This window comes from Streptomyces sp. NPDC001480 (assembly GCF_042894725.1).
Taxonomy (GTDB): domain Bacteria; phylum Actinomycetota; class Actinomycetes; order Streptomycetales; family Streptomycetaceae; genus Streptomyces.
In genome coordinates this window covers 399091-455680 of record NZ_JBIAVX010000007.1, presented here as the reverse complement: position 1 = coordinate 455680, position 56590 = coordinate 399091, and the positions used below count along the sequence as shown (strand labels likewise).

Genomic DNA, 56590 nt, shown 5'->3' with positions numbered 1-56590 from the left:
GGGCGGCCCGAAGCAGCCCCAGAAGGGCGGCCGTACGGACCCCGCGCGCTCCCGCGAGTACGAGACCCGGGTCGAGGAGCGCAACCGCGAGCGGTACGCGGGCAAGAAGGACATCAAGCTGCCCAAGACCTTCCCCGGCGCCGAGCAGGAGGGCGAGCGGCTCCAGAAGGTCCTCGCGCGCGCGGGCTACGGCTCCCGGCGTGCCTGCGAGGAGCTGATCGACCAGGCCCGCGTCGAGGTGAACGGCGAGATCGTCACCGAGCAGGGCAAGCGGGTCGACCCGGAGAAGGACGAGGTCAAGGTCGACGGCCTGACGGTGGCGACCCAGTCGTACCAGTTCTTCTCCCTCAACAAGCCCGCCGGTGTCGTCTCCACGATGGAGGACCCGGAGGGCCGTCAGTGCCTCGGCGACTACGTGACCAACCGTGAGACGCGCCTGTTCCACGTCGGCCGCCTGGACACGGAGACCGAGGGGGTCATCCTCCTCACCAACCACGGCGAGCTGGCCCACCGGCTGACCCACCCCAAGTACGGCGTGAAGAAGACCTACCTCGCCGCCATCGTCGGCCCGATCCCGCGCGACCTGGGCAAGCGCCTGAAGGACGGCATCCAGCTCGAGGACGGCTACGCCCGTGCGGACCACTTCCGCGTCGTGGAGCAGACCGGCAAGAACTACCTCGTCGAGGTCACCCTCCACGAGGGCCGCAAGCACATCGTGCGCCGCATGCTCGCCGAGGCCGGCTTCCCCGTCGAGAAGCTCGTCCGCACCTCCTTCGGCCCCATCACCCTGGGCGACCAGAAGTCCGGCTGGCTGCGCCGCCTGTCCAACACGGAGGTCGGCATGCTGATGCAGGAGGTCGACCTCTAGGGTCCGGTGCCGTGTCACCGGAGCGGATCGGGCACCGGGGGGAGCTACTGGAGCCGGGAGCCCTCTGGGACGCTTGGGCCATGATCGACGATCTCGACCTGGACCTGACGCCCGTCATAGCCGAGCAGCCCGACCCCCTGCTGTTCGCCACCGTCTCCGGCGCGCACCTGTACGGCTTCCCCTCGCAGGACTCCGACCTGGACCTGCGAGGCGTCCACCTGCTGCCCGCGGCCGATCTGGTGGGGCTGCGGGAGCCGGAGGAGACCCGGTCCCGGATCTGGGTGCGGTACGGCGTGGAGATGGACCTCGTCACGCACGATCTGCGCAAGTTCGTACGGCTGATGCTGCGCCGCAACGGCTATGTGCTGGAGCAGCTCCTCTCACCCCTGGTCGCGCACACCACCGACGCGCACCAGGAGCTGGCCGCGCTCGCGCTCGGCGTGCTGACGAGCCATCACGCCCACCACTACCGGGGGTTCGCGGCGACGCAGTGGCGGCTGTTCGAGAAGACCGGCGAGCTCAAGCCGCTGCTGTACACCTTCCGGGTCCTGCTCACCGGCATCCACCTGATGCGCGGTGCCGAGGTCCAGGCCCATCTGCCGACCCTCCTCGACCTGGACACCGGCTCGGACGCGCCCCCCTACCTGCGTGAGCTGATCGCGGCGAAGGCGGAGCGGGAGCACGGCAGCGCCGAGGTGGACCACGCGCGCGTGGCCGCCGACGTGGAGAGGCTGCACGTGGTGCTCGACGAGGCCCAGGCCGCGTCAGTCCTGCCCGACGCGCCCACCGCGTACGACGCCCTGCACGACTTCGTCGTCCGGGTCCGCCTGGCCGGCTGAGGCGCGGCGGGTGAGGATCAGGAAGTCCTCGCCCGGCGGGCCCGGCTCGGCACGCGCGCGTGGCCGTTGACGTGGAGAGGCTGCACGTGGTGCTCGACGAGGCCCAGGCCGTGTCAGTCCTGGCCGGCTGAGGCGCGGCGGGTACGGAACAGGAAGTCCTCCACCCGGCGGCGGTCCGGCTCGGCCGGCAGCGGGGTGCGGTGCGACCACTCGTCCGTCTCCGCCCCGAGGCGTGCCATCCAGGCCTCGACCTCCGGCCAGGAGACCTCGCCCCGCTTCACCGCCAGCAGCGCCTCGCGCCGGTCGCCGACGTCGATCGTCAGCTCGCCCGTGCGCAGCAGGTCGCCGACGCTCATCAGCAGCCGCAGCAGATGCATCGCGTGCTTCCAGCGCGGGGCGCCGTGGGTGCGGACGTCCACCTCGAGCTTCCTGCGCTGGCCCAGGGCGTACCGGGTGAACGAGTCGTGGACCCGGCGGGAGAGGAACGCCCCGCGCAGCGACAGCAGTTCGCGGCCGGTGTCGTCGATGTGCTCCACCAACGGCGAGTGCAGGCACTCCAGGACGTTCGGGTTCGCGCGCAGCGCCAGCTCGCAGAAACGCTCCAGCTCCCAGCTGAACCGCTCCTCGCCCGGCCCGTCCACATGCGTCGGCGGCTTCTCGAAGCGCCAGAACAGGGGAGTGGGGGCGACGAAGACACCCCTGCGGTCGGTGTCGCTGCCGTCCGTGGCCAGCCCGAAGGCGCGCGACCCCATCACGCAGGAGTAGATCGTGTGGTCGCGTGCCAGGTCCTCGGGGTGCATGGCCGGGAGCGTACGCGGATCCTCAGGTCAGGCGGATGGATTTTCCGTTCACCGTGATCTTCTTCGGGGGCAGCGGCCTCTGGGCCGGGCCGTGGGCCACCGCACCGTCGGCGATGTGGTACTTGCTGCCGTGGCAGGGGCAGTCGATGGTGCCGTTCGCGACCTTGTTCACCGTGCAGCCCATGTGCGTGCAGATCGCCGAGAAGGCCTTGAACTCGCCCTCCTTCGGCTGGGTGACCACGACCTTCCGGTCCGCGAAGACCTTCCCGCCGCCGACCGGGATGTCACCGGTCGCTCCCAGGTCCTGTCCGCCGGAGGTGCGCACGGGGGTCGAGGAGCTGTTGTTGCCGCATGCCACGTATCCCGTGGCAAGCGCAGCCGCGCCCGTTACGAGGAAGGTGCGCCGTGCCGAGCTGTGGATCATGTCGTCACTCCGAACGTGCGGACATCGAAGGCACCGAAGAACAAGCAACCCCGAACAGACTGACACATATCAGGCGTTTCGCGCGTCTCAGCGGGCGGGCGTCGGACGCCCGGTCGGTGCGGGCTGACTACGCTGGACGGATCAGGAACCGAAACGCACGTCAGCAAGGAGCAGCGCCGTGGCGGTACGAGCGGTCCGGGGGGCCGTCCAGCTGGAGAGGGACGAGGCCGGACACATGGACGAGCAGGTCGGAGCCCTGCTCACCGCCGTCCTGGAGCGGAACGGGCTGACCGCCGACGACCTGATCAGCATCTGGTTCACGGCCACCCCCGACCTGCACAGCGACTTCCCGGCGGCCGCCGCCCGCAAGCTCGGCATCGTCGACGTGCCGCTGATCTGCGCCCAGGAGCTGGACATCGAGGGCGCCATGCCCCGTGTGGTCCGTGTCCTCGCGCACATCGAGTCGGACCGGCCCCGCGCCGACATCGCCCACGTCTACCTCGGTGCCGCGGCCGCCCTGCGCAAGGACATCGCCCAGTGAGGACCGCACTCGTCATCGGCACCGGGCTGATCGGCACGTCCGCCGCGCTCGCCCTCTCCCAGCGGGGCGTCGTCGTCCACCTCGCCGACCACGACCCCGAGCAGGCCCGTACGGCCGCCGCGCTGGGCGCCGGCACCGACGAGGCACCGTCCGGTCCCGTGGACCTCGCGATCGTCGCCGCCCCGCCCGCGCATGTCGCGGCCGTCCTCGCCGACGCCGTGCGCCGGGGCGTGGCCCGCGGCTACGTCGACGTGGCCAGCGTCAAGGGCGGCCCGCGCCGCGAACTGGAGGCCCTCGGCCTCGACCTCTCCTCGTACATCGGCACGCACCCCATGTCGGGCCGGGAGAAGTCCGGCCCGCTGGCCGCGAGCGGTGACCTGTTCGAGGGCCGCCCCTGGGTGCTGACGCCCACCCGGGACACGGACACCGAGGTGCTGAACCTCGCGCTGGAGCTGGTCTCGCACTGCCGGGCGGTGCCGGTGGTGATGGACGCCGACGCCCACGACCGGGCGGTGGCGCTGGTGTCCCACATGCCCCACCTGGTCTCCAGCATGGTCGCGGCCCGCCTCCAGCACGCCGAGGAGGCGGCCGTACGGCTGTGCGGGCAGGGCATCCGGGACGTGACCCGGATCGCCGCCTCGGAGCCCGGGATGTGGATCGACATCCTGTCCGCGAACCCCGGCCCGGTCGCCGACCTGCTCACCGACGTCGCCACCGACCTGGAGGAGACGGTGCAGGCCCTGCGCGCCCTCCAGTCCTCCGACGAGGCCAAACGGCACGAGGGCACCGCCGGGATCGAGGACGTGCTGCGGCGCGGCAACGCGGGGCAGGTGCGGGTGCCCGGCAAGCACGGTTCCGCTCCGCGGGTGTACGAGACCGTCGCCGTGCTGATCGACGACCAGCCCGGTCAGCTGGCCCGCATCTTCGCGGACGCCGGCCGGGCCGGGGTCAACATCGAGGACGTACGGATCGAGCACGCCACCGGGCAGCAGGCCGGCCTGGTCCAGCTGATGGTCGAGCCGAAGGCGGTGCCGGTGCTGACGGCCGCGCTGCGCGAGCGAGGGTGGGCCCTGCGGCAGTAGGCGGGCGGCGGGCGTGCGCGCGTCCAGGGCGTGCGCGCGTCCAGACGAGTGACCCGCACCCAGTAACCTTGTGCAGGGCGCTCTCGCTCCCCGCACCCCGCTCCCCGCACCGCACCAGGAAGGTGTCCCCCGTGGAAAACGGCGCCCCGACCGCCAAGCCCGTGATCGTCGCGATCGACGGTCCCTCCGGCACGGGCAAGTCGAGCACGTCGAAGGCCGTGGCCGCGCAGCTCGGCCTGAGCTACCTGGACACCGGTGCCCAGTACCGGGCGATCACCTGGTGGATGGTGAGCAACGGCATCGACCTGGAGGACCCGACCGCGATCGCGGCCGTCGCCGGGAAGCCGGAGATCATCTCCGGCACGGACCCGTCCGGCCCGACCATCACGGTCGACGGCGTCGACGTGGCCGGCCCGATCCGCACCCAGGAGGTCACCTCCAAGGTCAGCGCGGTCAGCGCGGTGCCCGAGGTGCGGGCCCGGATCACCGAGCTCCAGCGCACGCTGGCCGCCTCCGCGGAGACCGGCATCGTCGTCGAGGGCCGGGACATCGGCACGACCGTGCTGCCGGACGCCGACCTGAAGATCTTCCTCACGGCCTCCCCGGAGGCCCGTGCCGCCCGCCGCAGCGGCGAGCTGAAGGGCGCGGACGTCCACGCCACCCGGGAGGCGCTGATCAAGCGGGACGCGGCCGACTCCAGCCGCAAGACCTCGCCGCTCGCCAAGGCGGACGACGCGGTCGAGGTGGACACCACCGAGCTCACCCTCGCGCAGGTCATCGAGTGCGTCGTCACGCTCGTCGAGGAGAAGCGGGCCGGGAAGTGACCCAGCTGTCCGTTCCCTCCGAGAAGGGCGCCGAGGTCGGGCGGCGCATCGGCGTCGGCCTGATGTACGGGCTGTTCAAGCCGCGCGTGCTCGGCGCCTGGAAGGTGCCCGCGACCGGCCCGCTGATCTTCGCCGTCAACCACTCCCACAACATCGACGGCCCGATGGTCATGGGCGTGGCGCCCCGGCCGACGCACTTCCTGATCAAGAAGGAGGCGTTCGTCGGCCCGCTCGACCCGTTCCTGCGGGGCATCGGCCAGCTGAAGGTGGACCGTCACACCACCGACCGCACGGCCATCACCCAGGCGCTCGGCGTGCTGGAGCAAGGGGGAGTACTGGGCATCTTCCCGGAGGGCACCCGGGGTGAGGGCGACTTCGCCTCGCTGCGCGCCGGGCTGGCGTACTTCGCGGTACGCAGCGGGGCGCCGATCGCGCCGGTCGCCGTGCTGGGAAGTTCCGAGAGGTCGAGTCGGTTGGTAAAGGGGCTGCCTCCGCTGCGCTCCCGCGTCGACGTCGTCTTCGGCGACCCGTTCGAGGCGGGCGACGGCAGCGGGCGGCGTACCCGCAAGGCGCTGGACGAGGCGACCGAACGCATCCAGAAGCAGCTCACCGCACACCTGGAAAACGCCAGGCGCCTCACCGGGCGCTAGGCCACACTGAGTAGTGGATCAGTCGGGACAACCCGGGCGATCCACCGATCACCACGAATGAACGACGAGGTACGGACTCCATGAACGACCACATCCAGCCCGACGGCTCGGCCGAGCACGAGTACGAGCACGGGGCGCTCGGCGACGCCGAGTACGCGGAGTTCATGGAGCTCGCCGCGGAGGAGGGCTTCGACCTCGAGGACGTCGAGGGCGCCATCGAGGCGGCCGGCCACGGCCCGCTGCCCGTGCTCGCGGTCGTCGGCCGCCCCAATGTCGGCAAGTCGACTCTCGTGAACCGGATCATCGGCCGCCGCGAGGCCGTCGTCGAGGACAAGCCGGGTGTCACCCGTGACCGGGTCACCTACGAGGCCGAGTGGGCGGGCCGCCGCTTCAAGGTCGTCGACACCGGCGGCTGGGAGCAGGACGTCCTCGGCATCGACGCCTCCGTCGCCGCCCAGGCCGAGTACGCGATCGAGGCGGCCGACGCGGTCGTCTTCGTCGTGGACGCCAAGGTGGGCGCGACCGACACCGACGAGGCGGTCGTCCGGCTGCTGCGCAAGGCCGGCAAGCCCGTGGTGCTGTGCGCCAACAAGGTCGACGGCCCGAGCGGCGAGGCCGACGCGGCCTACCTGTGGTCCCTCGGCCTCGGCGAGCCCCACCCCGTCTCGGCCCTGCACGGCCGCGGCACCGGCGACATGCTGGACGCCGTCCTGGAGGCGCTGCCCGAGGCGCCCGAGCAGTCCTTCGGCACCGCAGTCGGCGGCCCGCGCCGCATCGCGCTGATCGGCCGCCCGAACGTCGGCAAGTCCTCGCTGCTCAACAAGGTCGCGGGCGAGGAGCGCGTCGTCGTCAACGAACTCGCGGGCACCACCCGTGACCCGGTCGACGAGCTGATCGAACTGGGTGGCGTGACCTGGAAGTTCGTCGACACGGCCGGCATCCGCAAGCGCGTCCACCTCCAGCAGGGCGCCGACTACTACGCCTCCCTGCGCACCGCGGCCGCCGTCGAGAAGGCCGAGCTCGCGGTCATCCTGATCGACGCGTCCGAGAACATCTCGGTGCAGGACCAGCGCATCGTCACCATGGCGGTGGAGGCGGGCCGTGCGGTGGTCCTCGCCTTCAACAAGTGGGACACCCTCGACGAGGAGCGCCGCTACTACCTCGAGCGGGAGATCGAGACCGAGCTCGGCCAGGTCGCCTGGGCGCCGCGGGTGAACGTCTCGGCGCGCACCGGACGGCACATGGAGAAGCTGGTCCCGGCGATCGAGACGGCCCTGGCCGGCTGGGAGACCCGGGTGCCGACCGGCCGCCTCAACGCCTTCCTCGGCGAGCTGGTCTCGGCCCACCCGCACCCGATCCGGGGCGGCAAGCAGCCGCGCATCCTCTTCGGCACCCAGGCCGGCACCAAGCCGCCGCGGTTCGTCCTCTTCGCCTCCGGCTTCATCGAGGCGGGCTACCGGCGCTTCATCGAGCGGCGGCTGCGCGAGGAGTTCGGCTTCGAGGGCACGCCGATCCACATCTCGGTGCGGGTGCGCGAGAAGCGCGGCGCGAAGAAGAAGTGACCGAACGCGGCGAGAGGGCGGTCCCTGACTCGGTCAGGGGCCGCCCTCTCGCCGTTCGTACGTCAGGCTCCCCGGCGCGGGCCCGGGGGGAGCGCCGCCGGGACGTGGTGCATCCCGGTGTCGTGCTGCCGCCCGAGCGTCCCGATCCGCTGCCAGGACGGCTGGTGCTGCCCGGTGCCGTGCCGGGCACTGTAGGCGCCCGCGCTGTACGCGCTGTACGAGTTCGAGCCGTACGAACCCGTGCCGGTGCCGTGCGGGGCGTTCCCGAAGGCGGTGAACCCGAACTCCTCCTCCCCGCTCCGGTCGCCCGGCAGCGTCCGGAAGGTCCTCACCCACTCCGCGTAGAGCGCGTCGTAGATCGGCGTGGCCGATGGCCTGCCGGGCGCCTCCTGCCCCGACCTGGCGGACGGAATGGGGGAGAAGGACGGGCGGCGGGACGGAACGTCGTATGCGTGCACGTATGTCCAAACGAACCCGGCCCTCCGGGGATGCGGCTCGGGAGGGTGGCATTAGGGGTACGGCGGCGCCGTCAGGTGCCCGCGAGCGGCAGCGCGGCCGCGACCAGCTTGCCGTTGGCGGCCGCCTTGTCCAGCGCGTCCCGCAGCAGGTCCTCCCGCGGCTGGCGTCCGATGGAACCGACCGGTGCCGCGAACATCAGCACCTGCTGGTGCTTGTTGGCGGCGGCCCGCCACCCGTCCGTGACCTGGAGCGGCTGGTGCGCCTGCCACCAGGCCACCGGCTGACCGCCGTTCGTGCCCGGCTGGAGAACCGCGTGCAGCTGACCGACCGCCAGCAGCACCGACCACCCGTGCAGCACCGGCGGCACGGCGACGAGCTCGGTCACCGGCATGAACCCCTGCTCGATCAGCAGGGGCAGGAAATCGTCCCCGGCTCCCGTGGTGCCCGGGCGCACGATCGGCGCGGTCGGCTCCACGACGAGCGCCGGGTGCAACTCCCCGGCGATCAGCACCAGTCCGCTGGTCACCCCGAGCACGGCCTGCTCGGGCACGGCCTGCTCCGGCCGGCCGCCGGAGGCGTGCGCCTCGCCGCTGATGGAGCGGACGGCGCCCTGCAACTGCTCCTCGGTGACCTGGACGACCTGTGAGGGCAGGCAGCTGGCGTGGGCGAAGGCGAGGACGGCGGTCTCGTCCCCGACGAACAGAACGGTGCTGGTGCGCTCCTGCTCGGAGTCGCCCGGGGTGCGGCAGGACGTGCAGTCGTAACTGCCCGGGGCGTTCTCTCCGGCGAGCAGCCGGTCGGCTTCTTCGTCGCCGATCTCGGCGCGTACGGCGTCGCTGACGTCGAGCATGCGCGGCACGGGTGGCTCCCTCGGGATGCGGTGCTGGGGCGACCGGGTGGCTCCCGGCCCATGAGTTCCGGGGGGTTCCGGGCTCATGAAGAAGACAACGGGCGATCTGTGGCGGGAGTCACGCCCCGAGGGGAACGGAATCGAACCATCCACCGCACAGGGTCACAGCCGGTGCGGAACCGTCTACTCCCCGTCAACTCGGCGCGTTGTCAAGGAACTTGATTCGGTGAAGTGGGTCACAGATCACTCGGACTCCTGGTCGACAAATCAGGAAATCAGCGAATGAAGTGGGTGACCGAAAATCGACGATACTCACGGTAACCTCGAACTGGCCTGCGACAACGCGGAGTTGGTTGATACCGCCCGGTCGGGCTCCTTACATTCCTCGGCCGTGTGCAACTTGCACCGCTCGGGAACGTTCACCGGCCGCGCCGCTCAGGCACCATCGCGGCGCCGGTCACGGCGGACAGGGCGGAGCGTGCGTACCGCGTCCATGCGCGGAACCGCGTCCCGCTCGGGGGGATCCCGGGTCCGTGGAGAGGGAATTACATGTCCGAGTGTGCCGATACCACCCGTAGCACCGCCCGTAAGGACAGCGCTCGTAAGGACAGCGCCCGTAAGGGCCGTACAGCGGCGGTCCTCGCCGGGGCGGCGCTGCTCGCCCCGCTCGGACTGCTGGCGGCGACCGGCGACGCCGACGCGGCGGACAACGGAGTGTGGGACCGCATCGCCCAGTGCGAGAGCGGCGGCAACTGGCACATCAACACCGGCAACGGCTACTACGGCGGACTCCAGTTCTCCGCCTCGACCTGGCGCGCGTACGGCGGCACGGCCTACGCGCCGACCGCCGACCAGGCCTCCAGGGAGCAGCAGATAGCCGTCGCCACCAAGGTCCAGAGCGCCCAGGGCTGGGGCGCCTGGCCGGTCTGCTCGGCCCGCGCCGGGGCCTCCGGCGCCGCACCGGCGGCCGCCTCCAACGGCACCACGGCCGCTACGAAATCGGCCCCGTCGGCCCCGTCGAAGCCGGCCAAGGCGCCGCAGCGCTCGACGGAGCACACCAACCGCAGCTCGTCCCGCAGCGCCGCGCACGGCAACTACACCGTCCGTGAGGGCGACACACTGAGCAAGATCGCCGCGCGGCACGGGACCACCTGGCAGCGGATCTACGCCGCCAACAAGTCGGTCATCGGCGGTGACCCCGACCTGATCGTGCCCGGGCAGCGCCTGGCGGTCTGAGCCGCGCCGGTCCGAGCCCAGCCACTGTCCCATGATCTCCTCATGAGGACAGTGGCTGTCCGCATCCGCTGGCAGACTCACTTCCATGTTGGAGACCTCGGCGCGCCTGCTGCGCCTGCTCTCGCTGCTCCAGGCCCACCGCGAGTGGTCCGGCGCCGAACTGGCCGAACGGCTCGGCGTCACCCCGCGCACGATCCGCCGGGACGTGGACCGGCTGCGCGACCTGGGCTACCCCGTGAACGCCAGCCCCGGCACCGGCGGCGGCTACCAGCTGGGCGCCGGGGCCGAACTGCCGCCGCTGCTCCTGGACGACGACGAGGCGGTGGCCGTGGCGGTCGGGCTGCGCACCGCCGCCGGGCAGGGCATCGAGGGCATCGGCGAGACCTCCGTGCGGGCCCTGGCCAAGCTGGAGCAGGTGCTGCCGACCCGGCTGCGCCGCCGGGTGGGCGCCCTCAACGCGTTCACCGTGCCGATGCTGCGCGGACCGCAGCCCTCCGCCGTCGACCCGGCCGTCCTGACGGAACTGGCCAACCTGTGCCGGGACGCCGAGCGGCTGCGCTTCGACTACCTCGCCCACGACGGCACCCCCGGCCGCCGCACCGTAGAACCGCACCGCCTGGTGTGCACCGAGCGCCGCTGGTACCTGGTCGCCTGGGACCTCGACCGCGCCGGCTGGCGGACCTTCCGCGTCGACCGCGTCACGCCCAGGCCGCCGCACGGCCCGCGCTTCACCCCGCGCGAGCCGCCCGCCGAGGATCTCGCCGCCTACGTCTCCCGCGGGGTCTCCACGCGCGCGTACGCCTCGCACGCCGCCGTCCGGCTGCTGGTGCCCCTGGCGGAGGCCGCCGCGCGGATCTCGCCGTCCGCCGGGACGCTGGAGCCCGACGGGGCGGACACCTGCGTCCTGCGCGCCGGCGCCGCGAACCTGGACGTGATGGTGGTGCACGTGATGATGCTCGGCTTCGACTTCGAGGTGCTGGAGCCCGCGGGCCTCACCGAGGCCATCAGATCGGCCCGCGACCGGCTCTCACGGGCTCTGGGAGAGGTTCCTCTGCCCGGCGGATCTGTGCCGGATCAGTGAATTTCTTATGCGATGTCAGCATGCGCGGCAGGACATGGATTCGGAATGGAACGGCACTTTCCACCGGTCTCCGCCGGGCTATTCGGCACACCGGGCCGGCGCGCGGGAATTCCGTTCGATTACCCCGGCAAGCGGTACGGAAACCCCCGTTCGTGTGACGGAGTTCGGCCGAATCGGGCGTCGTGGTCCTGTGACAGAAGTGTGACGGAGAAGGGACGCGCGGCTAGCGTGGCCGTATGGCACCGATTCCCACTCCGTCAGCGGAGCCCCAGGACAGTCCGGAAGGCTACGTCGGCCTCGACGCGGCGAGCGCCGAGCGACTCGCGCGCGAGAGGGGGTGGTCGACGGTGCGGTCGCTGCCGCCGGGCGCGATCATCACGATGGAGTACCGGACGGGACGGCTGAACTTCGAGGTGCGCGACGGCCGGGTGGCTCGCGCCTGGAAGGGCTGAGAACCGCTCCGCACCCACGAGCGGCAAGGCGAAGGCCCTGGTTCCTGCGGACAGGAACCAGGGCCTTCGCCTCGGCAGGGGCGGGGATGGCTGTGCGTACCGGCCCCGCTGCCTCGTCGGTGGTCAGCCGCCCGTGACGGGGCGGGCCGTCGGGGCCGCGCCGCGCGGGACGCGCTCCGGGTGCGGCGGACGGCGGTTGCCCGCCGGGGTGACCGGGGGGCGCTCCGAACGGCCGGCGTGCGGACTCGGCGTCCGGTGGACCGGGGTCCGGGGCGAGTGGGCCGAGGAGACCGGCTCGCGGGCCGGGGCCGTCCGCTCGGCGGGCGCGGTGAGCGGCTTGAGCGCCACCGGGGTGACCGGGATCGGCGCGGGCGCGGGCGCGGTACGGCCGCGGCGGGCGCGCCAGCGGTCGCGCAGGTCGAACAGGGCGGTCTCGGCCCGGGCGATCGTCGGCTCGCACCACGGCAGCGCCAGCAGGATCAGCAGCCCCGCGGCCCAGCCCAGCAGCACGTCGCTCAGCCAGTGCGTACCGAGGTAGACGGTGGCCATCCCGACGCCGAGCGAGGTCACGGCCGAGATCGCGGACAGCCAGCGGCGGGCCCTCGGGGTGGAGGCCAGATACGCCAGAATGCCCCATGTCACCACCGCGTTGGCGGTGTGGCCGCTGGGGAATATATCGCCGCCCAGACCCATCTCGTTCGAGCCGATGATCGTGGCGTAGTGCGGTCCGAGACGGCCCATGCCGAGCTTGGCGGCGCCGACCGTGATGTTCAGCAGCAGCAGTGAGGCCCCGAGGGTCATCAGCGGGCGGAGCGTGTGCTGCCGCCAGGAGCGCCAGCCCAGCCAGGCCGCGACCATCACGGCGGTGGGGCCGCGCTGACCGAGCACCACGTAGTAGTCGACGAACCAGTGGATGCCCGACCACTGCTGGTACGGCCGGAAGAACATGACCTGCCAGTCGAGTCGGACCAGCCAGGAGGTGGTCACCACGGCCCACACGATCGCCAGGTAGAAGGCCAGGGTCGCCGAGAACAGGACGACCCGGTGCCGGCTCATCCTCGGCACATCGATGTGGGCCGGCCGTTCCGGCTCACGGTCCAGCCTGGCGAACACCCGGTCCAGACGACGGGTGAGGTTTCGTTCGGTACGCACCCAATCGACGTTACAGCGGGTGAGCTCTCAAGCCGGTCCAATCAGTGGCTTTGTGATGACGATGTGATGTGGGAAACCTCTCAGGAGGGCTGTCAATTACGAGGATTCGACAATCCTCCCCGAGTGCCTCCCGCAATTCCTTTGATCACGCCCGGTGTTACTTATATGGCGCTTATGAATTCGTTCACCGGGTGATGGGGTGGAATTCTCCGGGTGCTCATCGGGCGGACCGGAACGATCATGGGGGACCGGAACCGTTCAGCCAGAACGCCCCGTAGACCGCGGCGGCCACCGCCAACAGGCCGATGACCAGCGCGGATCGGGGCGTACGCGTCCGGGCGAGGGTCGTCGCCAGGGGCAGCAGCAGCGGAAAGGCCGGCAGCAACAGACGCGGCTTGGAGCCGAAGTAGCTCGACGCGCACAGGGCGAGCGCGACGACGACACCCGTGTACACCAGCAGCGGCAGCGGTTGACGCTGCCGTACGCCGATCAGGTACAGCCAGATCACCAGGCCGACACCGATGATCAGTCCGACCCCGGCGAGGGCCGATGGAAATGACGTGAACTTGTCGGCCACGAAGCGGCCGAAGGCATATCCGCCGTCGAAGCCGTTCCGCCAGCCGGCCTGTACGTCCAGATAGCCGAGCGGCCCCTTGCCGGTGCGACGGCCGACCCAGAGGACGTAGGCGGCGGCGCCGAGGGGGGCGAGGAGCATGCCGAGGGCGCGCGACCCGGCAGGTGCGCCGGTGGTGGGGTGAGGGGAGTGCGGTGTGACGGCTGCGCCCCACGGTGCGTCAGGAGCGCCCTCCGCGCCCCGCGCGCCGTGCGCGGCGGCCGCGCTCCGATCCCGCACGAACGAGACCACCCCGGCCGTCCACACCGCGGCGACCACCGCGAGCCCCACCGGCCGGGTCAGCCCGGCCAGCGCCGCCAGCGCGCCCGCGGTCACCCACCGGCCGGTCAGCACGGCGTACAGCGACCAGGCCGCGAGCGCGGTGAACAGCGACTCGCTGTACGCCATCGACTGCACGATCCCGACCGGCAGCACCGCCCACAGCAGCACCGCCGAGGCCCCTGCCCGCCGGCCGTACCCGTGGTCCGCCACCGCGAAGATCCCCCAGGCCGCGGCGAACGAGGCGAGCAGGCTGACGACGAAGCCGGCGTCGGCGTACGACAGCGGGGTCAGCGCGTGCAGCAGCCGCTCCAGCCAGGGCAGCAGCGGAAAGAAGGCCAGGTTGGAGTGGACGTCGCCGTTCGGCAGCCGCACCTCGTAGCCGTAGCCCAGCTCGGCCACCCGGGTGTACCAGAGGGCGTCCCAGCGGGCGGTGAGCAGCGTGTGAGCGCTCTTGCCGCGCGCCGCGCTCCATGCCACCAGGACGAGCAGGCCCAGGGCACGGACGGCGGCGTACCCGAGGAGGGCCGGGGCCGCCCGGCGCAGGAGGGTGACGCGGGGTGGTGCCACGCGCGTTGCAAGGTCGGTCACGGGCCCGATTATCGGCCGGGCGCGGAACCGGCCCTCTCACCGGGGCGTGGTCAGGGGAAGGAGAAGTGGTGTACGCCACATGTTTCCGCGGTGAGGGTGAGAGGTCCGCCACGTGTATGCGGAGCGAACTCGCGTACGCTGACGTGTCACTCGCGTTCGTATGCGCGGGCCGGAGATCCCACCGCTCCTCCGGCCGAAGCCGCGGGACGTCCCCACCCCGTGAGCCCGCCGGACCCGAGGAACTTCTGGGAGGTACGTACATGTTGTCCGGGACGACCACGGCCGCGTCAGCGCTGCGCCGTCGGGCGGCCGGGGCCGGTGCCAACCGCTGGGTCGTCCTCGTCGTCCTGTGCGTCAGCCTGCTCCTGGTCGCCCTCGACGCGACCGTGCTGCACGTGGCGGTGCCCGCCGTCACCGAGGACCTCAGGCCCGGCGCCATCGAACTGCTGTGGATCGTCGACGTCTACCCGCTCGTCTGCGCCTCGCTGCTGATCCTCTTCGGCACGCTCGGCGACCGGGTGGGCCGCCGGCGGGTCCTGCTGCTCGGGTACGCGCTGTTCGGTGTCGCCTCCGCCGTCGCGGCCGTCGCGCCGAGCGCGCAGGTGCTGATCCTCGCCCGGGCACTGCTCGGCGTGGGCGGAGCCATGATCATGCCCGCCACGCTGTCCATCCTCCGCCAGGTCTTCCCCGACCGGCGGGAGCGGGCGCTGGCGATCGGCATCTGGAGCGCGGTGGCCGCGGTGGGGGCGGCGGTGGGGCCGCTGCTCGGCGGTTTCCTGCTCGAGCACTTCTGGTGGGGGTCGGTGTTCCTGGTGAACATCCCCCTGATGCTGGTCAGCCTGCCGGTCGGGCGGCTGCTGCTGCCCGAGTCGACGGGTGAGCGCAACGGTCCCTGGGACGTGGTCGGCGCGCTGATGGCGGCCGCCGGGCTGTTCGGGGTGGTGCTGGGGGTGAAGCGGCTCGGGGGCGGCGAGCCGGTGGCCGGCGTGTTCACGGTGGCGCCGCTGGTGGTGGGCGCGGGGCTGCTGTTCCTCTTCGTACGGCGTCAGCGGCGGCGGCCGTATCCGCTGGTGGACCTGCGGATGTTCGCGCGGCCGGCGTTCAGTACGGCGGTCGGGTGCATCGTGCTGGCGATGCTCGCGCTGGTGGGGCTGGAACTGATCGCGGCGCAGTACCTCCAGCTGGTGCTGGGGCTGTCGCCGCTCGCGACCGGTCTGAGGCTGCTGCCGCTGACCGTCGCGGCGATGGCGGCCGGGCTGGCGGGGGCCCGGATGCTGCGGCGGTTCGGGCCGCGGCGGATGGTGTGCTTCGGCTTCTGCCTGACGGCGGCGGCCGTGCTGACGCTGACCGGGATGGGCGCGCGGGACAACACCTTGCTGCTGCTGGCCGGCTTCGTGCTCCTGGGCTTCGGGCTGGAGACGACGCTGTTCGGGGCGTACGAGTCGATGCTGAGCGAGGCGTCGGCCGAGCAGGCCGGCGGGGCCGCGGCGATCGGGGAGACCTCCTACCAGCTCGGGGCCGGCATCGGGATCGCGCTGCTCGGCAGTGTGATGAACGCGGCGTACGCGCCCGGGCTGACGTCCGTACCGGGCGTGCCGGCGCCGGCGGCGGCCTCGGCGGGGCATTCGCTGGGGGAGGCGTACGAGGTTGCCGCGCAGCTGGGCGGGGGTGCGGGGAGTGCGCTGCGGAGGGCGGCCCGGGAATCCTTCGTGCACGGGCTGCACGTGACCTTGCTGGTGAGCGCGGCGTTTTTGCTGCTCGGGGCGGTGATGGCGTTGCGGTTGCCTCGGGTGATGCAGTGCGAGGGCGGCGAGGTGGAGGTGCCCGCGCCCCGCGAGCCCGAGAGGTCGCGCGTGTCTGCCTGACCGCTGCGCTCGGCTTCGGCGGGGGGGTCTCCCACCCACGCACCACCCGTGCGGGTCAACTGGGAGGTGGACGTTTCTCGTGGGAGTTTCCCGCCGTCGGCGGCTTCCCGCGATGGGTGCGGGCAGCCCACAGGCAGCCGCTCGCGTCGGAGCCGCGCCCATCGCCGCAGTCGCCGACGGCGAGCCCCCCCCGCGAGAGACGTCCACCTGCCAGTCGGCCCGCACGGATGGTGCGTGGGTGGAAGAGTGAGGGCTGGACGTAACCGGCGGTGCGTCGTAACGTCTGGGCGAAAGCTTGACTAGCGGTGCTAGTTTTACCGGAGGGTTCATGTCCTCGAAGTTGCCCCCGTTCGACCCGGCCGACCCGCTCGGCATCGACGATCTCCTGGAACCCGAGGACCTGGCCGTACGGGCAACCGTGCGCGACTGGGCCGCGGACCGTGTGCTGCCGTATGTCGCCGAGTGGTACGAGACGGGTGAGCTGCCCGGTATCAGGGAGCTGGCGAAGGAGCTCGGCGGGATCGGGGCGCTCGGGATGTCCCTCACCGGGTACGGCTGCGCCGGGGCGAGCGCCGTGCAGTACGGACTGGCGTGCCTGGAGCTCGAGGCGGCCGACTCGGGGATCAGGTCCCTGGTCTCGGTGCAGGGGTCGCTCGCCATGTACGCCATCCACCGCTTCGGCAGCGAGGAGCAGAAGCAGGCGTGGTTGCCCCGTATGGCCGCCGGCGAGGTGATCGGCTGCTTCGGGCTCACCGAGCCCGACCACGGCTCGGACCCCGCCTCCATGCGGACGTACGCCAAGCGCGACGGCGGGGACTGGGTGCTGAACGGCCGGAAGATGTGGATCACCAACGGCTCCGTCGCCGGTGTCGCCGTGGTGTGGGCGCAGACCGATGACGGGATCCGCGGATTCGTCGTGCCCACCGACCGTCCCGGGTTCTCCGCGCCCGAGATCAAGCACAAGTGGTCCCTGCGGGCCAGCGTCACCAGTGAGCTCGTCCTCGACGACGTGCGGCTGCCCGGCGACGCCGTACTGCCGGAGGTCGTCGGGCTCAAGGGCCCGCTCAGCTGTCTCTCCCACGCCCGCTACGGCATCGTCTGGGGCGCCATGGGCGCGGCGCGGTCCTGTTTCGAGGCCGCCGTCGACTACGCGAAGTCACGGGAGCAGTTCGGCCGGCCCATCGGGGGCTTCCAGCTCACCCAGGCCAAGCTCGCCGACATGGCGCTCGAACTGCACAAGGGGATTCTGCTCGCCCACCACCTGGGGCGGCGCATGGACGCCGGCCGCCTGCGTCCCGAGCAGGTCAGCTTCGGCAAGCTCAACAACGTCCGCGAGGCCATCGACATCTGCCGGACGGCGCGGACGATCCTCGGTGCCAACGGGATCTCGCTCGAATATCCCGTGATGCGGCACGCGACCAACCTCGAGTCGGTGCTCACCTACGAGGGCACCGTCGAGATGCACCAGCTCGTGCTGGGCAAGGCGCTCACCGGGCTCGACGCCTTCCGCTGACCCCGGGAGCGGGGCAGGGCCGGTGAGCGGCCCTGCCTCAGCTCTGGTTGAAGAAGCCGTCCGAGTGGTGGGACCTGGCCTCCCCGCTGACGATCTCGGTGTCCGCGGGCGTCAGCAGGAACACCCGGTTGGAGACGCGGTCGATGGAGCCGCGCAGGCCGAAGATGAGCCCGGCCGCGAAGTCGACGACGCGCTTGGCGTCGGCGGGCTCCATGGCCGTGAGGTTCATGATGACCGGTACCCCCTCCCGGAACAGCTCGCCGATGGCCCGTGCGTCCCGGAAGCTGTCCGGGGTCACCGTGCCGATCCTGCGGCCTCTCTCCTCGGCGACGTCGGTCGCCACCTTCACCCGGGGGTCGGTGACCCAGGCATCCCCGGGCTCGCTCCCCTCGGAGTAGTCGTCGTCGTAGTAACGCTCGTCATCGTTGTCGTCGACGAGGCCGAGCCACGCACTCGCCTTGCGTACCGATCCCATGGACGCCTCCTCTCACAGCGGTCTTCGTTGCTTCCGCGTCCCTATGGTCATCCATGATGCGGACGGCGCGCCAAGTGGATAGACGCCGCGCGGGGGGTTTGTGACGGTACTGGTGCACAGCGAATCCGTCGAGAGCCCGTGTGCCCCAAGGGTCCTGCTCTACACGGCTGCTGACTGAGAGTGAAATATTATTGTCACCGGCGGACGGGTGATGCGTGGTGCGTACGGGTGAGCGCGGCGGCTCCTCCGAACCGACTGTCGGTCGATACGATGCCGCAGCTCAACGTCGCATCACATCACGGGGGGAACATCGTGTTCGGAATCGTCAGGCCCTGTAGTCACCGTCTCGGGGAGAGCCTCAAGACGGAGTGGCTGGCCCATTTGTGCGGGTTGTGCCTCGCGTTGCGCGGGGACCACGGGCAATTCGCACGCATAGTGACCAACTATGACGGGCTTCTCATATCGGTTCTGACGGAGGCTCAGGCGCGGCGGGACGGCCGACTGCGGCGTACCGCCGGGCCGTGTCCGCTGCGCGGGATGCGCACCGCCTCCGTGGCCCGGGGTGAGGGCGCCCGGCTCGCGGCGGCCGTCTCCCTGGTGCTGGCCTCGGCCAAGGTGCGCGACCATGTCGCCGACGGCGACGGACTGCTGGCCCGGCGGCCGGTCGCGCTCGCCGCGCGCCGGGTCGCCGTCAACTGGGGACGCGCGGGTGCCCGTACCGGCGCGGACATCGGGTTCGACACCGCCGTACTCGTCGACGCCGTGGACCGGCAGCTCGGCATCGAGTCCCTCGCGGGCCCGGGAACGCCGATCCTGGCCGTCACCGAGCCCACCGAGACGGCGACCGCCGCCGCCTTCGCGCACACCGCCGTGCTGGCCGGGCGGCCGGGCAACGCCGAACCGCTCGCCGAGGCCGGCCGGCTCTTCGGCCGGCTGGCCCACCTCCTGGACGCCGTGGAGGACCGCGACGCCGACAGCGCGTCCGGTGCCTGGAACCCGCTCACCGCGACCGGCACCTCGCTCACCGAGGCCCGCCGGCTCGCCGACGACGCAACTCATGGCATCCGGCTCGCCCTGCGCGAGGCCGAGTTCGACGACGGCAAGCTGGCGCACCTGCTGCTCGTGCACGAACTGCGCCGCTCGGTGGACCGGGCGTTCGACACCCGGTCCTGCGGGCACGCACCCGAAGCCTCCTTCGGACCGCCCCCGGGCCCGCACGCGCCCAAGGCGCCGCAAGACCCCCACGGCAACCCCTTCGGCGGCGAGCCGCCGCGACCGGAGAAGCGGGGATTCTGGGCGGGCTGCGCCGCCGCCATCGGCCTGTGCTGCACCTGCAAGATGTGCTGCGCCGACGAGTACGAGGGCCCCTGGTCGCGCAAGAAGCGCGAGGGCTGCTGTAGCGACTGCGACTGCGGCGACTGCTGCGACGCCTGCCAGTGCTGCGAGTGCTGCGAGTGCTGCTCGTGCTGCGACTGCGGGCTGTGAGGCCGGTTCCGGTTCGTCGGTGCGTCAGTTCTTCAGCTCCGGCGGGGAGATCCGCGACTTGTCGATCGCCGAACCCGTAGTACCCCACTTCTTGAGGATCTTCCCGTACGTGCCGTCCGCGATGAGCTTGTTCACCGCGGCCTGGAAGGCCGGTGCCAGCTTCGTGCCCTTCTTGAAGGCGAAGCCCACGTCGAGCCGGTGGTACTCGTTGAGGAACTTCAGTCCCTGCTGGTGGGCGACGGCGTAGCGCAGGCCGTTGATGGTGGACATCACGACGTCGCTGCGCCCTTGCTGGAGGGAGGACCAGATGGCGCTGGACTCGGCGTAGGTCTGCACGTCGTACGGCTTCTTGCCCGCCTCGGCGCAGACCTTCTTGTTGTCCTCCAGCGTCGCCTCGAAGGTCGTGCCGGCGCCGGTGGCGACGTTCAGGCCGCACAGCTGTCTGAGGTCGGTGACCTTCGACAGTTCGCTGTCCTTGCGGGTGGCGAAGCCCTGGCCGTCGTTGATGTAGGTGACGAAGTCGATGGTCTTGCGGCGTTCGTCGGTGACGCCGAAGTTGCTGGCGCCGAAGTCGTACTTGCCGCTGTCCAGGGCGGGCAGGATGGCCTCGAAACTCGCCTGCTCCACCTTGAGCTTGATGCCGAGTACCTTCGCCACGGCCTTGGTGAAGTCGACGTCCTGGCCGGTCAGGGTCTTGCCGTCGGCCAGGTAGGTGGTGCCGGGCGGGGTGCCGCCGACGCTGATGGCGACGGTCAGGTTCCTCGTCCCCGAGGGCAGCAGCCGGGCGGCCGAAGCGTCCTCGCCGATGCCGGAGACGACATCCGTGGTGGGGACCTTGTCGGCCTCGGCCGCCGCGCCCACCGCGTCGGTGGAGCCGCCCGAACCGGAGCCGCATGCCGTGAGGAGCAGTGTCGCCGAAGTGATCAGGGCAAAAGGAGCGAAATAGCGTTTACGGGTACGCGTGGACCTGTGCATCGTGTGCTGTCTCCTGGAAGCGGAAGGCAAGCGGGGGCGCGAGGGGAGGGGTGCGCGTGTGAAGGCGAAGAGCAAAAAAAGCAGGAAACGCGGAAGGCGCCCGACCGGATCAGGGGATCAGGGCGCGCAGCGGGGTCGGCTCAACAGGAACAGGACCACACGCGACCGAAGTCGATGTGGGAGCGGGTGACCAGCCACTGCTGCGGATGCATGGGCCAAGTGGAACAGGCATCCGGTTTCCCGTCAACCGACTTGAGACGTACCGCTCACATCATGGACAGCCTTGACAGTGAGGGGAAACGGCCCCGTACAGTCGACGCACGGCCCTGCTGAGGGGCTCGGCCGTAGCGCGCCGCGCGGCGCGCCCGTGTGAAGGCACCCACCCGTGTTCCAGCTGCGTCACGGAGCCTTCCCATGTCTTCCGACACCCTCGCCAAAGTCCCCGCCGCGCCGGACATACCGGAGCAGGCCGACACCCCGCGGATCGTTCCGCAGCGGCGGCTCGGCCAGTGGACGGCCGCCGCCGTCGTCCTCGCCCTGCTCGGCCTTGCGGTCAACTCGGTCCTGCGCAACGAGGCGTTCCAGTGGGACGTCGTCGCCGCGTACTTCACCTCCGACTCCGTCCTGCGCGGCCTGTGGCTCACGCTGTGGCTGACCGCGGTGGTGATGGTCCTCGGCTTCGCCCTGGGCACCCTGCTCGCCGCGTTCCGGCTCTCCGCCAACCCCGTCCTGCGCGCGGTGAGTTGGGGGTACGTGTGGCTGTTCCGGTCGATCCCGATCCTGGTGCAGCTGCTGCTGTGGTTCAACATCGGGGCGCTGTACCCGCACATCCTCGGGGTGCGGACCGTCGACCTGCTCAGCCCGGTCGCCGTCGCGATCATCGGGCTCACCCTGCACGAGGCCGCGTACGCCGCCGAAGTGGTGCGCGGCGGCATCCTCTCCGTCGACCGCGGCCAGATCGAGGCCGCCCAGGCGCTCGGCCTGAGCCGCCGGCGCCGCTGGTGGCGGATCGTGCTGCCGCAGGCCATGCGCTCCATCGTGCCGCCCGCCGGGAACATGCTGATCGGCACCCTCAAGGGCACCTCCATCGTCAGCGTCATCGCCGTCAACGACCTGCTGTTCTCGGCGCAGTTGATCTACCACCGCACCTACCAGGTCATCCCGCTGCTGATGGTCGCCACGATCTGGTACACCATCGTCACCTCGGTGCTCGGCGTCGGCCAGCACCATCTGGAGAAGCACTACGCGCGCGGATCGGAGCGCACCCGATGAGCGCCTCCAGACCGGCACTGGTGATCGTCGGGGCCGGGCCGCGGGGGACCGGTCTCCTGGAACGCATCGCCGCCAACGCACCCGAGCTGTACGCCGGCACGGGCCTCGACATCCACCTCGTCGACCCGCATCCGCCGGGCGCCGGACGCATCTGGCGGGCGGCGCAGTCCCCGCTGCTGTGGATGAACTCGCACGCCGAGGACGTCACCATGTTCACCGACGAGACGGTGGAGATGGCCGGGCCGGTGCGCGAGGGCCCCACCCTCCACGAGTGGGCGGGCCTGGACGGACGCACCTTCGCGGACCGCCGGATCCAGGGCGACTACCTGCGCTGGGTGTACGACCGGGCGGTGGCCGACCTGCCGCGGGGCGTCACCGTCCACCACCACCCCCGGCGCGCCCTGCGCGTCAGCGGCCCGCCCGAGGGCCGCCAGCAGGTGTGGCTGGAAGGCCGCCCGCGCCCGCTCCTCGCCGATCTCGTCGTCCTCGCCGTCGGCCACCTCGACGCCGAACCCGACGCGGAACAGGCCCATCTGGCGGCGTACGCCCGTGAGCACGGCCTGGTGCACCTCCCGCCCGACTACACCGCCGACAGCGACCTCACGGCGCTGAAGCCCGGCGAACCCGTCCTCGTCCGGGGTTTCGGGCTCGCCTTCGTCGACCTGATGGTGCTGCTCACGGAGGGACGCGGCGGGCGGTACGAAGGGGACGCCTACCTCCCCTCGGGCCGCGAGCCGGTCCTGTACGTCGGCTCGCGGCGCGGAGTTCCGTACCACTCGAAGATCGGCTACGACTGGACCGGTGAACGCCCCCCGCTGCCCCGCTTCTTCGGGCCCGCCGAGGTCGGGGAACTGCGCGCGCGGCCGAAGGGCTTCGACTTCCGCCGGGACGTGTGGCCGCTGGTCGAGAAGGAACTCGGCTTCGCCCACTACCACCGGCTGTTCACCGCCCACCCCGAGCGGACGACCGTCGCCTGGCGGGACTTCGAGGAGAAGTACGCCGCCGGGGACGCCGCCGACATCGAGGCCCTCGTCGCCTCCGCCGTACCGGACCCCGGCGACCGGCTGGACCTCGCCGCGCTCGACCGTCCGCTGGACGGGGTGCGGTACGGCTCGCACGAGGAGTTCCAGGACGGGCTGCGGGAGTACATCGATGGCGACCTGACCCGGCGGCACGACGCCCGGCACAGCGCCGACCTGGGGGTCTTCCTCGGGCTGCTGTCCGTCTACGGCCAGCTGATCCGGCTCGGCTCCCTCGGCCCCTGGTGGCACGGCTTCTTCAGCTACCTCGCCTCAGGGCCGCCCGGACCCCGGCTGCGGCAGATGCTCGCCCTGTCCCGGGCCGGGCTGCTCCGGTTCACCGGCGCGGATCTCACCGTCGCCGCCGAGGACGGGGTGTTCCGGGCGTCGAGCCCCACCGTGCCCGGCTTCTCGGTCGAGGCACGGGCGCTGGTCGAGGCACGGCTGCCCGAGCCCACCGTCGGCCGGGCCCGCGACACCCTGCTGCGCGAACTGCACGCCGACGGGGCCGCCGAGACCCCCGACGGGCTGCTCCGGGTGGACCCCGGCGACGGGCGGATCCTCGACCGGGACGGCCGGCCGCACCCCCGGCGCTTCGCCCTCGGCCCCTACACCGACGGCCGTACCCCCGGCGCCTTCACCCGGCCGCGCACCGGCGGGCCCGCCTTCCGGCAGAACGACGCCACCGCCCGGGCCGCGCTGGCCCTCCTGCGGGACCTGACCCGTTCCGCCGCCGCGTGACGCGGCCCCACCACACTTCCTCCAGCAAGGGGTTCACTCGATGAGCGAGACGGTCGACACGGCCGACATGGTCGACATCAGGTCCGTCCACAAGAGCTTCGGCTCGCTCGAAGTCCTCAAGGGCATCGACCTGCGGGTGCGCGCCGGCGAGGTCACCGTCGTCCTCGGCCCCTCCGGATCCGGCAAGTCGACGCTGCTGCGCACCATCAACCACCTGGAGAAGGTGGACCGGGGCACGATCAGCGTGGACGGCGCCCTGATCGGCTACCGGCGGTCCGGGGACAAGCTGCACGAGCTGCCCGAGCGCGAGGTCCTCAGGCAGCGCACCCGGATCGGCTTCGTCTTCCAGAACTTCAACCTCTTCCCCCATCTCACCGTGCTGGAGAACGTCATCGAGGCGCCGGTCTCCGTGTTGCGGCGGCCCCGCGGGCAGGCGGTGGAGCAGGCCCGCCGGCTGCTCGCCCGGGTGGGACTGGCCGACAGGGCCGACTCCTATCCCAAGCAGCTGTCGGGCGGTCAGCAGCAGCGGGTGGCCATCGCCCGCGCGCTCGCCCTGGAGCCGAAGCTGTTGCTCTTCGACGAACCGACCTCCGCGCTCGACCCCGAACTGGTCGGCGAGGTCCTCGACGTCATCAAGGACCTGGCCGGCCGGGGCACCACGATGATCGTCGTCACGCACGAGATCGGCTTCGCCCGCGAGGTCGCCGACACCGTCGTCTTCATGGACGGCGGCCGGATCGTCGAGCAGGGCACACCCGCCGACGTACTCGACCGGCCGCGGCACGAGCGGACACGGGCGTTCCTCTCCAAAGTCCTCTGATCCAGGGCCGCCCCACACACTTCAGGGTTCCCTAGAAAGGGTTCCGCCCATGAGCTCATCGCACGGCCGGGCGCTGCTGCACCTGGCCGCCGCCGTCGACCTGCCGTCGACGGACGACGCCGGTTCCCATGTGGAGCTGGCCCGGCTCGCCGAGACCGGCGGGCTCGACTTCGTCACCCTCGACGACACCTTCGCCCGCCCCGGCCCGGACGCCCGCCCCGGCCCGGACGCGTTCGACGTGCTGTCCCGGGTGGCGCCCGCGACCCACCGGATCGGCCTGGTCCCGACCGTCGCGACCACGCACACCGAGCCCTTCCACGTGCGGGACGCCGTCACCGCCCTCGACCGGGTCAGCCGCGGCCGGGCGGGCTGGCGGATCGACGTCCCGGCCGGCGAGGGCGAAGTGGCCGAGGCGGCCGCATGGTTGTGGGACGGCGTGCCCGGGTCGCCGCAGGGCCACCCCGTCAGGGTGGTCGACGCCACCGAGGGGCCCGCCCTGCCGGCCGCGGCCCGGCACGCCGACGTCGTCCTGGTCCGCGCCGCCGACCCCAGGCAGGTCGCGGCCGTACGCGACCGGCTGCGGGCCTCGGCCGCCGAGTCCGGGCGGGCCCCGGGCAGCCTCCGGGTCCTGGCCGGTCTGATCGTCGACCTCGGCGACGGCGAGCACGCGGCCGAGCCGGGCCACGGCGGGGGCGGCCCCCGGCAGACCGTGCGGGGTCCGCTGTACCGGGGCGGCCCCGTCGACCTCGCGGAGCTGATCGCCGCCTGGCACGCGGACGGCGTCGCCGACGGTTTCCACCTCACCCCGGCCGAGCCGCGCCGTGACCTGGAGCGGCTCGTCAACGGCACGGTGGCGCTGCTCCAGCACCGCGGCCTGTTCCGGACCTTCTATCCGGGCAGCACGCTCCGGGAGCACCTGGGCCTGGCCCGGCCCGCCCGTCCGGTGCGGTCCGGCCCGGTATGGAATGGCTGAACCCACATGGAATTGTTGATCAGCATATGGAAGGTTTGAGCACATGACGACGGACGCATCCGACGGCTGGAAGCGGTGGCACGCGGACCGTGTGGACGCGGTGTCGGCGCCCTACGGGCCGCTCGCGCTCATCGGCACGCACTGGATCGAGGACTATCCGGAAGGGCGACTTCCGGACATCCCCGGCACCTGGGCCGTGGACGGTGACGCGGTGCTGCTCACCGCCACCGCGGCCGACGGCCTCACCGTGGACGGCCGGCCCTTCTCCGGCGCGATACGGCTGGCCGCCGACGGCGGGCCGGAGGAGCGGTCCCGGGTCGCGCTCGGCGGGCGGCGGCTGGTCGTGCTGATACGTGAAGGGGTCTGGGGAGTCAGGGACTACGACCCGGACGCCGAGGGCCGCCGGAACTTCAGGGGCATCGAGGCCACCTCGTACGACCCGCGCTGGTCGGTGCCCGGGCGCTTCACGCCGTACGACGGGACGCGCACCGTCCGGGTCGCGACCGCGGACGGGGTCGAGCGCGGGCTCGGCCTCGCCGGTGAGCTCGCCTTCGCCCTGGACGGGCGGGAGTTGACGCTCCAGGTGGCGCGGCAGGCGAGCGGTGTGCTGTGGGCGGTGTTCGCCGACTCCACCAGCGGCGACACCAGTCACCGGTTCCGGTTCCTGTACCCGGCCGCCCCCGACGCCGACGGCCGCACCACCGTCGACTTCAACCGGGCCGTGCTGCCGCCGTGCGCCTTCGCCGACCACTTCCTGTGCCCGTTCCCGCCCCCGGGGAACACGCTGGACGCCGCCGTCGAGGCGGGGGAGCGGCGACTGCTCTGACCCGGCGTCCTGCGGAGGGAACTGGCAGGGCGTCAAACGCCTGAATCGCATCAAGAACACACACGGACGACACGGATCGCACACAGTCGCACGGCCGAAAGGCGCCCTTGCGCCTACCGGCCGTTCGGCCGAATACTCCCCCACAGCGCTTGTCAGGGGCACGGCATGCCCGAATCCGGGCGTTGACACCCCCTGGCTGCGCCTCACGGGCCCCGACCCCACGCGGGCCCCCGACTTCCCCTGGGAGGGAACGAAAAGTGAGGATCAAGCGCAACACCCCGCGCAGCCCCATCGCGAGACGGACTCGGCTGATCGCCGTGTCCACCGGCTTGGTGGCCGCGGCCGCGCTCGCCGTCCCCACCGCGAGCGCGAGCGACGCCCAGACCTTCAGCACCGCCCAGCTCGGCACGGCGAGCGGTGCCGTGCTCAAGGCGGACATCCCCGGCACGGCCTGGGCCGTCGACAGCAAGACCGACCGGGTCGTCGTCACCGTCGACAGCACCGTCTCCCAGGCCGAGATCGCCAAGATCAAGCGGCAGGCGGGTGCCAACGCCGGTGCCCTGACCATCAAGCACACGCCCGGCAAGTTCAACAAGCTGATCACCGGCGGCGACGCCATCTACGGCGGCTCCTACCGTTGCTCGCTCGGCTTCAACGTGCACAGCGGGAGCACCTACTACTTCCTGACCGCGGGCCACTGCGGTGAGGTCGCCTCGACCTGGTACAGCAACTCCGGTCACACCACGACCCTGGGCACGAACGTCAGCTACAGCTTCCCGGGCAACGACTACGCGCTCGTCCGCTACACCAACTCCTCGATCGCGCACCCGAGCGCGGTCGGCAGCCAGACCATCTCCAGCGCGGCCACGCCGTCCGTGGGTACGACGGTGTACCGCCGCGGCTCCACCACCGGCACCCACAGCGGCCGGGTCACCGCACTGAACGCCACCGTCAACTACGGCAGCGGTGACATCGTCTCCGGCCTGATCCAGACCACGGTCTGCGCCGAGGGCGGCGACAGCGGCGGCCCGCTGTACGGGGGTTCCGTGGCCTACGGTCTGACCTCCGGCGGCAGCGGCAACTGCTCCTCCGGCGGTACGACCTTCTTCCAGCCGGTCACCGAGGCGCTGAGCGCCTACGGCGTGAGCGTCGGCTGACGATCCCTCCGGGGCGGCTCCGGGAGAGCCCCCGCGCGCGAACCCGCGTGCGGGGGCTTTTCCCTGCGCGGCAGGGGATGCGGCAGGGGTGAAAACGAGCCACGGCTCGATGTCACTGTCCGCTGAAAGTTACTCGCACGTAGTGTTTGCAGTGCGAATTTCTCCGGGCGGCCATGGGTGGTGGTGTGCGGTCGGGGAGGAAGGGGGCGCGCGGCGCCTTGGTACGCGCGTCCTGAAGTCGACCTTGTGTGCTCCCTGTGCGGTTCGGAAGAGTGGGCGCCCGTCAACCAGCCTTCCGGCCCGCGGGTTCCCCACGTCCCCCGGGCCGACCCCCCACGGGAGGACGCGAGTTGAAGCACCGACGCATACCCGGGAGGCGGGCGGTCGTGGCGGGTGCGGGTGTCGCCGCACTGGTCGCCGCGGGAGTCACCTTCCAGAGTGCGAACGCCAGCGAGCCCGCGAAGACCGCCGTGCCGCAGACCCTTTCGGCTCCGGCGGCCGGAAAGCTCGCCACCACGCTCGTCGGCGACCTCGGCGCCGACGCCGCGGGCACGTACTACGACGCGAAGGCGAAGAGTCTCGTCGTGAACGTGCTCGACGAGACCGCCGCCGAAACCGTCGAGGCGGCCGGCGCCAAGGCCAGAGTCGTCGCGAACTCCCTCGCCGAACTCGACGGCGCCCGCACGACACTGAAGCAGGGCGCCACCATCCCCGGCACCTCCTGGGCCACCGACCCGGTCAGCAACAAGGTCGTCGTCACGGCCGACAGAACGGTCTCCGGGGCGCGGTGGGCCAAGCTCACCAAGGTGGTCGACGGACTCGGCGGCACGGCCGAACTCAAGCGGAGCGCCGGGGAGTACAAGCCCTTCCTGGCGGGCGGCGACGCGATCACCGGCTCGGGCGGGCGCTGCTCGCTCGGCTTCAACGTGGTCAAGGGCGGACAGCCGTACTTCCTGACCGCGGGGCACTGCACCGATGCCATCTCCACCTGGTCGGACTCCTCCGGCACCGTGATCGGGAAGAACGAGCGGTCCAGCTTCCCGGGCAACGACTACGGCCTGGTGAAGTACACCTCGGGCACCGACCACCCGAGCGAGGTCGACCTCTACAACGGCTCCGCCCAGAAGATCACCGGCGCGGCCGAGGCCACCGTCGGCATGAAGGTCACCCGCAGCGGCTCGACCACCCAGGTGCACTCCGGCACGGTCACCGGTCTGAACGCCACGGTGAACTACTCGGAGGGCACCGTCAGCGGCCTCATCCAGACCGACGTGTGCGCCGAGCCCGGTGACAGCGGCGGCTCGCTCTTCTCGGGCAGCAACGCGATCGGCCTGACCTCCGGCGGCAGCGGCGACTGCACCGCCGGTGGCGAGACGTTCTTCCAGCCGGTCACGGAGGCGCTGTCGGCCACGGGCGCCCAGATCGGCTGATCACCTGGTGCGCCGGCTCGGCTGCTCCCCGAGCGCACCGGCACGGCTGATCCGCCGAGCACATGGCCTCCGGAAGTCCCGCCCCGCGCGAGGGGCGGGACTTTCCGTGTTTGCGCAGGTGGGACGCGCCGGAACGTATGTCGCACACTTGTTCGGGGATAGGGGTATGGTGGGGGTGGGAGTAGGGAACTGATGTTCGAGAGCCGGTCGGGGCTCACCAGTGCGGGAGGTGCGTGTGCCGGGTTTCACGCATCTGCACACCGTCTCCGGGTTCTCCCCGCGCTACGGCGCCTCGCACCCGGAGCGGCTGGCCGAGCGCGCCGCCGGACGGGGCATGGACGCCCTCGCCCTCACCGACCGCGACACCCTCGCCGGCACGGTCCGCTTCGCCAAGGCCTGCGCCAAGGCGGGCGTCCGCCCGCTGTTCGGCGTGGAGCTCGCGGTGGGGGAACCGGAAGAGCGGGCGGGGCGGGACGGTGCCGGGCGCCGGGACGCCGCCGTGTCGACGGAGCGCCGTCGTACGCCCGTCCGCGGCGGTGCCTTCATCGACGAGTCGACACCCCGCGTGACCTTCCTCGCCCGGGACGGGGCCCGTGGCTGGGCCGGCCTGTGCCGACTGGTCACCGCCGCCCACACCGCCGAGGGCACCCCGCTGCTGCCCTGGCCCGACAACCACGCCGACGGTCTGACCGTCCTGCTCGGCCCCGCCTCCGACGTCGGCCGCGCCCTCGCCGCGGGCCGTCCCGACCGGGCCGCGAAGCTCCTCGTGCCCTGGCGCGAGGTCTATGGTGACGCCCTGCGCCTGGAGGCCGTCTGGCACGGCCGCGAGGGCACCGGCCCCGGCTCCCTGCGCCTGGCCGCCCGCACCGTCGGCTTCGCCGCCGAGCAGCGGATCCGGCCGGTGCTCAGCAACGCCGTCCGGTACGCCGACCCCGGCCAGGGCCCGGTCGCCGACGTCCTGGACGCCGCCCGCCGCCTGGTCCCCGTCGACCCCACCAAGGAGCTGGACTCCGGGGAGGCCTGGCTGAAGGACGCGGAGGCGATGCTGCGCGTGGCCGAGCGGGTCGTGGAGGCCGCGGGCTACCGGCGCGAGGCCGCCCACCGCCTGCTGGAGCAGACCCGGGCGACGGCCGCGGAGTGCCTGGTCGACCCCGAGGACGACCTCGGCATCGGCACCGTCCACTTCCCCGAGCCGCACCTGGTCGGCGCCGGCCGCCGCACCGCCCAGCGGGCGCTGGCCTCGCGGGCGGCGGCGGGCATGGTGCTGCGCGGCTACGACACCCGGCGCGCCTACTGGGAGCGGATGCACCGGGAGCTGGACATCATCGCCCACCACGGGTTCGCCTCGTACTTCCTGACCGTCGCCCGAGTGGTGGACGACGTGCGGGAGATGGGCATCCGGGTCGCCGCGCGCGGTTCCGGCGCGGGCTCCCTGGTCAACCACCTGCTCGGCATCGCGCACGCCGATCCGGTCGAGCACGGCCTGCTGATGGAACGCTTCCTGTCCAAGGAGCGGGTCGTGCTGCCGGACATCGACATCGACGTGGAGTCCGCGCGCCGCCTCGAGGTCTACCGGGCGATCATCGGCCGGTTCGGCGGCGAGCGGGTCGCGACGGTCGCGATGCCGGAGACGTACCGGGTCCGCCACGCGATCCGGGACGTGGGCGCGGCCCTGTCCATGGACCCGGCCGAGATCGACCGCGTGGCCAAGTCCTTCCCGCACATCCGGGCACGCGACGCCCGCGCGGCCCTGGACGAGCTGCCCGAGCTCAGGGAACTGGCGGGGGAGCGGGAGAAGTACGGGAAGCTGTGGGAGCTGGTCGAGGCCCTCGACGCCCTCCCGCGCGGAGTCGCCATGCACCCCTGTGGGGTGCTCCTCTCCGACGCCTCCCTGCTGGCCCGTACGCCGGTCATGCCGACCAGCGGCGAGGGCTTCCCGATGTCGCAGTTCGACAAGGACGACGTGGAGGACCTCGGCCTGCTCAAGCTGGACGTGCTGGGCGTGCGGATGCAGTCGGCGATGGCGCACGCGGTCGCGGAGGTGAAGCGGGCGACGGGCGCCGAGGTCGACCTGGACGCCGTGCCGCCCGGCGACCCGGCGACGTACGGGCTCATCCGCTCCACCGAGACGCTGGGCTGCTTCCAGATCGAGTCGCCGGGCCAGCGGGACCTGGTGGGGCGCCTCCAGCCGGCGACCTTCCACGATCTCGTCGTCGACATCTCCCTCTTCCGGCCCGGTCCGGTCGCCGCCGACATGGTGCGGCCGTTCATCGAGGCCCGGCACGGGCGGGCGCCCGTCCGCTGTCCGCACCCGGACCTGGAGCGGCCGCTGAAGGAGACGTACGGGGTCGTCGTCTTCCACGAGCAGATCATCGACATCGTCGACATCATGACCGGCTGCGGGCGCGGCGAGGCGGACCGGGTGCGGCGCGGGCTGTCGGATCCGGAGTCGCAGGGGCGGATCAGGTTCTGGTTCGCGCAGCACGCGGCGGCGAACGGCTATGACGCGGAAACGATTCAGCGCACCTGGGAGATCATCGAGGCCTTCGGCTCCTACGGCTTCTGCAAGGCGCACGCGGTCGCCTTCGCCGTACCGACGTACCAGTCCGCCTGGCTGAAGGCGCATCACCCGGCCGCCTTCTACGCGGGACTGCTCACGCACGACCCCGGGATGTACCCCAAGCGGCTGCTGCTGGCGGACGCGCGGCGGCGCGGGGTGCCGGTGCTGCCGCTGGACGTGAACGTGTCGGGGGTCGCCCATCGGATCGAACTAGTGTCTGAATCAGGGGTGTGGGGACTGCGGTTGGCCCTCTCCGACGTGCACGGCATCAGCGAGGCGGAGGCGGCGCGGATCGCCGACGGGCAGCCGTACGCCTCGCTGCTGGACTTCTGGGAGCGGGCCCGTCCGAGCCGGCCGCTGGCCCAGCGGCTGGCCCAGGTCGGCGCGCTGGACGCCTTCGGCGCCAACCGCCGCGACCTGCAACTGCACCTGTCCGAGCTGCACCGGGGCGCCCGGGGCGCGGGTGGCGGCCAACTGCCCCTGGCCGGCGGGCGGAAGACCGCCCCGGCCGGGCTGCCCGACCTCACCTCGGAGGAACGGCTCAGCGCCGAGCTGGGCGTGCTGTCCATGGACGCCTCGCGCAATCTGATGGACGACCACCGGGAGTTCCTCCAGGAGCTGGGCGTGGTCTCGGCACGCCGGCTGCGCGAGGCGCGGCACGGCGAGACGGTGCTGGTCGCGGGCGCCAAGGCGGCCACCCAGACCCCGCCGATCCGGTCCGGCAAGCGGGTCGTCTTCACCACGCTGGACGACGGCACGGGCCTGGTCGACCTGGCCTTCTTCGACGACTCCCACGACGCCTGCGCGCACACCGTCTTCCACTCCTGGCTGTTGTTGGTGCGCGGAGTGGTGCAGCGGCGCGGCCCGCGCAGCCTCAGCGTGGTGGGCTCGGCGGTCTGGAACCTGGCCGAGCTGGTCGAACTGCGTGCCGAGGGCGGCCTCGACGAGGTGGCGGCACGGCTGGCGGAACCCGTTGTTCCGCAGCGCCGGGGGGACCCGGCCGGGGGCCGGACGATCCGCATGCCCACGGGGTACGAGATGCACCCCTGGGCCGATCTGCGTCCCGCGGGCGAGGGCCCGGCGGGTGGGAAGAAGCTGTGGCACCAGAGTCCGGGGAGTGCGGGATGACGATTCTCTGCGTACGTTTCCAGCTGCCGCCGACGCACGAGGCGGCCCTGCCGGAGCTGCTCGGCCTGATCGAGGAGTTCACCCCGGTCGTCGAGGCCCTGCCGCCGGACGGCGCCCTCGCCGATCTGCGCGGCGCGGAGCGCTACTTCGGGCGGGACGCCGTCGAGCTGGCGGCGGTGATCCGGGTCCGGGCCCTCGCGCTGTACGGCGTCGACTGTGTGATCGGCGCCGGGCCGGGCCCGCTGCTGGCCCGCATGGCACTGCGCGAGGCACGGCCCGGGACGACCCGCGCGGTCCCCGCGGACCAGGACACCGTCAGGGAGTTCCTCGCCGACCGCCCCGTGGCCGCGCTGCCCGGCGTCGGCACCGCCACCGCCCGCACCCTGTGCGAGTACGGTCTCGACACCCTGGGCCGGGTCGCCACCGCACCCCTGTCCACGCTCCAGCGGCTGGTCGGCGCGAAGGCGGCCCGTGACCTGCACGAGAAGGCGAACGGGATCGACCGCGGCCGGGTGGTCCCGAACGCGGTCTCACGGTCGCTGGCCGCCGAACGCCCCTTCCGGCTGGACGAGCTGGACCCCGACCGTCACCGCGGGGCGCTCCTGTCCGCCGCCGACGAACTGGGCGCCCGGCTGCGCGCCCTGGAGAAGGTCTGCCACACCCTGACCCTCACCGTGCGCTACGCCGACCGCACCTCGACGACCCGCAGCCGCACCCTCAAGGAGCCGACCGCGCACTCCGCGGCGCTGACCAGGACGGCGTACGGCATGTACGAGGCCCTCGGCCTCCAGCGCGCCCGGGTCCGCTCCCTCACCCTGCGCGCCGAGGGCCTCACCCCCGCCGACCAGGCGTCCCACCAGCTCACCTTCGACCCCGTGGACGAGAAGGTCCGCCGCATCGAGGAGGTCGCGGACCGCGCGCGAGCCAAGTTCGGACCCCGGGCGGTGATGCCGGGGGCGCTGGCGGTCAGTTGGCCCAGGGCGGCGTGATGCGGGTGCCGTCGGCCAGCTCGGCCTCCAGCCCGACGGAGGTGGTGACCCAGGAGATCGCGGTGTGCTCGGTGGGGTTCTCGAGGGAGAGGGTCGCGCCGGGGTTGACGATCGCGGTGTCGCCGGCCGTGATCCGCTCGGTGCGGCCGTCGAGCGTGATGAGCAGTTCGCCGATGAGCAGGTGGAAGATCTCCTCGCGGTTGACGGTGTGGGCGGGCGCCTTCGTCCCCGCCGGGATCTCCCCGCGCCAGGCGCACAGTTCCTTGCTGCCGGTGAGCGGGTTGGCGTACGAGACGAAGCGTGCGCCGTGGATCTCGTGAGTTGTGGCCTCGGACGAGCGGATGACGGGCATGGATGTCCTCCGGATCGGAACTGGTCAAGTAGGTTGACTATACGTTCAATGGTCAAGCTGCTTGACCATCTCGTCAAGGGTGTTTCAATTCCTCCGTGCAGAACTCCGAAGCCATGGCCCTGTCCGCCGCCCTCCTCGCCGCTGCCGGCGAGCTCACACGACGCATCAACGACGGTGTGGTGGCCCGGGGTTTCGAGGGGATGCGGCCCGCGCACGGCTTCGCCTTCGCCCGGCTCGCCCCGGACGGGGCGACGGTCACCGAGCTCGCCGTGCACCTCGGGGTCACCAAGCAGGCCGCGAGTCAGCTCGTCGAGGAGATCGTGGCCAAGGGGTACGCCGAACGGCGGCCGCATCCGGGGGACGCGCGGGCGCGGCTGGTCGTGCTGACCGAGCTGGGGTGGGCCTGCACCCGGGCGGCGGAGGCGGCGGCGGCCGAGGTCGTGGGTGAGTGGGCCGAACTGCTGGGGGAGGGCGAGGTTCGCGTGTTGCGTGATCGTCTGGGGCGTATCGCGCCCTACGGTCCGATCAGGCCTGCCTGGTGACGGCCCACTTGAGGTGGAGTGGACCGCCGACTATCACTGGAAGTTTTTACTGACGCGTAACTTCACACAACTGCTACTCGTACGTAACTTGACGAGTGAACAGCATCCCGTGATCCGGATCACAGGGCGTAAGGCCGTCGAACTCCCTTGAGCCGCAAGGAGATCACCCGATGCTGCCCTGGAAGCGAGCACTCAGACCCCTGGCCGCACTGCTCCTGACCGCCGCCGTCGCCGTCGTCCCCGCCGCCACCGCCCATGCCTCGACCAACCCGACCAGCGGCTGGAACGACTACTCCTGCCAGCCGTCCGCCGCCCACCCCCGCCCCGTCGTCCTGGTCCACGGCACGCTGGGCAACTCCATCGACAACTGGCTGTCCCTCGCGCCGTACCTGGAGCACCGCGGGTACTGCGTCTACTCCCTCGACTACGGACAGCTGCCCGGCGTCCCCGTCTTCTACGGGCTCGGCCCCATCGACCAGTCGGCAGGGCAGCTCTCCGCCTTCGTCGACAAGGTGCTCGCCGCGACCGGCGCGGCCAAGGCCGACCTCGTCGGCCACTCGCAGGGCGGCATGATGCCCCGCTACTACCTCAAGTTCCTCGGCGGAGCCGCCAAGGTGAACGCCCTCGTCGGCCTCGCCCCCGACAACCACGGCGCCACACTGAGCGGCCTCACCAACCTGCTGCCGTACTTCCCCGGCGCCGCGGACCTGATCAAGGCCACCACCCCCGGCCTCGCGGACCAGATGCCCGGGTCCGACTTCCTCACCAAGCTCAACGCGGGCGGCGACACCGTCCCCGGAGTGCGGTACACGGTCATCGCCACCAAGTACGACGAGGTGGCCACGCCCTGGCGCAGCCAGTACCTGAGCGGCCCGGACGTCACCAACGTCCTGCTGCAGGACCTGTGCTCGCTCGACCTCTCCGAACACGTGGCGATCGCACTCTTCGACCGCATCGCCTTCCACGAGGTCGCCAACGCCCTCGACCCCGCCCACGCCACAGCCACGACCTGCGCGTCGGCGTTCAGCTGACCACCGCCGGGGCTTGTCCGGCCTGAGCCGCCGGACAGGTCCCGTGGGGTGATCCGAAACTAACCCCACGGAACCGTGAAATCGCCCGCCGCAAGCGGGTTCTGGCGATCTTTATGCTCGCGTTAAGGAAGCACTGAGGCTGCGCTCAGGTAGGCGCCGGGTCAGCCGTCCGGCCACCAGGTACGGGCGATGTCCTTGCGCACCTCGGGGCGGCCCGCGGGGCGCTCCTCGGACTCGTCGCGGACGCGGCGGGTGTCGGGCCTCGTCAGGGGCTTGTGCACGGTTACGCGGCGCATGGCGGCCTCCTTCAGTGCCTACCGAGTTCCGTGTTGTCACGGAGGTAGACCCTTTCGGGGAGAGTTCCTCATCGGTCGGGGTCTGTCAGTGGCGGCTGTCACGATTCGGATGTCAGTGGCGGGTGTCACGCTTGGGGCATGGCAAACAAGAGTGATGACGCGAGCGCGGTGCGTGTCGACTGGGATGCCGAGGCCGCCGGCTTCGACGAGGAGCCGGACCACGGTCTGCGCGACCCGCGGGTCCGTGCCGCCTGGGCGGCCCGGCTCGGGACGTGGCTCCCGGGCCGCCCCGCCGATGTCCTGGACCTCGGCTGCGGCACCGGCAGCCTCTCGCTGCTCGCCGCCGAGCGGGGGCACCGCGTCACCGGTGTCGACCTGTCCGCGCCGATGGTGGAGCTGGCCCGCGCCAAGCTGGCCGGCCGTGACGCGGTGTTCCTGCTCGGTGATGCGGCGGCACCCCCGGTCGGGGAGCAGCGCTTCGACGTCGTGCTGGTGCGGCACGTGCTGTGGGCGCTGCCAGACCCGTCCCGCGTGCTGCGGCACTGGCGCGGACTGCTGCGGCCGGGGGGACGGTTCGTGCTGGTGGAGGGAGTGTGGGGGACGGTCTCCCCGGTCGGCATAGCCGTGGACCGGCTCGTCGGTCTGCTGGAGCCGATCGCCGGACAGGTGCGCGTGGAGCGGCTGTCGGACGACACGGCACTGTGGGGGAAGGACGTCGACGACGAGCGGTACGCGGTGGTGGCGACGCTGTGAGCCCCAGGCGGGCCTCAGGCCAGCAGGGCGTCGAAGCCGCCCCCGCGGGCCAGGACCTCCAGTTCGTCGAGCGCGGCCAAGGCCGCCTCGGCGGCTCGCGGATCCCGCTGGGCCAGTCCGCTCCCGGCGAACTCGTCCTCGTCCAGCCGCCGTACGTCACGGCCGTCGGCGGAGCGCCACAGGTCCAGGTCGAGGTCCTCGACGACCAGCTCCGTCCCGGAGACGACCGCCGGGCGGGTGATGTCGCAGTACCAGCCCTTCACGCCACCGTCCGCGGCACGGACCTCCTTCACCGCGTACCAGCGGTCACGCCAGTAGTACTCGGTGAAGACGTCACCGGGCTCGAAGCGCACGAAGCCGAAGTCGCGGACCCCGGCGCCCGCCCAGGGAGCCCGTACGGCGAGCCGGGTGCCGTCGTCCCCGATGAGCTCGCCCGCGTAACGGATCTTCGTCCGGCCGCCCTTGACGAGGACGACCTCCACCACCGCTGCCGCGTCAGCCGAGTTCGCGGACATGCCGCACCTCCGTCGCGCAGACCTCGTACCCGAACCACTTGTTGATCGCCAGCATCGGGCCGTTCCCCGCGTCGTTGCCGGTGAACGCCTCGGTGAGTCCGGCCGCGCGGGCCCGGTGCAGGGAGTCGTTCTTGGCCAGCTTGGCCAGGCCCCGGCCGCGGAAGGCGCGCGCGGTGCCGGTCATGACGGTGCCGTAGCGGGCGCCGCCGTCCGTGCGGGCCACGCTGAAGGCGGCGGGGCGGCCCTCCACCACGGCCACCGAGGTCAGTTCGCGGCTGATGAGCGGGTGGTTCCAGGTCTCTTCGAGCCAGGCCTCGTAGTCGGTGAACTCGTAGGCGATGTCGCTCGGCTCGTCGGACATCGTCTCGGCGTCCAGCTCGAACAGCGGACGCGGGTCGTCCGCGAAGTCGGCCGCGGTACGGAGCTCGACGCCCGGCGGGAGTTCCGCGAGCGGCGGCAGGGTGCCGTTCGCCAGGTCCAGCCGGAGGAAGTGCGCGAAGCGGCTGGGGCGATAGCCGTGCCGCTCGGCGAAGGCGCGGCTGCCGGGCTCGTCCAGCACCCATGCGAACAGCTTCTTCGCCCCGCGCTCGGCCAGGTGCTCCTCGGCCGCACGGACCAGGAGCGAGCCCGCGCCGCGGCGCATCCGGCCGGGGTGGGTGTACACGTTCACGTAGCCCACACCGGGCTCCGGACTGTCGTGCACGATGCCGACCTGGGCCGTGCCGATGATCTCGCCGTCCTCCTCGGCGACGAGCGGGCGGTAGTGGCCGTCGGGGTGCGCGTGGGTGAGGTCGTAGGCGATGGACTCGGGGGTGACGAGGAAGAAGGGGAGCCCGAGCCGCCGGACGAGGGCGAAGCCCTCGGCGTCGGCCCGGACATCGGGACGCAGGTCGCGCACGATCACTGTCATGGAGCCGCACGGTATGCGGCGGCCATGCCCGGATGCCTCTCATTTTCCGGCGGGTACGAGAGAATCGGCCCGTGACCTTGAAGATCCACATCGACGACAGCGCGCCGCCGTACGAGCAGGTGCGGGCGCAGATCTCCGAGCAGGCCAGGTCCGGTGAACTGCCGGTGGGATACCGGCTGCCGACCGTGCGCGGGCTGGCCGAGTCGCTGGGGCTCGCGGTGAACACGGTGGCCAAGGCCTACCGGGCGCTGGAGACGGACGGGGTGATCGAGACGCGGGGCCGCAACGGAACGTTCGTGGCTGCCGCCGGCTCGGCTGCCGTTCGGGAAGCTGCGTCGGCTGCTCAGGCCTACGTGGAGCGGGTGCGGCGGCTGGGGCTGGACGAGGCCGCGGCTTCGGCCGCCGTGCGGGACGCCCTGCGGGCGGCTTATGGGGAGTGAGTGGGACTTGGGGGAGTCCGGCACCGCCGGGAGGCGGCGTCGTGGCTGAGCGCCGTTGCGGCGGACTCCACATGCCGGGGCGTTCAGTGCCGGCTGAGCGCCGGTCGCTCCGGCGTGCGGGTCACCGTCAGGCCCGCCTTCGTCGCCGCCTTGCCGAAGGTCACCGCGTCGGCCACCGCCGCGCCGCCCGGGTCGTTGTTGAAGTAGGCGTAGACGTCGTCGGCCGTGGACCAGGTGGTGGCGATGCGGTCGACCCATGTCTCCAGGGAGCGCCGGCCGTAGCGTGGCCACGGCTGGGCGCGGCCCTGGTGGAAACGGACGTACCCCCAGTCGGCGGTACGCCAGAGCGGGGTCACCGGGCGGGCCAGGACGTCGGCCCAGCACAGGGCTGCGCCCCGGGACTCCAGTACGCGGCGGACCTCGGGCGTCCACCAGGAGTCGTGGCGCGGCTCCACCGCGACCCGCGTCCCGGAGGGGAAGCGGGCGAGGCAGGCGTCCAGCAGGTCCGGGTCGGCGCGCAGGGTCGGCGGGAGTTGGAGCAGGACCGGACCCAGGCGGTCACCGAGGCCCGCCGCGTGGGACATCAGGCGGTGCACCGGCTCCTCGGGGTCCTTCAGCCGCTTGATGTGGGTGAGGTAGCGGCTGGCCTTGACCGCGACCACGAAGTCCGTCGGCACCCGGTCCCGCCAGGACTCGAAGGTCTCCCGCGACGGCAGCCGGTAGAACGCGTTGTTGATCTCCACCGTGGCGAAGAGCCGTGTGTACTCCTCCAGCCACAGCCGCGTCGGGACCCCGGCCGGGTAGACGAGGTCCCGCCAGTCCTTGTACTGCCACCCCGAGGTGCCGACGAACAGGGTCATACGTCCATCAAAGCACTACAGATACAGCCCCGCGTCCGCCCCGTCCCGGGCCCCCGGCACCGACGTCGGTGACGTGCCCCGGCGCAGCGCGTACAACTCCGCCAGCGTCGCCCCGTCCCGGCCCAAGGCATCCTCCTGGGCGCCGGCCTCACCGCCGAGCCAGGCCACCGCCTCCGGGCGGGTCAGCCTGCCGACCTCGATACGGGCGAGGCAGCGGCCGGGCCGGACCACCGCCGGGTGGAGGCGCTCCAGGTCCTCGTTGGTGGTGACGCCCACCAGGACGTTGCGGCCCTGCCCGAGCAGGCCGTCGGTCAGGTTCAGCAGCCTGGACAACGCCTGGCCGGCCGTGTGCTTGGCCTCGCCGCGGATCAGCTCGTCGCAGTCCTCCAGCAGGAGCAGCCGCCAACGGCCCTTGCCCGCAGCGTCCTCCTCGCCGATCGCGATGTCCATCAGATAGCCGACGTCGGAGAAGAGCCGCTCCGGGTCGAGCACGCAGTCCACCTGGCACCAGTCCCGCCAGGAGCGGGCGAGGGTGCGCAGCGCCGAGGTCTTGCCGGTGCCGGGCGGGCCGTGGAGCAGCAGCAGGCGGCCCGCGATGTCCTCGGGGGTGGTCTTCATCAGGTGGTCCATCGCCTCGGCCACCGGCGCGGTGTAGTTGGCGCGGATCTCCTCCCAGGTACCCGCGGAGATCTGCCGGGTGGTGCGGTGCGGGCCGCGCCTGGGGGAGACGTACCAGAAGCCCATCGTCACGTTCTCCGGCTGCGGCTCGGGCTCGTCGGCCGCGCCGTCCGTCGCCTCGTTCAGCACCTTCGCCGCGAGGTCGGCGCTGGTCGCCGTCACCGTGACGTCCGCGCCCCGGTTCCAGCGGGAGACCAGCAGCGTCCAGCCGTCACCCTCGGCGAGGGTCGCGCTGCGGTCGTCGTCGCGGGCGACGCGCAGGACGCGGGCGTCGCGCGGCAGCAGGGTCACGCCCGAGCGGACGCGGTCGATGTTGGCGGCGTGCGCGTACGGCTGCTCGCCCGTCGCGAAGCGGCCGAGGAACAGCGCGTCGACGACGTCGGACGGCGAGTCGGAGTCGTCGACGTTGAGCCGGATCGGCAGAGCGTCGTGTGGGTTCGCAGACATGCCGCCATGATCCGGCACGGGACCGCCCGGCGCACCCGGTTTCCACCGCGCCGCCCCCTCCGTCCTGTTACAAATCGGTGCTCCGCGGGATATCTCCCCCCGGAGCCCTTTCTCCTCCTACTGTTGTCCTTGATGGGACGTCATGGGTGGAATTCTGATTCTCGGCGGTGGCGGCTCACCGCTCTGCTCGGTGTGGGCGTGGCCGCTCTGGCCCTGGTGGTGACCCTGATCAACACGCTTCCCGGCGGCGGAAGCACCGCGGGGACCTCGCGCGACGGGGACAAGGTGCACGGCACTCCGGCCACTTCGGCGAAGCGGCCGGAGCCGTATGTGGGCTGGGGCTTCACCCACACCCAGTACAGCGCCGACGAGGGCAGCGGCGCGGCGACGAAGCGCGTGGCGCAGCGGCTCGCGCACAACGGCGGGCTGCCGCAGAACCAGCACATCATGGGCTGGGGCGCCGACAACCCCGAACCGGTCAAGGGCCGTTACGACTTCACGGCGATGGACCGGCGCATCGACTTCGTCCGCGCCTCCGGCGGCACCCCGGTGATCACACTGTGCTGCTCACCGGACTGGATGAAGGGCGGCAACGCGGGCGTCGGGAACACCGACTGGAGCCGGTCCGCCCTGGAGACCGCCCCGACACCCGCCCACTACCAGGACTTCGCCGACCTCGCCGCGACCGTCGCCCGGCGCTATCCGGACGTACGCCACTTCATCGTCTGGAACGAGTTCAAGGGCTTCTGGAACAACGCCGAGCGCCGCTGGGACTACGAGGGGTACACCCGGCTGTACAACCTGGTCTACAAGGCGCTGAAGAAGGTGGACGCGGACATCATGGTCGGCGGCCCGTACCTCGTCATGGACAGCGTCGATCCCCGCCAGAAGCAGGACGCCTCCACCGCACTGCGGGGCCCCTGGGGCGCCATGGACCAGCGGGTCCTGGACGCCTTCGGCTACTGGAACGCGCACAAGGCCGGCGCCGACTTCGTGGTGGTCGACGGCTCCAGCTACACCAAGGACGACGACCTGCTGCCGAACGAGTTCGCGGCGACCGGCAAACTCACCGCCGTGAGCGAGTGGGTGCGGCGGCAGACCCACGACCTGCCGCTGTGGTGGGCCGAGTACTACGTCGAACCCGCCGACGGCGACGACGACCGCTCGGGCTGGTCCGAACAGCACCGGGTCGCCGTCCAGGCCACCGGCATGATCGCCATGGTCAGGGGCGGCGCCGACTCCGGCTTCTACTGGAACCCGGAGGAGGAGAAGGGAACCGGCTGCCCCGGCTGCCTGTGGACGCCGACCGACACCCCGGCCGGCGGCGCGGAGCTTCCCATGTACGACCTCGTCGAGCGGTTCGGGCAGGCCTTCCCGCCCGGCAGCAGGTACGAGACCGTCTCCGTCGCCCCGGACGACGTCCCCAACGTGCGCGTCCTCGCCACCGGCAAGACCGTCCTGGTGGTCAACACCCTGGACCGGTCGATCAGCGCGAAGGTGGACGGGAAGCGGTTCGACATGCGGGCGTACGAGGTGAAGTGGCTCGCCCGGTGAACGGACGAGCCACGCGCCTGACCTCACCGTCACTTCATCGTCGTGAACCGCTGCACCAGCGAGGCCAGCAGCACCGCGAGCAGCGGCAGCGAGAACCAGAAACTGCCCTGTAGCAAACGAAGTTGCCGCACCCCGGGCCGCACCGCGACCCGGACCGTCTCACGCGCGGTGAGCAGCAGCATCAGTGCGACGGCGGCGAGCGCGCCGACCACCGACCACGGGGTCCAGGTCACCTGCGGCCCGATCGGCCCGGGATCCGGCTTCGGCACCTTGCCGGCGGGCTGCTCGCGCAGCGCGTACATGGTCACGTCGTCGTTGGCCAGGACCCTCGTCAGCTCCTGCCGGTCGTCGAGGTTGCGGACCAGCCGGGACTCCCAGCCCGCCGGGTAGCCCACGTCCATCCGCAAGTACGTGACCTGACTCTCGTTGATCATCAGATAGGAGTGGGGTCCCGCGTCCTTGAGCGCCTTGACCAGTCCCGACACCAGCACCGGATCGGTCGGTGCCAGTGTCGGCACGTAGTTCACCCGCTCCATGTCCTTCGCGCCCCACGGCATCGCCGGGGTCACGTTGTTCACCGTGTCGTTGCTCAGCCACAGCAGGCGCACCGTCGGCCGGTCGTGGGCGTAGACGTAGTCCATGGCCGCGACCTCGCCCGGCCGGATCCGTTCGAACGCCTCGTTGCCCCAGCGGGCCACCAGGAAGCCGCCCATGAGCAGCAGACCCGCCAACAGCGCCGCGAGCGGGGCCAGGCGGCCCCGGTCCTTCTCCCGTTCCCCCGCGGTGGCGCCGGTGCGCGGGAAGAGGGCGAGACCGGCCAGCAGACCGGCGCCGGGCAGGGCGAACATGAAGACGCGCAGGGCCATCTCACCGCCGTACGACTGCATGCCGAAGCCCAGGAACGGCACGAAGGTGAGCACCAGCAGCGACCGCTCGCGGTACCTGTTCCAGCGGCGGCGCACCCAGCCGAGGCAGGCGAACGCCAGCACCCCGCCGGCCAGCAGCACCCGCGCGTACAGGACCAGCTTGTGCGTGGGATCGCCGCCCTGGATACGACCGGACACGGACGTCGACACATTGCTGCCGACCCCGCCGACCCCGCCGAACAGCTCGTCGAAGTGCCCGGACCAGTACGGCTCGGCCATGAAACCGACCCACACCGCGACCAGCACCGCGAACAGCATGGGCAGCCCGCGCAGTTCCGACTTGCCGATCAGCACCAGCGCCGCGAGCACACCGAGCATCACGAACGGGGTGAGCTGGTGCGCGGGGACGCTCGCCGCGTACAGGCCGATCAGCACCATGAGCAGTACGGCCCGCTGCCGCCGGCCGGCCGGCTCGACCTCCGCCTCGCCGGGGCGGAACCTGCCCCACAGCGCGTGCGGGGCGCGGAACCAGACCAGGAGGACCGCCACGAACACGAGGTACAGCAGATAGGTGAAGCCCTGCGGGGAGAAGTAGTCCTGGCCGACCCAGCCACTGAGCACGAAGACCCACACACCGGTCCACTTGGCCCGCCAGCTCGCCCGCAGCGAGCGGGTCAGCAGGAACATCGGGGCCAGGTAGGCGAGTTGGATGGCCGTCGGCCACCAGCGGATGATCTCCGTGAAGTCGGTGACGCCGCAGGCCCGGCCGATGAACGCGGCCGCCGCGAAGAAACCCGGCCAGCTCCAGCGGGCGTCCAGGTCCGGTACGGCCGACCCGGTGCGGTCGACGTAGTCGATGAACCCCAGGTGCTGCCAGGCCGTCGCGAACCGCGGCTCGGTCTCGATCACGGCGGGCAGCGCGTGCAGGGACACCACCGTCGCCAGCAGCGTCACCAGCAGCAGCGCCCGGTGCTCGCGGGCCGGCCGGAGCAGCGCGGCGAACACCACGACCAGCAGTGCCGCGCCGGCCAGCGTCGGCAGCGGCAGTACGGAGACCAGGCCGAGCCCGCCCGTCCCGTCCAGGTCGGCCTCGTCGAGCCGCAGCGCCGGCACCCAGTACAGCAGGAGCGCGGCGACCAGCAGGGAGCCGAGGAGCACACCGGTGCGGGTGGGCAGGAGACGTTCCCGGAGCGACAGCGGTGGCGGCGGCGGTACCGGTACGGCCACCTCGGTCTCGATCTCCCTCAGCAGCGAGGCCTCCGCGGGGCCCAGTGACGCCTCCGTGCCGGGCTCCCTCTCCCACTCCCGTGGCAGCGGCACCCCGGCCGGCGGGGTGCCCGGTCCGGGGCGCACGTCGGGGCGGCGTTCCTGGTGGTCGAAGTCGACGTGGATGCCGAGCGCGAGGGTGTCGCCGTCCAGCGCCCAGGCCGGTCCCCGCCGACGCGGCTCGGACGTCGCGGGCACCTCGCGCGCCCCCAGGTCGGCGAGGTCCCCGTCCGGCGCGGCCGTCTCGGGGACGGTGTCCGGCGCGGCCCTGACGGTCCTGAACAGCTTCGGCGCCGCGATCGCCACGATCACCGCGAGAGAGGAGATCTCGGCCACGCCCGCACCGGTGAGGCCCATGCGGGGGAGCAGCAGCAGCGTCAGCCCGAGCACCAGCACGCACAACAGCCCTTGCAGCCAGGCCAGTCCGGCGGTACGGCTCTGTGCGCGCAGCACCGCGAAGTACGTCTCCATCACCACGCGCAGCAGCGCGCCGACCGCGAACCAGCGCAACAGCGGGGTCGCCGCGTGCGCGTACCCCGCGCCGAACACACCGAGGATCCACGGCGCTCCGAGGAACAGCAGTCCGCAGATCGGCAGCATGATCCGCGCCATCCGCTTCAGCGCCGCCCGGGTGTTGGCGGCCAGCCGCCCCGGTTCGTGCGAGCCCTCGACGGTCAGGGACGCGCCCATGTTGATGGCGAGCAGGTTGACCGTGCCGCCGATGGTGGTGGTGATGTAGAAGTACGCGTTGTTCTCGGAGCTGACCTGCGCGGCGATGATCACCGGGACCAGGTAGACCACGGCGAGGGAGAACAGCGAGCCGGTGTAGTCCCCGGCGAGGAACCTGCCGATCTCCTTCACCGAGGGCGGCCGGGCGTGCTCCTCGGTCGCCTTGATGTGCCGGGGGACCAGCCGCCGGAACACCAGCAGGCCGAGCGGCACCACGGAGGTGGCGATGGCCAGCACCCAGGAGACGAAGACACCGGTCGTCGGCATCGTGGCGGCGAGCCCGACCAGCAGCGCCAGCTTCACCGCGGAGAACACCGTGTTGCCGACCGGCACCCAGGGCGCGCTGCGCAGACCGGTCAGCACGCCGTCCTGGAGGGTGAGCAGGTTCCAGGCGGCGATGGCCATGATGAAGCCGAGGCCCTTCACGGTCCCGTGCAGGAACCGGTACGACGGCCCCCAGGTGTCGAGGGTCAGCAGGAAGACCCCGGCCGCGAACGCCACGACGACCGAACTCGCCAGGTACGTACGGGCGACGAGGCGTCCGGTGGAGCGCCCCGACACCGGGATGAACCGGGCCAGGGCGCCCGTCAGGGTCACCGCGGTCAGCCCGGCGAGGAGTTTCATCGCGGCGATCGCGGCCGAGCCCTGGCCCACGGCGGACTCGGAGTAGTAGCGGGCGGCCACCAGCCAGTAGCCCAGGCCCAGGACCGCGGAGATGCCGGTGTTCAGCATCAGCGCGTAGGCGTTGCGGAACAGCTGGCTGCCGCCCGGGGACCGGCCGCGCCCGGGCAGGCGGAGCCGGCGCCCCGGCTGCCCGGGCGCCTCGGTGGCGGTGGTCGCGGCCTCGGTGGTGGTCGTGTCAGACACGGCAGCGGATGGCCTTCCGGCGGACCTGGCGGGCTCTGCGGACAACGGCGTACCCCTTGGTGAGGGCACGGTCCCGGGCGAAGGTGCGGGCGATCGAACGGCCTTCGAGCAGCCGCGCGAACTCCTCCGCGTCCGTGCCGCGGCGCACGGTGACGCGCCGCAACGCGTACGGGCCCTGGCGGCGGCGGGCGAGCGCGTTGCCGACGGCGAGGGCCTGGGTGAACCCGGCGGCGCGCACGGCCCGGCGCACCCGGCGGCTGGAGTAGCCGTACGGGTAGGCGAAGGAGGCGGGCACCGTGCCCAGTTCGTCGGCGACGAGCTCCTTGCAGCGGACCAGCTCGGACCGCAGCGTGTCGTCGTCGAGCTGGTCGAGCTGCGGATGGGTGTGGCTGTGCCCCCCGATCTCCACGCCCGCGCCCGCGAGGTCCCGCACCTGGTCCCAGTCCAGCATGGTGTCCAGACCGCCCCCGGTGTCGTACGCGCCCCGGATCCAGCCCGTCGAGACGAACAGCGTGGCCGCGAAGCCGTGCTCGGCGAGCACGGGCAGCGCGTGCCGGTGGACGCCCTCGTAGCCGTCGTCGAAGGTGACCAGCACCGGGCGCGCGGGCAGCGGCCGCCCCGACCGCCAACCCGCCGCCAGCTCGGCCGTACCGACCGGGGTGAGCCCCAGGTCAGCGACCATCGCCATCTGCTCCACGAACGCCTCCGGTGCGACCGACAGGTCCCGGGTGGCGTCGTTCGGCGCGGTCGCGACCGAGTGATACATGAGGATCGGCACGGCCCTGTCCCTGTCCCTGTCCTTCACGAGCCCGCCCCCTCGTCCGACGGGGACGCCTGCGGCGCGGGTGCCGTACTCGGCCGGTGGCCCGCCAGGGGTGGTTGCGGTGTGGCCGTTGTGGCCGCCGGCCGCGGAGGTGCCTCCGGCAGGGGCGTCGTCCGTGCCGGTACGACCGGCGTCGGCGCCCGCGGCGTGCGCGGGCCTTCCGGGTCGGGTCCGCTCGGCGTGGCGCCTTCCGTGCCTGCCGGTGCGATCCGTTCCGCGGCCCCCTGCGGGACGGGTCCCGCCGCCGCTCGCGAGCCCGTCTCCGTCCCCGCCCGCCCGGCGGGTTCCGGCTCGGCCGGAGGTACGGAGAACGTCATGCGGCCGCGCCGGGCGCGTACGCTGCCCACCGCGTAGCCGCCCGCCGCCGTGAGTACTCCGGCGACGATCGCGCCCGCCCGGCCCGCGCCGCCGGGGCGGGCCAGCAGGGCGTCCCGCAGGCCACGGGCGAGGCCCGCGGGCAGCACCCGGGTGGTGTACCGGCGTTCGGACTCCAGCCCCTTGTCCGCGCCGACGCTGCGGGCGACCAGGGCCTTGGAGAGGCCCTCGGCGTAGGCGCGGGTGCGGAAGTAGGCGAAGTGCTCGCGCGCCCCGGGCACCCGGTGGTGGATCACCGCACGGTCGTCGATCAGCAGGATCGCGTCGGGCCGGGCACGGCTGAGCCGGATGCACAGCTCGGTCTCCTCGCAGCCCAGCGGGCGCCGGTCGCCGTCCCGGCCGATGCCGGTGGCGAAGCCGCCCGCCGCGTCGAAGGCCGTACGCCGGAAAGAAGCGTTTCCGCCCAGGACGTTGCGTACCCGGACCCGCCCGGCGGGCAGACCCCGGTAGGTGCAGCCGACCACCCAGTCGAACTCCTCCGGGAACCAGGCGGGGCGCCGCCCCGACGCCCACACCGGCTCCGTGCGGCCGCCGACGGCCATCACCCGGGGATCGGCGTACCCCTCGGCGAACCGCCGCAGCCAGTCCCGCTCGGCCACGGCGTCGTCGTCGAGGAAGGCGATCACCTCGCCGTGGGAGGCGGCAATGCCGGTGTTGCGGCCCGCGGACAGGCCGCGGGGGCCCGCGTTGGCGAGCACCCGCACGGCACCGGCCCCGTCACCGGCCTCCTTGTACTCGCCGGCCAGCCGGTCCAGGAGCACCGGATTGTGGTCGACGACCAGGAGCGTCTCCAGCGCCGGATACGACTGCGCGCGCACCGAGGAGACCGCCGCGAGGATGTCCTCCCAGCGGTCCTCGGTGTACACGCAGATCACGACGGAGATGTCGGGACCGCTCAAGACGCCTCACCTTGCCCGGTGTTCAGGATCGGCGAGTGGTGTGCGGCCATACGGCGCAGGGCACGGCGGTTGGAGCGCTCCCGCAGGATCACCCTGAGCACCCGCAGCCCGTCCCGGACGGCCCGCAGATTGCTCGTGCCGTGGATGCGGAGGTACTCGTGGCTGGGGATCTCCTGCACCTTCAGCCCCGCCTTGACCACCCGGATGTTCATCAGGGTCTCGACCTCGAAGCCGGTGCAGTCGAGTTCGATCTTGTCCAGGCAGTGCCGCCAGAACGCGTTGTACCCGTAGCAGAGGTCGGTGTAGCGCGCGCCGAACTTGCGGTTGACGACCGCGCACAGCACCCGGTTGCCGAGCTTGCGGATGAAGGTCATGTCGTCCGTGCCGCCGCCGTTGGCGAAGCGCGAACCCTTGGCGAAGTCCGCGCCGGAGACCAGCGCGGACACGTAGCTGACGATCTCCTGCCCGTCGGCGGAGCCGTCCGCGTCGACCATCACGATGATGTCGCCGGTGCACGCCTCGAACCCGGTGATCAGGGCATCCCCCTTGCCCTTGCCCCGCTGTTCGACGACCTTGACCTTCGGCCACAGTCCGCGTGCGACCTCCACGGTGTCGTCCGTGGAATTGCCGTCCACGAGAACGACCTCGTGGATCCAGTCCGGCAGCGTCTTGAAGACGTACGGGAGGTTCTCCGCCTCGTTCATGGCGGGAATCACCACGCTCACCGGCGGCGCGATGGCCAGGTGAGAGGAGACGGGCCGGTACGTGGTGGCGATGAAAGGCTCTTTGCCTGGATTGCCGCCCGGATTGGGCGGGTGGAGAACGGAACTCATGGCTGGCTGTCCCTCTCGTCCGGTGGGCCGCCCGCCCCCGGGCGGCCCGCTCTGTGTCCGGTTCGAAAGGGGGGTTCTCACTCACGGCACGGCGAACGGATCTCCGAGCACACGGGTGAGCTGGCAAAAGCTGGCCGGCCCGCCGCAGAACGGCAGCCGGTCGCGCGGCACGGCTCGGTCACCCAGTGCGGTCACCGAGCACGGCACCCCCCTACCGCGCCCCGCGCCGGAACGTCGTGGCCCTGAGCCCTCCCCTGGAGCCGTTGTCGACGGACCGATGCGGGTGAGATGTCTGACGGTATTGACGATTGAACCCGTATGGCAAGGCCTGGACCGAAGCCTCACGTTTTTGTTGGTTTAGTCATTACATGTGTCTCGAACGGATCTTTCCCATCCGTTTGAGAATTCTGTCCGCCGGTTCGAACAGTTCCGGCCGCGACATCACCGTGTTGCGCAGCGCCCGGACCGGGGCGCGCCGCGCCCGGTGCCCGACCGCCATCGGGTGACGTCTCGTCACCCACCCTTCCGACACGGTGATTTCGCGTGTCTTCAGGGAGTCCTTGTATTCCTTCTGGCCCCGGCCGAGATCGAGATAGGCGATGCCGTCCGCGGCGGCCGCCTCGGCCATCCGCAGGTGCAGGACCAGCCCCGGTGAGTACTTCGCGAACGCCGGGTCGTACGCCGGGAACCAGCACGCCAGTATCCGTTCGGTGCGCAGCCCGAAGTGGGCGGCGACCGGCCGGCCGTCCGCGTACAGCACCGACAGGATCCCGGCGAACGGTTCGGAGCGGGTGTGGAAGAGCCGGGTCACCAGCCGGGTGATCCACTCGTGCGCGAAGCGGTCGCTGCGCCCCGTCCGGCGGTACTGCGCGGACTTCCACGCCATCAGCGTGTTCAGGACCTCGGGGTCGCGCTCGTCGTGGACGTAACGTACGGTGCCCGCGTCCCGGCCGAGTTTGCGCTCCTTGGCGAGCGTGCTCCGGGTGAACTTGGGGGAGTGGGCGCGTAGTCGGCCCAGGTAGGCCTCGTAGCCCTGGTCGACGTCCACGACCGGGGACGGGAAGCTGCCGGAGGCCGAGGCCTCGAACGGCCGCTGGCCCTGGACCAGATGGTCGAACTCCCACAGCGCGAGCCCGCAGGCCCGCAGTAACTCATGGGCGTCCCAGGTGAAGCCGGGCCGGTGCACCAGGCCCTGGCAGTCCGAGACGCCGAGACCGACGGCCCGGCCGACGCCGGTGGCGGATCTCTGGTACGGGAAGAAGGCGGCGGGCTCGCCGTCCTCGTGGACCACCGCGATCCGCACGCCGCGTCTGACCCGGCCCACGGCGAGCGCGAACTCCGGGGACAGGAACGGGTTCGCCAGTTCGGGGGCCCCGTGCAGATGGGCCTTGGCCTGCATCGCGGTCCAGGCCGCCCGGTCGGCGGCGCTCAGTTCACCGGGGCGGTACACCCTGATGTCCACGTCACACGCCCTGTCTTCTCGCCGTCCTGCCGCGCGGCAGCCGCGGCAGGACCAGCAGGAGAAGGAGGAGGCTGAGCGCGGTCACGGCGACGACCCCACCGCGCACCGACCAGCGGTGCACGGCCAGCATGCCCTGCGCCACCAGCATGTTCACGGCCACCGCACCGGCCACCGAGGTGAGCGAGCGGCCGAACGGATCCAGTCCGCGCAGCGCCGCCGCGATGGCCGCGGCCGGGGCCGCGAGCAGGAAGAACAGCACGCACGGGCCGCGCAGGAACCAGTGCGAGCCGGTGAGCGCGAGCAGTGCGCCGACCCCGCCCACGGTCGTGGCGGCCCCCGCGAGCAGCGGCGACAGGTCCCTCCCCGGCCCTTGTCGCGCACGCTCGATGCCGTCCGCCGCGGCTGACTTGATGCGCATGTTCATACGTATGTTCTGCATTGGCGACTTTGCCCCCCGAAGCGCCGGATGCCGGGCTTCAATGTCGCGCAGCCCCGAGGGGGCCGTCAAGATGCGACGGCCGCTCGTGCGGCATCTTGTCCGGCTTTAAACATGGCCTGGGGTGACGCTTGAAGGTCATCTGTGTGTCACCGTGCCGAACATAAACAAACGGGCAGGGACCATACGAAATCGATCCTGTTGAGGCGTCAAAAGTCTTGGCATGAACACTTCCCGTCAACACGCGTAGTTGCTACGACGGTTGAGGCAGAGATCCTGCTAAAGGGAGGTTCCATGAGACGTTCCCGGTTTACGGCATTCGTGACCTCACTCCTCCTCGCCACCGGCCTCACCCTCACCGAGGCCGCCACGGCGCAGGCGTCCACCCCCGCCGCGACCGGCGGTTACGTGGCGCTCGGCGACTCCTACTCCTCCGGAGTGGGATCGGGCAGCTACATCAGCTCCAGCGGCAGCTGCGACCGCAGCACCAAGGCGTACCCGTACCTGTGGAACGCCGCGCACGCCCCGTCCTCGTTCGCCTTCAACGCCTGCTCCGGCGCCAAGACCGGCGACGTGCTGGCCGATCAGCTCGGCTCGCTCAGCACCTCCACCGCCCTGGTCTCGATCACCATCGGCGGCAACGACGCCGGTTTCGCCGACGTCATGACGACCTGTGTGACCGGATCCGACAGCACCTGCCTGTCGCGCATCAACACCGCGAAGGCGTACGTCGACTCGACGCTGCCCGGCAAGCTCGACAGCGTCTACTCGGCGATCAGCAGCAAGGCCCCGTCCGCCCGTGTGGTCGTGATCGGCTACCCCCGCTTCTACAAGCTGGGAACGACCTGCATCGGCCTCTCCGAGACCAAGCGCGCCGCGATCAACGACGCGGCCGACTACCTCGACACCGCCGTCCAGAAGCGCGCGCTCGACCACGGCTTCGTCTTCGGCGACGTCCGCACCACCTTCTCCGGCCACGAGCTGTGCTCCGGCAGCGCCTGGCTGCACAGTCTCGACCTGCTCGACATCACCGAGTCCTACCACCCGACCGCGTCCGGCCAGTCCGGCGGCTACCTGCCCGTGTTCACCAACGCGGCCTGACCCGCTCAGGGAGAGGCGGAAGGAGAGGAGGAGGCCCCGTCCGACGGGGTCTCCGCCGTCGCGCAGGTCACCGAGAACGGCACCTGGTCGGAGGTCGTACGCACCGGGCCGCGCACCTCGACGCCGATCGCGTTCTCGACCGTCCCGCTCTCCGAGTACGTCGTCACGACCACCTTGTCCTGCTTGGACTTCCCGCCGCCCGCCGGGAAGGACAGCGTCTTCCATCCCGCGTCCGAGACCGAGCCGTTCTTCGCCACCCACCGGTACTGGACCTCGGCGGGCAGCCGGCCCACCGTGAACGTCGCCGTGAACGCGGGCGCCTGCGCGCTCGGCGGCGGACAGCTCCCGGAGTAGTCCGTGTGCGCCCCGGACACGCTGACGTGCACGGACTGGGCCGGGGCGGAGCTCGCCGGGCCGCTGCTCGTGGAGGGTGGCGGGGCACCCTGGTGGGAGCCGGTGCCGCGGGTGGGGGCCGGGGAGCTGAGGCTGCTGCCCTTGTCCGTGCTCGCGCCACCGTTGTTCTTGTCGTCCTCGTTGCCGTGGTTGAGCAGCGCGTACGTCAGTCCGGCCAGCGCCAGGGCGACCGCGACCAGGCCGGCGACCAGGACCACGCCGGCACGCCGGTCGCGCCCCGGCTCCGGTACGGGCGCTGTGGCGGTGCGGGACGGCACGGGTCTCGGCGGCGTCGGGGACGACGGCCGCATCGCGGGCGACGGCTGCACCGGACGGGTCGGGGCCGTGGGAGCGTACGAGCCCAGGGGCCCGGTGTCCGCGCGCGGCGCACCGCCCGCGGCGACGAGCCGCAGGTCCTGCTCGGCCAGTTCGGCCGGCAGCCGCTCGGCCGGATCCTTGCGCAGCAGCCCCTCGATGACCGGGGCGAGCGGTCCGGCCCGGCGCGCCGGCGGCAACTCCTCGTCGACGACCGCCCGCAGTGTGCTCAGCGGCGTGTCGTGACGGAACGGGGAACTGCCCTCGACGGCCGCGTACAGCAGCACGCCCAGCGACCAGAGATCCGACTCGGGACCGGGCGTGCGCCCGAGCGCCCGCTCGGGGGCGAGGAACTCGGGCGAGCCGATCACCTCGCCGGTCATGGTCAGCGCGGAACTGCCCTCGACCGTGGCGATGCCGAAGTCGGTGAGCACCACCCGGCCGTCGTCGGCCAGCAGCACGTTGGCCGGCTTCACGTCCCGGTGCAGCACCCCGGCCGCGTGGGCGGCGCGCAGCGCGGCCAGCACCTCGGCTCCGATGTGCGCGGCGTGCTGCGGGGACAGCGGACCCTCCGCCTCCAACTGGTCGGCGAGGGACAGCCCGCGCACCAACTCCATGACGACCCAGGGCCGGCCGCCCTCCATCGCCACGTCGTACACCGTCACCACATTGCGGTTCGCGACCCGCGCCGCCGCCCAGGCCTCGCGCTCCAGCCGGGCGTACATCCGCTCGACGTCCGCCGTGGCCAGCCCGGCCGGGGCCCGCACCTCCTTCACCGCGACCTCACGGTGCAGTACCTCGTCGCGGGCCCGCCACACGGTTCCCATCCCGCCCTCGCCGAGCGGGGACAGCAGACGGTAGCGGCCGGCGATCACACGTTCACTGCCCGGCTGTTCGGACACGGGTGCCCCCCACGGCATCTCGCGTGATTTCTCCACAAAAGTAGCTCAGCCCAGTGCGGATGCCGCCCCCTTGAGCACCAATCCGGCGCCCAGGACCAGCACGACGAACGCGGACGCCAGGGGAGTGCTCCGGCGCACGAGAGCCGCCGCGGGACCCGCGGTCCAGCGGGGGCGCTTGTTCAGCACCCGGTTCATTCCGCTACCCAGCTTGACGACCGCGAACCCGGCCGCGGTGAGGGTGAGCGCCAGCCCCACGCCGTACGCGACGACCAGCAGCAGACCGAACCACGCCTGCCCGAGGGCCGCGGCGCCCACCAGCACCACGACGGCGGACGGGCTGGGCACGAGCCCGCCGGCGAACCCGAGCAGGATCGTGCCGCGCAGGGTGGGAGCGGTCTCGTGGGTGTGGGTGAAGCCGCCGTGGGTGTGCTCCACGGCGCCGTCGTGATGGTGGTGCTCGTGGTCATGCCCGTGGTCGTGGTCGTGCTGGTGGTGCTCATGGGTGTGGTCGTGGTCGTGCGTGTGGCCATGCCCATGCCCATGCCCGTGTCCATGGCCGTGCACCTGTTGCCGGTTGCGCAGCGCCCGCCGTACGAGGTTCGCTCCCGCGACGGTCACCAGGAGGCCGCTCGCGATGCCCAGCCAGGCGATCACCGAGGGGGTCGCGGCCGAACCGGCGGTGACGAGCAGTCCGAGGGCCACCACGCCCAGGGTGTGGGTGACCGTGACCGAGGCGGCCAGGGGGAGCACGTCCCGCATGCGGGCCCGGCCGCCCCGGGCGGCGGCCGTCGCGGCCATCAGGGTCTTGCCGTGGCCCGGCGCGAGGGCGTGCATCGCGCCGAGGCCGATCGCGATGAGCAGGGCCAGCGAGGCGAAGCCGACGGTGAGGTCGTGGCGGGCGACGAGATCGTCCAGCGCGCGGGTCCAGCGGTCGGCGCCACGGGGCAGGATGGAGGAGGCGGGGGCGTCCTGGCGCTCCTCGGCGAGTGCCGGTCCACCGGGCCGCGCGTGCACGGAGGCGGTGACGGTGTCGGCCGGGGAGGAGAGCAAGTCCTTGGGGTACGCCGTCAGTTCGTGGGAGACCGACGTCTTCGGCACGTCCGACGCGGTGAGCGTCATCCGGTCGCCGCGCGCGGTGATCTCCCGCCAGCCCGGTCCCGTGGTCGTGCCCGCGCTGTGGAAGCCGAGCGTCACGGTGTCGCCCTTGGGGAGCGGGGCGGTGAACCGGCACTCCACCCGCAGGGTGTCGAGCCCCGCCTGGCCGGGCCGCAGCTTCGCGTGCGCGGTGCCGGCCGACAGCGCGGTCGTACGGCCGTCGACGGTCAGCTTGCTGCCCTCGGCGGCCGTGGCACACCGCTGCCGGGCCCACTCGGTCAGGCCGCCCAGCCGCTTGATGTCGGGCTTGGCCTGGGTGGCCGGGATCTCGGCGAGGTCCTCGAAGTGGTCGACGCGGAGCTGCCCGGGGGCGGCGACGAGACCGTCGTAACGGTTGACGGTGAAGTTGCCGAGCGGGTGGGCGCTCGCTGCCGTGGCGGGCAGCAGCACGAGCGCGCCGGCGGCCAGGGCGGCGGCGAGGAGGCGGCGCGGCTTCACTTGGCCGCCTCCAGCGCCTTGCGGGCCTCGCGGGCGCCCAGGGGGGAGAAGCCCGGGTTGAGCTTCAGGGCCGCGGTGAGCGAGGCGCGGCCGTCCTTCCGGTGGCCGGTGGCCAGTTCGATCATGCCGCGGTGGTAGAGGAAGGAGGCGTTGTGGTAGCCGGTGGCGGTGGCCCGGCGGGCGTGGTCGAGGGCTTCCTGGTCCTTGCCGTTGACGTGCAGGGCCCAGGCCAGGGCGTCCGCGGTGTGCACGGTGTGGCGCCTGGCCCACTCGGCGCGGGCGGCACGCAGGGCGGCGGCCTTGTCACCGTGGTCGGCGGCGGCCAGCGCGGTGTCGAGGTCGGCGTTGACGCCGTTGGCGCGGGCGAGGGAGATCCAGGCGTCGACGAGGGCGTACTGGTCCTCGGCCTTGGCCTTGTCGCCGTCCTGGCCGCGCGCCTCGTACAGCTCGCCGAGTTCGACGAGGGGGCCGGGCAGCGGATACCGCGAGACGACGAGCTCCATGCCCTTGATCGCGGCGGTCCGGTCACCGCTCGCCGCCTGGGCGCGGGCGCGGCCCTCCAGGGCCGGGAGGTAGTTCTCGTCGGCGGCCAGGGCGCGGGCGTAATGGTGCAGGGCCGTCTTGTAGTCGCCCTGGTTCCAGGCGAGCTGGCCGAGCTGGGCGGAGACGTAGGCGATGTCGCCGCGCGAGGTGGCGCCGGCCAGGGCCTGCTCCAGTACCCGGCGGGCCGTCTTCACGTCGCCGCGCAGCTCGTGCACGTACGCGTACCGGGTGAAGACGGGCACGCCCGGCTTGCGCTCGTCGGCCGTGTCGGCGGCCTTCGACGCCTCGTCGTACCGGCCCAGTTCGACGAGCGCGTCGATACGGGAGGACAGGGCGCGTTCGCTGTAGGGGTTCTGCTTCAGGGCCCGGTCGGCGTAGGTGAGGGCCTCGGCGAACTGGTGCCGGGCCGCGGCGAGCGCGGCGAGGCCCGCAAGCGCCTGGTCGTTGTCCGGGGACAGCCGCAGCGAGCGCTTCAGGGCCTTCTCGGCCTGCGGGTACCGGGAGGGGTCGCCCTTGGTCCGTGCCTGCTCGTCGTAGGCCAGCCCGAGGGTGGCCCAGCTGCCGTAGTCCTTGGGCTGGGTGCGCAGATGGGCCTGGAGGGAGGCGATGGTCGCGTCGAGGTCGCCGCTCGCCAGCAGCCCCGGGTTGACGGCGCTCGAGGCCGCCGCCACGGTCGCGGGCGAACCGTCCCGCGCCGCACCGAAGGCGATCGCCCCACTGGTCAGCGCCACCGCCAGCAGCGCCGCACACCCGGCGAGCCGAGCCGCCCGCCACCGCCGCCCGGCATCCCCTACCCGTCGTACGGCGGCGACCCGCACATCCACCTCGGACGCCTCGGTCTCCGCCGCGGGAATGAGCTCGGCTTCGGTGGACTCGGCTTCAGTGGACTCAGTCTCAGTGGACTCGTTTTCCTGACCAGGGAGTTCGGCCCGCGGGGCGGGGGATGTCCCACCGGCGGACGGGAGTTCGTCCCCGTCCACCTCGGACACGGGGTTGTCGTTCGTGCGCGGGGACATGCCCTCTCCTGGGTCGCCTGGTCGTTGCGGGAAGTCGTGGGACGGCGCGGCCCGCGCCGTGGGGGAATGGATGCGCGGGCCGCGCCAGTCGGTGGGGGCGGAGCCCAGGGCTTAGTACGGGCGCTGGATGCGCCGGCGCCACCAGGCCACGGCCGCGCCGATCAGCAGGATCCCGGCCGCGCCGGAGGCCGCCGACCCGGCGATCAGGACCTTGTTGTCGGTGCCGCCGCCGGAGCCCGCGGGCTGGAGCGCGTCACCGAGC

The 56590-nt window shown here is 72.0% G+C and carries 51 protein-coding genes and 1 pseudogene (2 of these 52 running past the window's edge); 28 read left to right on the top strand and 24 right to left on the bottom strand.

Translation table 11 applies throughout. The features are described from left to right. Both ACFY01_RS20240 and ACFY01_RS20235 read left to right on the top strand, forming a co-directional pair. Positions 1–868 carry the 3' portion of a pseudouridine synthase gene (locus ACFY01_RS20240; RefSeq protein ID WP_390737075.1) on the top strand. 200 nt of this gene lie to the left of the window's left edge, so only the last 868 of its 1068 coding nucleotides appear in the window; the start codon falls outside the window, past its left edge; the stop codon is at positions 866–868. A gap of 80 nt (positions 869–948) precedes the next feature. Continuing rightward, a complete protein-coding gene (locus tag ACFY01_RS20235) occupies positions 949–1707 on the top strand; it encodes a DNA polymerase beta superfamily protein (protein WP_390737074.1) in 759 nt (252 codons plus the stop codon). 113 nt (positions 1708–1820) lie between these two features. Here ACFY01_RS20235 and ACFY01_RS20230 read toward each other — a convergent pair whose 3' ends face one another. Together ACFY01_RS20230 and ACFY01_RS20225 are read right to left on the bottom strand one after the other, a co-directional pair. Continuing rightward, positions 1821–2507 carry a DNA polymerase beta superfamily protein gene (locus ACFY01_RS20230; RefSeq protein WP_390737073.1) on the bottom strand — a complete coding sequence of 229 codons (687 nt, stop codon included), beginning with the start codon at positions 2505–2507 and terminating at the stop codon, positions 1821–1823. A gap of 22 nt (positions 2508–2529) precedes the next feature. Continuing rightward, complete coding sequence (locus ACFY01_RS20225) at positions 2530–2931, bottom strand: Rieske (2Fe-2S) protein (protein ID WP_390737072.1); 402 nt, start codon at positions 2929–2931, stop codon at positions 2530–2532. A gap of 178 nt (positions 2932–3109) precedes the next feature. Here ACFY01_RS20225 and aroH point away from each other — a divergent pair, with 178 nt between their 5' ends. The 5 genes from aroH (at position 3110) to der (ending at position 7590) form a co-directional block, all read left to right on the top strand. After that, positions 3110–3472: a chorismate mutase gene (gene aroH, locus ACFY01_RS20220; protein WP_361440361.1), complete on the top strand. Its 363-nt coding sequence runs from the start codon at positions 3110–3112 to the stop codon at positions 3470–3472. Continuing rightward, positions 3469–4554 carry a prephenate dehydrogenase gene (locus tag ACFY01_RS20215; RefSeq protein ID WP_390737071.1) on the top strand — a complete coding sequence of 362 codons (1086 nt, stop codon included), beginning with the start codon at positions 3469–3471 and terminating at the stop codon, positions 4552–4554. Before aroH ends, ACFY01_RS20215 begins: the two co-directional genes overlap by 4 nt. A gap of 131 nt (positions 4555–4685) precedes the next feature. Further along, entirely contained in the window at positions 4686–5378 is a 693-nt protein-coding gene (gene cmk / locus ACFY01_RS20210; RefSeq protein WP_390737070.1) for a (d)CMP kinase, read from the top strand. Between the two features lie 62 nt (positions 5379–5440). Then, entirely contained in the window at positions 5441–6028 is a 588-nt protein-coding gene (locus tag ACFY01_RS20205) for a lysophospholipid acyltransferase family protein (protein ID WP_390737113.1), read from the top strand. A gap of 80 nt (positions 6029–6108) precedes the next feature. Then, the gene (gene der / locus ACFY01_RS20200; RefSeq protein ID WP_390737069.1) at positions 6109–7590 is read left to right on the top strand and encodes a ribosome biogenesis GTPase Der; all 1482 of its coding nucleotides are present in this window, start codon (positions 6109–6111) and stop codon (positions 7588–7590) included. A 62-nt stretch (positions 7591–7652) separates the two neighbouring features. Here the strand turns inward: der and ACFY01_RS20195 are convergent, their stop codons facing one another. After that, entirely contained in the window at positions 7653–8048 is a 396-nt protein-coding gene (locus ACFY01_RS20195; RefSeq protein WP_390737068.1) for a hypothetical protein, read from the bottom strand. A 71-nt stretch (positions 8049–8119) separates the two neighbouring features. Next, positions 8120–8908 (bottom strand): hypothetical protein, encoded by a 789-nt coding sequence (locus tag ACFY01_RS20190; RefSeq protein ID WP_390737067.1) that lies wholly within the window; start codon positions 8906–8908, stop codon positions 8120–8122. A 540-nt stretch (positions 8909–9448) separates the two neighbouring features. Between ACFY01_RS20190 and ACFY01_RS20185 the strand changes: the two genes are divergently transcribed. From ACFY01_RS20185 to ACFY01_RS20175, 3 genes are all read left to right on the top strand, one after another. Further along, positions 9449–10135, top strand: a complete 687-nt coding sequence (locus tag ACFY01_RS20185) for a transglycosylase family protein (protein ID WP_390737066.1) — start codon at positions 9449–9451, stop codon at positions 10133–10135. A gap of 85 nt (positions 10136–10220) precedes the next feature. Further along, positions 10221–11216 (top strand): helix-turn-helix transcriptional regulator, encoded by a 996-nt coding sequence (locus tag ACFY01_RS20180; protein WP_390737065.1) that lies wholly within the window; start codon positions 10221–10223, stop codon positions 11214–11216. Between the two features lie 236 nt (positions 11217–11452). Then, complete coding sequence (locus ACFY01_RS20175; RefSeq protein ID WP_390737064.1) at positions 11453–11668, top strand: I78 family peptidase inhibitor; 216 nt, start codon at positions 11453–11455, stop codon at positions 11666–11668. A 123-nt stretch (positions 11669–11791) separates the two neighbouring features. Here the strand turns inward: ACFY01_RS20175 and ACFY01_RS20170 are convergent, their stop codons facing one another. Together ACFY01_RS20170 and ACFY01_RS20165 are read right to left on the bottom strand one after the other, a co-directional pair. Then, positions 11792–12820 (bottom strand): phosphatase PAP2 family protein, encoded by a 1029-nt coding sequence (locus ACFY01_RS20170; protein WP_390737063.1) that lies wholly within the window; start codon positions 12818–12820, stop codon positions 11792–11794. Between the two features lie 238 nt (positions 12821–13058). Next, positions 13059–14303 carry a mannosyltransferase family protein gene (locus ACFY01_RS20165; RefSeq protein ID WP_390737062.1) on the bottom strand — a complete coding sequence of 415 codons (1245 nt, stop codon included), beginning with the start codon at positions 14301–14303 and terminating at the stop codon, positions 13059–13061. A 263-nt stretch (positions 14304–14566) separates the two neighbouring features. On the opposite strand from ACFY01_RS20165, the gene ACFY01_RS20160 reads away from it, so the two are divergent. Beyond that, positions 14567–16168, top strand: coding sequence for an MFS transporter (locus ACFY01_RS20160; RefSeq protein WP_390737112.1), 1602 nt, complete (start codon positions 14567–14569; stop codon positions 16166–16168). Positions 16169–16496: 328 nt separating this feature from the next. After that, complete coding sequence (locus tag ACFY01_RS20155) at positions 16497–17681, top strand: acyl-CoA dehydrogenase family protein (RefSeq protein ID WP_390737061.1); 1185 nt, start codon at positions 16497–16499, stop codon at positions 17679–17681. Between the two features lie 37 nt (positions 17682–17718). On the opposite strand, the gene ACFY01_RS20150 is transcribed toward ACFY01_RS20155, so the two are convergent. Further along, entirely contained in the window at positions 17719–18156 is a 438-nt protein-coding gene (locus ACFY01_RS20150) for a cell division protein SepF (RefSeq protein ID WP_390737060.1), read from the bottom strand. A gap of 312 nt (positions 18157–18468) precedes the next feature. Between ACFY01_RS20150 and ACFY01_RS20145 the strand changes: the two genes are divergently transcribed. Beyond that, positions 18469–19641: a DUF5685 family protein gene (locus tag ACFY01_RS20145; protein WP_390737111.1), complete on the top strand. Its 1173-nt coding sequence runs from the start codon at positions 18469–18471 to the stop codon at positions 19639–19641. A 24-nt stretch (positions 19642–19665) separates the two neighbouring features. On the opposite strand, the gene ACFY01_RS20140 is transcribed toward ACFY01_RS20145, so the two are convergent. Further along, positions 19666–20616, bottom strand: a complete 951-nt coding sequence (locus ACFY01_RS20140) for an ABC transporter substrate-binding protein (RefSeq protein WP_390737059.1) — start codon at positions 20614–20616, stop codon at positions 19666–19668. A 414-nt stretch (positions 20617–21030) separates the two neighbouring features. On the opposite strand from ACFY01_RS20140, the gene ACFY01_RS20135 reads away from it, so the two are divergent. The 9 genes from ACFY01_RS20135 (at position 21031) to ACFY01_RS20095 (ending at position 33531) form a co-directional block, all read left to right on the top strand. Continuing rightward, complete coding sequence (locus tag ACFY01_RS20135) at positions 21031–21888, top strand: amino acid ABC transporter permease (protein WP_390737058.1); 858 nt, start codon at positions 21031–21033, stop codon at positions 21886–21888. Next, the gene (locus tag ACFY01_RS20130) at positions 21885–23648 is read left to right on the top strand and encodes an FAD/NAD(P)-binding protein (protein ID WP_390737057.1); all 1764 of its coding nucleotides are present in this window, start codon (positions 21885–21887) and stop codon (positions 23646–23648) included. The genes ACFY01_RS20135 and ACFY01_RS20130 overlap by 4 nt, the downstream gene beginning before the upstream one ends. Before the next feature lie 40 nt (positions 23649–23688). Beyond that, complete coding sequence (locus ACFY01_RS20125) at positions 23689–24468, top strand: amino acid ABC transporter ATP-binding protein (protein WP_390737056.1); 780 nt, start codon at positions 23689–23691, stop codon at positions 24466–24468. Positions 24469–24517: 49 nt separating this feature from the next. Beyond that, positions 24518–25441 carry an LLM class flavin-dependent oxidoreductase gene (locus ACFY01_RS20120; protein ID WP_390737055.1) on the top strand — a complete coding sequence of 308 codons (924 nt, stop codon included), beginning with the start codon at positions 24518–24520 and terminating at the stop codon, positions 25439–25441. A 43-nt stretch (positions 25442–25484) separates the two neighbouring features. Continuing rightward, positions 25485–26267, top strand: a complete 783-nt coding sequence (locus tag ACFY01_RS20115; protein ID WP_390737054.1) for a DUF1684 domain-containing protein — start codon at positions 25485–25487, stop codon at positions 26265–26267. Positions 26268–26524: 257 nt separating this feature from the next. After that, positions 26525–27424 carry a S1 family peptidase gene (locus ACFY01_RS20110; protein WP_390737053.1) on the top strand — a complete coding sequence of 300 codons (900 nt, stop codon included), beginning with the start codon at positions 26525–26527 and terminating at the stop codon, positions 27422–27424. Positions 27425–27774: 350 nt separating this feature from the next. Then, positions 27775–28854 carry a S1 family peptidase gene (locus tag ACFY01_RS20105; RefSeq protein WP_390737052.1) on the top strand — a complete coding sequence of 360 codons (1080 nt, stop codon included), beginning with the start codon at positions 27775–27777 and terminating at the stop codon, positions 28852–28854. 235 nt (positions 28855–29089) lie between these two features. Beyond that, positions 29090–32542: a DNA polymerase III subunit alpha gene (locus tag ACFY01_RS20100; RefSeq protein WP_390737051.1), complete on the top strand. Its 3453-nt coding sequence runs from the start codon at positions 29090–29092 to the stop codon at positions 32540–32542. After that, positions 32539–33531 (top strand): hypothetical protein, encoded by a 993-nt coding sequence (locus tag ACFY01_RS20095; protein WP_390737050.1) that lies wholly within the window; start codon positions 32539–32541, stop codon positions 33529–33531. Before ACFY01_RS20100 ends, ACFY01_RS20095 begins: the two co-directional genes overlap by 4 nt. On the opposite strand, the gene ACFY01_RS20090 is transcribed toward ACFY01_RS20095, so the two are convergent. Continuing rightward, a complete protein-coding gene (locus ACFY01_RS20090) occupies positions 33509–33883 on the bottom strand; it encodes a cupin domain-containing protein (protein ID WP_390737049.1) in 375 nt (124 codons plus the stop codon). The genes ACFY01_RS20095 and ACFY01_RS20090 overlap by 23 nt on opposite strands. 95 nt (positions 33884–33978) lie before the next feature. On the opposite strand from ACFY01_RS20090, the gene ACFY01_RS20085 reads away from it, so the two are divergent. Next, the gene (locus tag ACFY01_RS20085) at positions 33979–34425 is read left to right on the top strand and encodes a MarR family winged helix-turn-helix transcriptional regulator (protein ID WP_390737048.1); all 447 of its coding nucleotides are present in this window, start codon (positions 33979–33981) and stop codon (positions 34423–34425) included. A 170-nt stretch (positions 34426–34595) separates the two neighbouring features. Beyond that, complete coding sequence (locus ACFY01_RS20080; protein ID WP_390737047.1) at positions 34596–35456, top strand: esterase/lipase family protein; 861 nt, start codon at positions 34596–34598, stop codon at positions 35454–35456. A 161-nt stretch (positions 35457–35617) separates the two neighbouring features. Here ACFY01_RS20080 and ACFY01_RS20075 read toward each other — a convergent pair whose 3' ends face one another. Next, on the bottom strand, positions 35618–35752 hold the full coding sequence (locus tag ACFY01_RS20075; protein WP_390737046.1) for a hypothetical protein: 135 nt from the start codon (positions 35750–35752) through the stop codon (positions 35618–35620). Between the two features lie 138 nt (positions 35753–35890). On the opposite strand from ACFY01_RS20075, the gene ACFY01_RS20070 reads away from it, so the two are divergent. Further along, a complete protein-coding gene (locus ACFY01_RS20070) occupies positions 35891–36505 on the top strand; it encodes a class I SAM-dependent methyltransferase (RefSeq protein WP_390737045.1) in 615 nt (204 codons plus the stop codon). Positions 36506–36519: 14 nt separating this feature from the next. On the opposite strand, the gene ACFY01_RS20065 is transcribed toward ACFY01_RS20070, so the two are convergent. Further along, positions 36520–37020: a DUF402 domain-containing protein gene (locus ACFY01_RS20065; protein WP_390737044.1), complete on the bottom strand. Its 501-nt coding sequence runs from the start codon at positions 37018–37020 to the stop codon at positions 36520–36522. Further along, positions 37001–37930 (bottom strand): GNAT family N-acetyltransferase, encoded by a 930-nt coding sequence (locus ACFY01_RS20060; protein WP_390737043.1) that lies wholly within the window; start codon positions 37928–37930, stop codon positions 37001–37003. Before ACFY01_RS20060 ends, ACFY01_RS20065 begins: the two co-directional genes overlap by 20 nt. 71 nt (positions 37931–38001) lie before the next feature. Here ACFY01_RS20060 and ACFY01_RS20055 point away from each other — a divergent pair, with 71 nt between their 5' ends. Next, entirely contained in the window at positions 38002–38370 is a 369-nt protein-coding gene (locus tag ACFY01_RS20055) for a GntR family transcriptional regulator (protein ID WP_390737042.1), read from the top strand. A gap of 83 nt (positions 38371–38453) precedes the next feature. Here ACFY01_RS20055 and ACFY01_RS20050 read toward each other — a convergent pair whose 3' ends face one another. Both ACFY01_RS20050 and ACFY01_RS20045 read right to left on the bottom strand, forming a co-directional pair. Further along, a complete protein-coding gene (locus ACFY01_RS20050) occupies positions 38454–39230 on the bottom strand; it encodes a DUF72 domain-containing protein (RefSeq protein ID WP_390737041.1) in 777 nt (258 codons plus the stop codon). A gap of 15 nt (positions 39231–39245) precedes the next feature. Further along, the gene (locus ACFY01_RS20045) at positions 39246–40355 is read right to left on the bottom strand and encodes a DUF5925 domain-containing protein (RefSeq protein ID WP_390737040.1); all 1110 of its coding nucleotides are present in this window, start codon (positions 40353–40355) and stop codon (positions 39246–39248) included. 132 nt (positions 40356–40487) lie between these two features. On the opposite strand from ACFY01_RS20045, the gene ACFY01_RS20040 reads away from it, so the two are divergent. Then, positions 40488–41909, top strand: coding sequence for a xylan 1,4-beta-xylosidase (locus ACFY01_RS20040; RefSeq protein ID WP_390737039.1), 1422 nt, complete (start codon positions 40488–40490; stop codon positions 41907–41909). Between the two features lie 29 nt (positions 41910–41938). Here ACFY01_RS20040 and ACFY01_RS20035 read toward each other — a convergent pair whose 3' ends face one another. The 6 genes and pseudogenes from ACFY01_RS20035 to ACFY01_RS20010 all read right to left on the bottom strand — a co-directional run bounded on the left by ACFY01_RS20035 (position 41939) and on the right by ACFY01_RS20010 (position 50447). Further along, complete coding sequence (locus ACFY01_RS20035; protein WP_390737038.1) at positions 41939–45637, bottom strand: lipopolysaccharide biosynthesis protein; 3699 nt, start codon at positions 45635–45637, stop codon at positions 41939–41941. After that, entirely contained in the window at positions 45630–46403 is a 774-nt protein-coding gene (locus ACFY01_RS20030; protein WP_390737110.1) for a polysaccharide deacetylase family protein, read from the bottom strand. The genes ACFY01_RS20035 and ACFY01_RS20030 overlap by 8 nt, the downstream gene beginning before the upstream one ends. Positions 46404–46750: 347 nt before the next feature. After that, positions 46751–47734 (bottom strand): annotated as a pseudogene (locus ACFY01_RS20025) (glycosyltransferase); the annotation flags it as partial. Further along, positions 47731–48567: a glycosyltransferase family 2 protein gene (locus tag ACFY01_RS20020; RefSeq protein WP_390737037.1), complete on the bottom strand. Its 837-nt coding sequence runs from the start codon at positions 48565–48567 to the stop codon at positions 47731–47733. The pseudogene ACFY01_RS20025 and the gene ACFY01_RS20020, both read right to left, overlap by 4 nt. Positions 48568–48931: 364 nt before the next feature. Next, complete coding sequence (locus ACFY01_RS20015) at positions 48932–50029, bottom strand: GNAT family N-acetyltransferase (RefSeq protein WP_390737036.1); 1098 nt, start codon at positions 50027–50029, stop codon at positions 48932–48934. 1 nt (position 50030) lies between these two features. Beyond that, a complete protein-coding gene (locus ACFY01_RS20010; protein ID WP_390737035.1) occupies positions 50031–50447 on the bottom strand; it encodes a hypothetical protein in 417 nt (138 codons plus the stop codon). A 312-nt stretch (positions 50448–50759) separates the two neighbouring features. Between ACFY01_RS20010 and ACFY01_RS20005 the strand changes: the two genes are divergently transcribed. Continuing rightward, complete coding sequence (locus ACFY01_RS20005; RefSeq protein WP_390737034.1) at positions 50760–51566, top strand: SGNH/GDSL hydrolase family protein; 807 nt, start codon at positions 50760–50762, stop codon at positions 51564–51566. Positions 51567–51571: 5 nt separating this feature from the next. On the opposite strand, the gene ACFY01_RS20000 is transcribed toward ACFY01_RS20005, so the two are convergent. The 4 genes from ACFY01_RS20000 to ACFY01_RS19985 all read right to left on the bottom strand — a co-directional run. Continuing rightward, positions 51572–53176, bottom strand: a complete 1605-nt coding sequence (locus tag ACFY01_RS20000; protein ID WP_390737033.1) for a serine/threonine-protein kinase — start codon at positions 53174–53176, stop codon at positions 51572–51574. A gap of 45 nt (positions 53177–53221) precedes the next feature. After that, positions 53222–54769, bottom strand: coding sequence for a sulfite exporter TauE/SafE family protein (locus ACFY01_RS19995; RefSeq protein WP_390737032.1), 1548 nt, complete (start codon positions 54767–54769; stop codon positions 53222–53224). Further along, positions 54766–56328, bottom strand: a complete 1563-nt coding sequence (locus tag ACFY01_RS19990; protein ID WP_390737031.1) for a tetratricopeptide repeat protein — start codon at positions 56326–56328, stop codon at positions 54766–54768. The genes ACFY01_RS19995 and ACFY01_RS19990 overlap by 4 nt, the downstream gene beginning before the upstream one ends. Positions 56329–56439: 111 nt before the next feature. Continuing rightward, positions 56440–56590, bottom strand: partial view of a DUF4331 domain-containing protein gene (locus ACFY01_RS19985; protein ID WP_390737030.1) — the end only. The gene runs 1388 nt beyond the window's last position; the window shows 151 of its 1539 coding nt (coding positions 1389–1539); the start codon falls outside the window, past its right edge — the gene reads right to left on this strand; it ends in the stop codon at positions 56440–56442.

Excerpts from the sequence above, each read along its gene's own strand:
- ACFY01_RS20235 (WP_390737074.1), top strand. The coding sequence starts at position 949 with ATGATCGACGATCTCGACCTGGACCTGACGCCCGTCATAGCCGAGCAG.
- ACFY01_RS20230 (WP_390737073.1), bottom strand. The coding sequence starts at position 2,507 with ATGCACCCCGAGGACCTGGCACGCGACCACACGATCTACTCCTGCGTG.
- ACFY01_RS20225 (WP_390737072.1), bottom strand. The coding sequence starts at position 2,931 with ATGATCCACAGCTCGGCACGGCGCACCTTCCTCGTAACGGGCGCGGCT.
- ACFY01_RS20205 (WP_390737113.1), top strand. The coding sequence starts at position 5,441 with ATGTACGGGCTGTTCAAGCCGCGCGTGCTCGGCGCCTGGAAGGTGCCC.
- der (WP_390737069.1), top strand. The coding sequence starts at position 6,109 with ATGAACGACCACATCCAGCCCGACGGCTCGGCCGAGCACGAGTACGAG.
- ACFY01_RS20185 (WP_390737066.1), top strand. The coding sequence starts at position 9,449 with ATGTCCGAGTGTGCCGATACCACCCGTAGCACCGCCCGTAAGGACAGC.
- ACFY01_RS20180 (WP_390737065.1), top strand. The coding sequence starts at position 10,221 with ATGTTGGAGACCTCGGCGCGCCTGCTGCGCCTGCTCTCGCTGCTCCAG.
- ACFY01_RS20175 (WP_390737064.1), top strand. The coding sequence starts at position 11,453 with ATGGCACCGATTCCCACTCCGTCAGCGGAGCCCCAGGACAGTCCGGAA.
- ACFY01_RS20155 (WP_390737061.1), top strand. The coding sequence starts at position 16,497 with ATGTCCTCGAAGTTGCCCCCGTTCGACCCGGCCGACCCGCTCGGCATC.
- ACFY01_RS20150 (WP_390737060.1), bottom strand. The coding sequence starts at position 18,156 with ATGGGATCGGTACGCAAGGCGAGTGCGTGGCTCGGCCTCGTCGACGAC.
- ACFY01_RS20140 (WP_390737059.1), bottom strand. The coding sequence starts at position 20,616 with ATGCACAGGTCCACGCGTACCCGTAAACGCTATTTCGCTCCTTTTGCC.
- ACFY01_RS20135 (WP_390737058.1), top strand. The coding sequence starts at position 21,031 with ATGTCTTCCGACACCCTCGCCAAAGTCCCCGCCGCGCCGGACATACCG.
- ACFY01_RS20130 (WP_390737057.1), top strand. The coding sequence starts at position 21,885 with ATGAGCGCCTCCAGACCGGCACTGGTGATCGTCGGGGCCGGGCCGCGG.
- ACFY01_RS20125 (WP_390737056.1), top strand. The coding sequence starts at position 23,689 with ATGAGCGAGACGGTCGACACGGCCGACATGGTCGACATCAGGTCCGTC.
- ACFY01_RS20120 (WP_390737055.1), top strand. The coding sequence starts at position 24,518 with ATGAGCTCATCGCACGGCCGGGCGCTGCTGCACCTGGCCGCCGCCGTC.
- ACFY01_RS20115 (WP_390737054.1), top strand. The coding sequence starts at position 25,485 with ATGACGACGGACGCATCCGACGGCTGGAAGCGGTGGCACGCGGACCGT.
- ACFY01_RS20095 (WP_390737050.1), top strand. The coding sequence starts at position 32,539 with ATGACGATTCTCTGCGTACGTTTCCAGCTGCCGCCGACGCACGAGGCG.
- ACFY01_RS20090 (WP_390737049.1), bottom strand. The coding sequence starts at position 33,883 with ATGCCCGTCATCCGCTCGTCCGAGGCCACAACTCACGAGATCCACGGC.
- ACFY01_RS20080 (WP_390737047.1), top strand. The coding sequence starts at position 34,596 with ATGCTGCCCTGGAAGCGAGCACTCAGACCCCTGGCCGCACTGCTCCTG.
- ACFY01_RS20075 (WP_390737046.1), bottom strand. The coding sequence starts at position 35,752 with ATGCGCCGCGTAACCGTGCACAAGCCCCTGACGAGGCCCGACACCCGC.
- ACFY01_RS20070 (WP_390737045.1), top strand. The coding sequence starts at position 35,891 with ATGGCAAACAAGAGTGATGACGCGAGCGCGGTGCGTGTCGACTGGGAT.
- ACFY01_RS20065 (WP_390737044.1), bottom strand. The coding sequence starts at position 37,020 with ATGTCCGCGAACTCGGCTGACGCGGCAGCGGTGGTGGAGGTCGTCCTC.
- ACFY01_RS20060 (WP_390737043.1), bottom strand. The coding sequence starts at position 37,930 with ATGACAGTGATCGTGCGCGACCTGCGTCCCGATGTCCGGGCCGACGCC.
- ACFY01_RS20050 (WP_390737041.1), bottom strand. The coding sequence starts at position 39,230 with ATGACCCTGTTCGTCGGCACCTCGGGGTGGCAGTACAAGGACTGGCGG.
- ACFY01_RS20045 (WP_390737040.1), bottom strand. The coding sequence starts at position 40,355 with ATGTCTGCGAACCCACACGACGCTCTGCCGATCCGGCTCAACGTCGAC.
- ACFY01_RS20040 (WP_390737039.1), top strand. The coding sequence starts at position 40,488 with ATGGGACGTCATGGGTGGAATTCTGATTCTCGGCGGTGGCGGCTCACC.
- ACFY01_RS20030 (WP_390737110.1), bottom strand. The coding sequence starts at position 46,403 with ATGTATCACTCGGTCGCGACCGCGCCGAACGACGCCACCCGGGACCTG.
- ACFY01_RS20020 (WP_390737037.1), bottom strand. The coding sequence starts at position 48,567 with ATGAGTTCCGTTCTCCACCCGCCCAATCCGGGCGGCAATCCAGGCAAA.
- ACFY01_RS20010 (WP_390737035.1), bottom strand. The coding sequence starts at position 50,447 with ATGCGCATCAAGTCAGCCGCGGCGGACGGCATCGAGCGTGCGCGACAA.
- ACFY01_RS20005 (WP_390737034.1), top strand. The coding sequence starts at position 50,760 with ATGAGACGTTCCCGGTTTACGGCATTCGTGACCTCACTCCTCCTCGCC.
- ACFY01_RS19990 (WP_390737031.1), bottom strand. The coding sequence starts at position 56,328 with ATGTCCCCGCGCACGAACGACAACCCCGTGTCCGAGGTGGACGGGGAC.